The sequence below is a fragment of the Lipingzhangella rawalii genome (assembly GCF_031628175.1).
Classification (GTDB): domain Bacteria; phylum Actinomycetota; class Actinomycetes; order Streptosporangiales; family Streptosporangiaceae; genus Lipingzhangella_A; species Lipingzhangella_A rawalii.
In genome coordinates this window covers 1-40,658 of record NZ_JAVLVT010000009.1, presented here as the reverse complement: position 1 = coordinate 40,658, position 40,658 = coordinate 1, and the positions used below count along the sequence as shown (strand labels likewise).

General features: G+C 67.9%; 35 protein-coding genes, 1 tRNA gene, 1 pseudogene and 1 riboswitch. Of the genes and pseudogenes, 23 read left to right on the top strand and 14 right to left on the bottom strand.

From position 1 onward, the window contains the following. The first annotated feature begins 300 nt into the window (after window positions 1-300). The 3 genes from RIF23_RS16860 to RIF23_RS16850 all read left to right on the top strand — a co-directional run bounded on the left by RIF23_RS16860 (window position 301) and on the right by RIF23_RS16850 (window position 4,534). Entirely contained in the window at window positions 301-1,602 is a 1,302-nt protein-coding gene (locus RIF23_RS16860; RefSeq protein ID WP_310913531.1) for a M16 family metallopeptidase, read from the top strand. A 125-nt stretch (window positions 1,603-1,727) separates the two neighbouring features. Further along, window positions 1,728-3,011 (top strand): M16 family metallopeptidase, encoded by a 1,284-nt coding sequence (locus RIF23_RS16855; RefSeq protein ID WP_310913639.1) that lies wholly within the window; start codon window positions 1,728-1,730, stop codon window positions 3,009-3,011. Window positions 3,012-3,322: 311 nt separating this feature from the next. Then, complete coding sequence (locus RIF23_RS16850; RefSeq protein ID WP_310913530.1) at window positions 3,323-4,534, top strand: serine/threonine-protein kinase; 1,212 nt, start codon at window positions 3,323-3,325, stop codon at window positions 4,532-4,534. A 208-nt stretch (window positions 4,535-4,742) separates the two neighbouring features. On the opposite strand, the gene RIF23_RS16845 is transcribed toward RIF23_RS16850, so the two are convergent. Next, window positions 4,743-4,816: transfer RNA gene (locus tag RIF23_RS16845), tRNA-Leu, on the bottom strand. Window positions 4,817-4,932: 116 nt separating this feature from the next. Then, entirely contained in the window at window positions 4,933-5,412 is a 480-nt protein-coding gene (bcp, locus tag RIF23_RS16840; protein ID WP_310913529.1) for a thioredoxin-dependent thiol peroxidase, read from the bottom strand. A gap of 207 nt (window positions 5,413-5,619) precedes the next feature. On the opposite strand from bcp, the gene RIF23_RS16835 reads away from it, so the two are divergent. The 3 genes from RIF23_RS16835 to RIF23_RS16825 all read left to right on the top strand — a co-directional run bounded on the left by RIF23_RS16835 (window position 5,620) and on the right by RIF23_RS16825 (window position 8,262). Beyond that, entirely contained in the window at window positions 5,620-6,726 is a 1,107-nt protein-coding gene (locus tag RIF23_RS16835; RefSeq protein ID WP_310913528.1) for a CDP-alcohol phosphatidyltransferase family protein, read from the top strand. Window positions 6,727-6,837: 111 nt separating this feature from the next. Then, window positions 6,838-7,929: a CDP-alcohol phosphatidyltransferase family protein gene (locus RIF23_RS16830; protein WP_310913527.1), complete on the top strand. Its 1,092-nt coding sequence runs from the start codon at window positions 6,838-6,840 to the stop codon at window positions 7,927-7,929. After that, entirely contained in the window at window positions 7,930-8,262 is a 333-nt protein-coding gene (locus RIF23_RS16825; RefSeq protein ID WP_310913526.1) for a DUF3618 domain-containing protein, read from the top strand. It begins immediately after the preceding gene. Between the two features lie 547 nt (window positions 8,263-8,809). Here RIF23_RS16825 and RIF23_RS16820 read toward each other — a convergent pair. Further along, on the bottom strand, window positions 8,810-10,036 hold the full coding sequence (locus tag RIF23_RS16820) for an alanine racemase (protein ID WP_407659492.1): 1,227 nt from the start codon (window positions 10,034-10,036) through the stop codon (window positions 8,810-8,812). A gap of 107 nt (window positions 10,037-10,143) precedes the next feature. Between RIF23_RS16820 and RIF23_RS16815 the strand changes: the two genes are divergently transcribed. From RIF23_RS16815 to RIF23_RS16785, 7 genes are all read left to right on the top strand, one after another. Further along, window positions 10,144-10,353, top strand: a complete 210-nt coding sequence (locus tag RIF23_RS16815; RefSeq protein WP_310913525.1) for a CsbD family protein — start codon at window positions 10,144-10,146, stop codon at window positions 10,351-10,353. 22 nt (window positions 10,354-10,375) lie between these two features. Continuing rightward, window positions 10,376-10,858 (top strand): Asp23/Gls24 family envelope stress response protein, encoded by a 483-nt coding sequence (locus RIF23_RS16810; protein WP_310913524.1) that lies wholly within the window; start codon window positions 10,376-10,378, stop codon window positions 10,856-10,858. A gap of 5 nt (window positions 10,859-10,863) precedes the next feature. After that, window positions 10,864-11,208, top strand: a complete 345-nt coding sequence (locus tag RIF23_RS16805) for an Asp23/Gls24 family envelope stress response protein (RefSeq protein WP_310913523.1) — start codon at window positions 10,864-10,866, stop codon at window positions 11,206-11,208. Continuing rightward, window positions 11,205-11,381 (top strand): hypothetical protein, encoded by a 177-nt coding sequence (locus RIF23_RS16800; RefSeq protein ID WP_310913661.1) that lies wholly within the window; start codon window positions 11,205-11,207, stop codon window positions 11,379-11,381. The genes RIF23_RS16805 and RIF23_RS16800 overlap by 4 nt, the downstream gene beginning before the upstream one ends. 141 nt (window positions 11,382-11,522) lie before the next feature. Then, on the top strand, window positions 11,523-11,906 hold the full coding sequence (locus RIF23_RS16795) for an Asp23/Gls24 family envelope stress response protein (RefSeq protein WP_310913522.1): 384 nt from the start codon (window positions 11,523-11,525) through the stop codon (window positions 11,904-11,906). 85 nt (window positions 11,907-11,991) lie between these two features. Next, a complete protein-coding gene (locus tag RIF23_RS16790) occupies window positions 11,992-12,597 on the top strand; it encodes a DUF6286 domain-containing protein (RefSeq protein WP_310913521.1) in 606 nt (201 codons plus the stop codon). A 75-nt stretch (window positions 12,598-12,672) separates the two neighbouring features. Next, the gene (locus tag RIF23_RS16785; protein ID WP_310913520.1) at window positions 12,673-13,209 is read left to right on the top strand and encodes an Asp23/Gls24 family envelope stress response protein; all 537 of its coding nucleotides are present in this window, start codon (window positions 12,673-12,675) and stop codon (window positions 13,207-13,209) included. A gap of 114 nt (window positions 13,210-13,323) precedes the next feature. Here RIF23_RS16785 and RIF23_RS16780 read toward each other — a convergent pair. From RIF23_RS16780 to RIF23_RS16760, 5 genes and pseudogenes are all read right to left on the bottom strand, one after another. Then, window positions 13,324-14,729, bottom strand: a pseudogene (locus RIF23_RS16780) (L-serine ammonia-lyase). A gap of 161 nt (window positions 14,730-14,890) precedes the next feature. Beyond that, window positions 14,891-16,180, bottom strand: coding sequence for a serine hydroxymethyltransferase (locus tag RIF23_RS16775; RefSeq protein ID WP_310913519.1), 1,290 nt, complete (start codon window positions 16,178-16,180; stop codon window positions 14,891-14,893). A 5-nt stretch (window positions 16,181-16,185) separates the two neighbouring features. After that, window positions 16,186-16,566, bottom strand: coding sequence for a glycine cleavage system protein GcvH (gene gcvH / locus RIF23_RS16770; protein WP_310913518.1), 381 nt, complete (start codon window positions 16,564-16,566; stop codon window positions 16,186-16,188). A 65-nt stretch (window positions 16,567-16,631) separates the two neighbouring features. Further along, window positions 16,632-17,786, bottom strand: coding sequence for a glycine cleavage system aminomethyltransferase GcvT (gene gcvT, locus RIF23_RS16765; RefSeq protein ID WP_310913517.1), 1,155 nt, complete (start codon window positions 17,784-17,786; stop codon window positions 16,632-16,634). Between the two features lie 145 nt (window positions 17,787-17,931). Then, a riboswitch (glycine riboswitch) is annotated at window positions 17,932-18,031 on the bottom strand. A 108-nt stretch (window positions 18,032-18,139) separates the two neighbouring features. Beyond that, window positions 18,140-19,201 carry a 3-deoxy-7-phosphoheptulonate synthase gene (locus RIF23_RS16760; protein WP_310913516.1) on the bottom strand — a complete coding sequence of 354 codons (1,062 nt, stop codon included), beginning with the start codon at window positions 19,199-19,201 and terminating at the stop codon, window positions 18,140-18,142. Window positions 19,202-19,393: 192 nt separating this feature from the next. Between RIF23_RS16760 and RIF23_RS16755 the strand changes: the two genes are divergently transcribed. Further along, window positions 19,394-20,335, top strand: a complete 942-nt coding sequence (locus tag RIF23_RS16755) for a DUF4429 domain-containing protein (protein WP_310913515.1) — start codon at window positions 19,394-19,396, stop codon at window positions 20,333-20,335. Window positions 20,336-20,345: 10 nt separating this feature from the next. Here RIF23_RS16755 and RIF23_RS16750 read toward each other — a convergent pair whose 3' ends face one another. Both RIF23_RS16750 and RIF23_RS16745 read right to left on the bottom strand, forming a co-directional pair. Next, the gene (locus RIF23_RS16750; protein ID WP_310913514.1) at window positions 20,346-21,581 is read right to left on the bottom strand and encodes an NAD(P)/FAD-dependent oxidoreductase; all 1,236 of its coding nucleotides are present in this window, start codon (window positions 21,579-21,581) and stop codon (window positions 20,346-20,348) included. 52 nt (window positions 21,582-21,633) lie between these two features. Next, window positions 21,634-22,611 (bottom strand): asparaginase, encoded by a 978-nt coding sequence (locus RIF23_RS16745; RefSeq protein ID WP_310913513.1) that lies wholly within the window; start codon window positions 22,609-22,611, stop codon window positions 21,634-21,636. A 134-nt stretch (window positions 22,612-22,745) separates the two neighbouring features. On the opposite strand from RIF23_RS16745, the gene RIF23_RS16740 reads away from it, so the two are divergent. After that, window positions 22,746-23,723 carry a 3'-5' exonuclease gene (locus tag RIF23_RS16740; RefSeq protein ID WP_407659498.1) on the top strand — a complete coding sequence of 326 codons (978 nt, stop codon included), beginning with the start codon at window positions 22,746-22,748 and terminating at the stop codon, window positions 23,721-23,723. 80 nt (window positions 23,724-23,803) lie between these two features. On the opposite strand, the gene RIF23_RS16735 is transcribed toward RIF23_RS16740, so the two are convergent. Continuing rightward, the gene (locus RIF23_RS16735) at window positions 23,804-24,043 is read right to left on the bottom strand and encodes a hypothetical protein (protein ID WP_310913512.1); all 240 of its coding nucleotides are present in this window, start codon (window positions 24,041-24,043) and stop codon (window positions 23,804-23,806) included. 315 nt (window positions 24,044-24,358) lie between these two features. Here RIF23_RS16735 and RIF23_RS16730 point away from each other — a divergent pair, with 315 nt between their 5' ends. The 4 genes from RIF23_RS16730 to RIF23_RS16715 all read left to right on the top strand — a co-directional run bounded on the left by RIF23_RS16730 (window position 24,359) and on the right by RIF23_RS16715 (window position 28,390). After that, the gene (locus RIF23_RS16730) at window positions 24,359-25,612 is read left to right on the top strand and encodes a PP2C family protein-serine/threonine phosphatase (protein ID WP_310913636.1); all 1,254 of its coding nucleotides are present in this window, start codon (window positions 24,359-24,361) and stop codon (window positions 25,610-25,612) included. Window positions 25,613-25,701: 89 nt separating this feature from the next. Continuing rightward, entirely contained in the window at window positions 25,702-27,309 is a 1,608-nt protein-coding gene (locus RIF23_RS16725) for a sensor histidine kinase (protein ID WP_310913635.1), read from the top strand. A 67-nt stretch (window positions 27,310-27,376) separates the two neighbouring features. Beyond that, window positions 27,377-27,808, top strand: a complete 432-nt coding sequence (locus RIF23_RS16720) for a response regulator (protein WP_310913634.1) — start codon at window positions 27,377-27,379, stop codon at window positions 27,806-27,808. 69 nt (window positions 27,809-27,877) lie between these two features. Further along, window positions 27,878-28,390 (top strand): low molecular weight protein-tyrosine-phosphatase, encoded by a 513-nt coding sequence (locus RIF23_RS16715; protein ID WP_310913511.1) that lies wholly within the window; start codon window positions 27,878-27,880, stop codon window positions 28,388-28,390. Between the two features lie 88 nt (window positions 28,391-28,478). Here the strand turns inward: RIF23_RS16715 and RIF23_RS16710 are convergent, their stop codons facing one another. Beyond that, window positions 28,479-30,029: a potassium/proton antiporter gene (locus tag RIF23_RS16710; RefSeq protein ID WP_310913510.1), complete on the bottom strand. Its 1,551-nt coding sequence runs from the start codon at window positions 30,027-30,029 to the stop codon at window positions 28,479-28,481. Between the two features lie 447 nt (window positions 30,030-30,476). Here RIF23_RS16710 and RIF23_RS16705 point away from each other — a divergent pair, with 447 nt between their 5' ends. The 3 genes from RIF23_RS16705 to RIF23_RS16695 all read left to right on the top strand — a co-directional run bounded on the left by RIF23_RS16705 (window position 30,477) and on the right by RIF23_RS16695 (window position 36,403). After that, a complete protein-coding gene (locus RIF23_RS16705) occupies window positions 30,477-32,372 on the top strand; it encodes an ABC transporter ATP-binding protein (RefSeq protein WP_310913509.1) in 1,896 nt (631 codons plus the stop codon). A gap of 113 nt (window positions 32,373-32,485) precedes the next feature. Next, entirely contained in the window at window positions 32,486-34,897 is a 2,412-nt protein-coding gene (gene lon, locus RIF23_RS16700; RefSeq protein WP_310913508.1) for an endopeptidase La, read from the top strand. Window positions 34,898-35,281: 384 nt separating this feature from the next. Further along, window positions 35,282-36,403: a Gfo/Idh/MocA family oxidoreductase gene (locus RIF23_RS16695; protein WP_407659491.1), complete on the top strand. Its 1,122-nt coding sequence runs from the start codon at window positions 35,282-35,284 to the stop codon at window positions 36,401-36,403. A 110-nt stretch (window positions 36,404-36,513) separates the two neighbouring features. Here RIF23_RS16695 and RIF23_RS16690 read toward each other — a convergent pair whose 3' ends face one another. Continuing rightward, the gene (locus RIF23_RS16690; RefSeq protein WP_310913506.1) at window positions 36,514-37,656 is read right to left on the bottom strand and encodes an adenosine deaminase; all 1,143 of its coding nucleotides are present in this window, start codon (window positions 37,654-37,656) and stop codon (window positions 36,514-36,516) included. A 568-nt stretch (window positions 37,657-38,224) separates the two neighbouring features. Between RIF23_RS16690 and RIF23_RS16685 the strand changes: the two genes are divergently transcribed. Continuing rightward, window positions 38,225-38,497 carry a hypothetical protein gene (locus RIF23_RS16685; RefSeq protein WP_310913505.1) on the top strand — a complete coding sequence of 91 codons (273 nt, stop codon included), beginning with the start codon at window positions 38,225-38,227 and terminating at the stop codon, window positions 38,495-38,497. Between the two features lie 80 nt (window positions 38,498-38,577). Here the strand turns inward: RIF23_RS16685 and RIF23_RS16680 are convergent, their stop codons facing one another. After that, window positions 38,578-40,272, bottom strand: a complete 1,695-nt coding sequence (locus RIF23_RS16680; RefSeq protein ID WP_310913504.1) for a stealth family protein — start codon at window positions 40,270-40,272, stop codon at window positions 38,578-38,580. Between the last annotated feature and the right edge of the window lie 386 nt (window positions 40,273-40,658).

Genomic DNA, 40,658 nt, shown 5'->3' with positions numbered 1-40,658 from the left:
CGAGGAGATCAGGGCGGCTGTGGCCTGCGGCCCGCGCTATCGCGTCCCGCTGTCCCAGAATCGCGTCCCGTGGCTGCACTGTGCAGACAGTCTGTGGAAACACCAGGGCGCTGTGTAGCTCTTCGTGGCTCTGTGAGCTCTGTGCAGTCCTGGTAGTCCTGTTTGGTTCTGCGCAGTCCTGCGCGCCGCCGCATCCGGATGTCTGTGTGCGCCCCAATGCCGGTCCTGGCCACTCGTAGGGGACAAGTAGGCTCGACTCCAGGGTTTCGCCACATCAGCAAGGGAAGGGTGCAGGCACTGGTGAGCACGAACGGCGCGACGGACAGCCTCCGTTGCTACACGCTGGACAACGGTCTCCGGCTGGTGACGGCCCCGGCTTCCACGGGCCAGGTGGCGGCGGTGAACCTGTGGTACGGGGTGGGTTCCCGGCACGAGGTTCCGGGACGGACCGGGTTCGCCCACCTGTTCGAACATCTGATGTTCCAGGGAAGTGGAAGTGTCGCCAAGGGTGAGCACTTCGAGGCGATCGAGCGGCTCGGTGGTGAGATGAACGCCTCCACCTCCACGGATCGCACCAACTATTACGAGACCGTCCCCCAACACGCACTTGACCTGGCATTGTGGTTGGAAGCGGACCGGCTCGCCACCCTCCGGGAGGGTATGACTCAGGAGGTCCTGGACAACCAGCGGGATGTCGTCAAGAACGAGCGCCGGCAGCGCTACGACAACATGCCCTACGGCACGGCTCTGGAGAGGATCCTGCGCCTGGCCTACCCCGAGGGGCATCCCTACCATCACCCAACGATCGGTTCGATGGAAGATCTGGACGCGGCGGACCTGAACTATGTCCTGTCCTTCCACGAGCGGCACTACGGACCGGACAACCTGGTGTTGACGGTGGTCAGCAGTCTGGATCCGTCCGACGTGCACGAGCGGGTGGAGACGTATTTCGGATCCATCCCACGGCGTAGTGAGGTCGCCGCTGCTCCCGATGCCACCCTTGACGGGCCTATCGGTGGCCCGGTGCGCGAGACCGTCACCGAACCCTGTCCCGCCCCGCGGCTGTATCTCGGCCACCGGGTCGGCCCCTACGGGAGCCGGGAGTTCGACGTTATGCACATGGCCATGGCGGTCCTGGGTGAGGGCCAGGGCAGCCGTCTGTACCGCCGTCTCGTCGTTGAGCGGGAGTTGGCCATGGACACCGGTGGTACCGACGCACTGGTGTTGCCGTTCCGCTACACCCCCAGCCTGGCACTGGTGACCATGATGGCTCGGGAAGGTGTCTCCGGTGACCAGCTGGAAGCCGCGATACTGGAAGAGATCGCGCAACTGGCCGAAGGCGTGGACGCGGACGAGCTGGAACGGGCACGCGCAGTGTTGGAGCGGGACCATTTGCAAACTCTGGCCTCGCCCAGCGGCCTCGCGGACTCACTGGGAAGCTGCGCACAGCTGTTCGATGATCCGGGAGCGGCGCTCACGTGGCCGAGTCGCTGGGCGGACATCACCCCCGATGAGGTCGCGGCCGCAGCGCGACGCCTGTTGACCGACGAGAACCGGCTGATTCTGCGTTTCGAGCCGGAGGCTGAGGACGCGGAGCAGTAGAGGTTCTCCCCAAGTTCCACCGGACGCGAGCCCACCACGAGACAGAGGAACAGCGCTTGAGTACCCGACCCTCCCGCCCGGTCCTCGGGCCCCCAGAGTCCTACACCTTCCCCACGCCACAGCGGATGCGGGTGGCCGGCGGCGAAATCATCGCGGTCGATCTTCCCGGACAGTCCTATGCCTCCCTCCGACTGGTACATCCCGCTGGGGGTGTCTCCGAACGGTCGGACCAGGTGGGCGTCGCCAAACTCACCAGTGAGGTACTCGAAGACGGTATCCACGGAAACAGTTCCCTGGCGCCGGAGCTGGAGAAGCACGGTGCCGAGTGGACATCCGGAGTGACCTGGGACAGCTTCGTCACGGGTGTCGACGCTCCCGTCGGTCGGCTGCCCGACGCCACGTCCCTGTTCGCCGAGGCGGTGCGGACTCCGGCCCTGCGGCCCGAGGATGTGCAACGCCGCCAGGAGCAGCTTGTCGAACGCTTCTGGGTGGACATGTCCGTGCCGCGGACACTGGCGGGGCGGGCGGTTGGTCCGCAGCTGTTCACCGGACGCTACGCCACCCCACTCGGCGGGGGACCCTCCGGGATCCAGGCACTGACCCCCGAGGCCGTCTCCCAGTTCCACGCTGCCGCGATTGCCGGGGTTGCGGGGACGTTGATCGTGGTCGGAGATCTCTCCACGATCGACGTGGAAGCAATCGGCAAGGCAGTGTTCACCGGAACATCCGGCAGTGTGCAGCCACGGTCGGTTGCACCCGAACCGACACCCGGGCCGCTCCCCCGGGTCGTGGTGTTGGACCGTCCCGGTGCGGTCCAGTCGGCCCTGGTCCTGGCGACGCAGGCTCCCTCCCGGCGGGACGTCGATCTGCCCCGCGCCGAGGGCGTGAGCAGTGTACTCGGAGGAATGTTCGGATCGCGTCTGAACATGGAGCTCCGGGAACGTCGTGGCTACACCTACGGGGCCCACTGCCGGTTCGACCTGCGGCGGGACGGCGGGGTCCTGATGGCGAACACCGAGGTGGACACGCCGACCACTGCCGAGTCGATCTCGGTCATCTTCGACGAGATCGAGCGACTCCGTCGAGACGGAGTCACCGAGGACGAGCTTGTGGCCGTTCGGGACTCGAACACAGTTGGCCTGCCCGTGCAGTACTCCACCTCCTGGGCCATCTCCAGCGCTCTGGTGGAGATGGTGGTGCACGACCTCCCCGAGGATCATGTGGATCGGTTGCGCGCGGGGTTCGAGGCCCTCACGGCCGAGGACCTCCACACGGCAGCACAGGAGCTCCTGCGGCCGGACGAGGCCGTGGTGGTCGTGGCGGGGGACGCCGAGGCACTCACGGATGCACTCACCGAGACGGGCGTGGGCCAGGTCACGGTTCGGCAAGCGGAGACCTACTGGGAGTAGTTCCCCGGTCAAGGTTGCACAACTGTGGGGAAAGCGTCGGCATGGGGTGCGGTGTTCCACGCATAACGAGAACGAACCTATCGGACTGTGATCGTGCAACTTTTTTTCGTTCGAGGCGTTCCCGGTGGTATAACCGATTGTCTGGATCCGTTGTGCGGACGGGGGCTTCCTCCACCGCATGAGTATGTAGGAGGTCAGGTGGCCTGTGACGTGACCCTGTCCGTGTAGCCGTCGTGTCCTCCACAGAGAGAACCCAGCAGGAGCGGCCGTCGTCGCTCGGCGTCGTGCGTCCTAGGCAAGCGGAGGCCGATGTGGACGAACGGGTGCTGGCGGGCCGCTATCAACTGACGGCCCAGCTCGCCCGAGGTGGGGTCGGGATCGTGTGGCGAGCCACGGATCTCGTCCTCGACCGCGAGGTCGCGGTCAAGGAGCTGCGTCTCCCCGGGGATGTGAGTGAGGCGGAGCGCGTGTCCCTGTTGAGTCGGACGACTCAGGAGGCGCGGGTTGCCGCCCAGCTCACCCACTACAACGTCGTGGAGATCTATGACGTTGTGAACGAGGACGGACGCCCGTGGATCGTCATGGAGCTGGTGGTTGCCCGGACCCTGGCCGAGATCATCGAGGTGGCGGGCCCGTTGCCGCATCAGCGGGTGGCCGAGATCGGGCTCCAGTTGATCAGTGCCCTCCAGACCGCGCATGAGCAGAGCATCGTCCATCGTGACGTCAAACCGGAGAACGTGATGATCAGTGAGGACGGCCGGGTGGTCCTCACTGATTTCGGGCTGGCGGTCTGGAGTGGGGAGTCCTCGCTCACCAATTCCGGGCGCATCATCGGGTCGCCGCACTACATTCCGCCGGAACGGGCACGTGCCGGGACCGTGGGGTCTGCCTCGGACCTCTGGTCCCTCGGGGCGACGTTGTACACGGCGGTGGAGGGGCATCCGCCCTATGACCGCAAGGGCTACATCGCGATCCTGCGTGGTGAGGAGCTGGACGATCCGCCACCAGCGAGCAGTGCGGGTCCGCTGCGCCCCCTGTTGGAGGGGCTACTGCGCCCGGATCCGGAGGATCGACTCACCGCACAGAACGCGGCGAAGATGCTGCGGATCGCCGCGCTCGCACCCGCGACGTCCGTGTTGGAGTCCGAGGACGGGCAGGATCCGGACGATGTTCACGGAGCTGATGACTCCGGTGCTGCCGACGCGGGGACGAGCGGTAACGACGGTCAGCGCGACGTGTGGCGTGCGAGCGCGACCCAGTTCACCACCTCGGTGCAGGAGTCAGTGTCCTCGCTGTCCGATTCGGTGCAGTCCTCGGTGTCCTCAGCGTTGTACCGCGGAAGCCATGAGCGTCGTCCGGAGGCGGTGAATCCCTTGTTGAGCTCGATCCGTGACTCCACGGACTCGCTGGGGTTAACCAGCTCGGGCAAGCATCGTACCCGGCACCGGCGGGGCGTGATCGCCGTTGTGGCCCTGAGCCTCCTGCTGCTGCTGACCATGGTGGTCGGACTGCTGGTGTCCTGAAGCACGCCTTCCGAACCACGTCCGGGGCTCCATGGCCGGCCCGGGCCGTGCAGCCCCGGACACCGGACACCACTGTCCCGTGGGATGGTGGCCGAAAGGGACACGAACCGCATCCCAAGGTGAACTTCGGCCTCAGGGTGCCTCAGTGCCTCACCTCGGCCGGCACACCGGGACAAGCCTGGAAAGCACGCGAGGTGTGCGCGATGGGTGGGGCCGGCGGGATTCGAACCCGCACTGGCACGGACCTAAACCGTGTGCCTCTGCCTGTTGGGCTACGGCCCCGCGTCCGGTGGACATCCTAGCGGTTCCTGGGGTGGGTGCGGTGCAGGACCGTGGCGCGGGTGCCGCGCGTGGCTGTGGGGTAACGCGCGGCGCCGCTCGGTGGATGATTGGCCGGGCTAGAGTTTCAGCTCTCGGAGTAGCCGGCCCACGTGCCCGGTGGCTTTCACGTTGTACATGGCGTGTTCGATGGTCTGGTCGCCGGCGATGACGAAAGTGGAGCGGATGACCCCTTCGACGAGGCGGCCATAGCTCTTCTTTTGGCCGTAGGCTCCGTAGGACCGCATCACCTGGCGGTCGGGATCGCTGAGGAGTGGAAAGGTGAGGTGGTGCTCGTCCCGGAATCTGGCCAGGCGGTCGGTGGTGTCCGGGGAGATGCCCAGCACAGCCAGTCCGGCCTGGTTGAGTTCGGTGAGATTGTCGCGGAAGTCACATGCCTCGGTGGTGCACCCGGGCGTCATCGCCTTGGGATAGAAGTAGAGGACGACCCGGTCGTTCTCGGTCAGGACAGTGCTGAGGGTCGTGGGTTTTCCCGTGGAGTCGGATAGCGTGAAGTCGGGTGCGGGGTCTTTCGGGCTAAGTCTGACTGTTGGGGTCATATGTCCTCCAGACTGGTCGGAGCAGGCGGATGGTCACTGTATCCTCGGTAGGCGTATCTCGGATCCGCTGCGATGGGGCGCTCTGGCTTTCTCCAGCGTAGTGTCCGGCGTTCGAGGCCGCCCGCACCTGGTTGGTAGCGCTGTCCTGTGGGGCTGTCGAATGCCGTGTGTCGCCGAGGGTCTCGAACGACGAGGAGTCCGTTACCTATGCCAGCTTTCACACTGGACGATGTTCGAGAACAGACCTATAAGCGCAGGGACGCCTGGTGGACGGTCCTGTTGGTGGATCCGGTGGCGGCACGTCTCGTCACGGTGACCGCGAACCGCACCTCGATCACACCGAACCAGTTGACGGTCATGGCTGCGCTGTTGGGCTTGGCCGCGGCAGCCTGCTTCGCGACGGCCAGCCCCGGATGGCTGGTGGTGGGCGCGCTCCTGTTCCATGCCAGCTTCATCGTGGACTGTATGGACGGGAAGGTGGCCCGGCTCAAGGGCACCGGTTCCGTCTTCGGGATGTGGCTGGACTTCCTGTTCGACCGCATCCGGGATGTGGTGTGTGCCGCCGCCCTGTTGGGGGGCCAGTTCGCAGCTACTGGCAATCCGGTGTTCCTGTGGTTCGCCGTGGGGGTCATCGCGGTTGAGATGTTCCGCTACCTCAACGGGCCACAGCTGGCCAAGGTTCGTACGGCGATGCGGACCAAGATGACGCGTTCGTTGAAGGAGCTGTACGAGCTGCGGGAGTCCCTGGGACCCACTGGGGAGCCTGTTGATCCGTCCGACGACGCCGAGACGACGGCCCGCTCCACGCAGACCGAGCAGGAAGCACAGGATGTCCGGGAGGCCGAGCAGTTCACCCGGGAGTCTCCGGATGAGGGGGGCGAGGACGGCCTGGACGAGGCGGTCGAACTGACCCCGGCCCAGGTGGCACGTCGTCAGGCGCGCGATGTTCAGGCCACCGAGCTCCAGGAGGGGTTTCACCGTCGGTTTCCGTGGTACACCCGGTTGCGGTCCGCGCTGCACCAGTACCGCATCCGTTCCCACCTGTTCAGTGGGATCGAGTTCACGATGGGCGTCTTCATCATCGCTCCCCTGGTCGGGGCGTTTTCCCTGACCGGAATGTTGGTGACGATCGCACTGTGTGGGATCTTCCTGCTGGCCTTCGAGATCGCGCTGATCTACAAGCTCTGGTTGTCGACCCGCCGGTTCGGTGTTGTGCTCGGACAGATCGACGACCAGGTCCTCCAGCTGAGGTCGCAACTGGAGGCGAGAACGGAATCGGGGCCCGCGGAGGACGACGCCGTCACGGTTGGGTAGGAATCGTCCGATTCCGGTTCGAGCGGGTGCTGTTATCCCCTACGCTTTGGAGAACCACACCGGGGTCGTTGACTGTAACGTCGGGACCGGAGGGCGGAGAGCACACCAGCGATGTCCAATTTCACGACGCGCGACGTTCATGAGCGTGCATGTCGAGGGCGAGACTCCTGGTGGACCGTATGGCTGGTGGATCCGCTTGCGGTGCCGCTCGTTCGGGTCACCGCGAACCGTACCTCGGTTACACCGAACCAGTTGACCGTGGCGGCCCTGCTTCTGGGCTTGGGCGCGGCGGCGTGCTTCGCGTGGGCATCCTGGCCGTTTCTCCTGGCAGGCGCCCTGCTTTATGCGTTGTGCTTTCTTGTCGACTGTATGGACGGCAAGCTGGCCCGGCTGACCGATCAGGAGACACTGTTCGGCGGCTGGATGGACTATGTCTTCGACCGGTTCCGGGTGCTGGTGTGTGCCATCGCGTTGATGGGCGGCCAGTACGCGGAGACGGGCAATGTGGTGTTTGTCTGGCTTGCCCTGGCGGTCGTCTTCTGTGACATGCTCCGGTACCTGAACGCGCTTCAGGTGTACAAGGTGCGGCGCGAGATGCGTTCCTACCTCGCGGCGGCCCTGGAACGCGCACGAGCGACCCTCACGATGCTGGAGCCGGGGCGTGGCGGGAAGGAACAGCGCTTTTCACAGTCCGCTCAGGAGGACACCCAAAGCACCGAGCAGCCCACGATGAGCGACTCGGGCGAGCAGGCGGTGTTGCGGCATGGAATCTCGGTGTTGGAGGGACTGCTGCGGGCGCAGAACGAGCGTGAGGCCGAGGTCGGCCGGGAGGCGGGTAAGGAGCCGGACCTGCGGTTGCCAAAGGTCGACCTGCACCTTCAGTTCCGTAGTCGGTTCCCGTGGTATCAGCGTTACTGGGATTTCCTGCGAGCCCGCCGTGTGCGCACCCACCTGGTGAGTGGGATCGAGTTTCAGATGGCAGTTTTCGTGGTGGCCCCCCTGGTCGGCATGTTCAGCAGCCCGGCCATCATCTGGGTAACGGTGCCGGTCGGGGTGGCGTTGCTCGCGTTCGAGATAGCGATTGTCTATAAACTGTGGCTGTCCACCCAGGACTTCTTCCGGGTGGTGGACGGCATCGAGGGTGCGTTGACGTTCGGACGTGCCCCGCAGGCGGGACTGCGATTGGCGGAGGGAAGCAGCTAGATGGCACGTGGCGGCGCCGCGCGGGAACTGGCCGAGAAGGCACGGGAGTTTGAGGAGACGCGTGGTCGGTTGGACGCCACGCTGCACGAGGTTGCCGAACGCACCCGTCCCGCGAATGTGGCCCGAAAGGGCGTTCAGCAGCTACGCGATCTCGGATCGCAGCTGCTGGATGGCAGTGCCCGCGCGAGCTCGCGGAACGTGGACACCTCCGAGGATTCGGCCGAGGTGCCGCGGGAGGCGGTGCTGTTGGGGGTCGGCGCCGGCGTGGTGGTGACGGTGGGTGTCGTGCTGTGGCTCCGTCGCCGCCGGATGGATCGGCGTCCGCTCGATTGAGCGGGGCCAGCTCGACACGGTGCGGGCGAGGACCGGGCCCGGTTGGTTCCCGCGTCCGCTAAGGCCTGCTTCGTGGAGTTGGGAACGAGGTTGGGCCCGGCCTGGCGACGTTCACCCCGTCCCCGGTCCCGTTGGCCGCTGTGCCGGAAAACGCTCCCCCGGGTAGCGGGATGCGTGCCACGGCCACCGCTACCCACACCCCGTTGACCGTCGTGCGGGGGAGCGCCCCGGAACAGGACACCACCGGTGACCCCCGTGGCGGGACGCCGTCGGCGGCCGAGACGGCGCGTGCGGGCAACCAATCACCGTCACCCGCATGTTCCCCCGGGGAGTTCCGGACGCGGGCGCATCCCTCGGGCCTCGCCTGGGCGGATCGGCGCGCATCAGCGCAGCCGACAGCCCCCATGCGGCCTCCGGAGAGAGTTCCCGGCCTGCGACCACGCCCACCGAGCCGGCCCGAGCAGCGTCCCACCCCACAGACACTCCAAAACCACGACCTGGTGTGCATCGACGCCGGGCACGGCGGAGCGTAACGGGTGCGGGCGGTTCACAGGAAGGCGTGACCTTCGCCCCGATAGGTGGGGACCGTGTCCACCACGGAGCGGGTGCCGTCCGCCGCGGTGTCGACAAGGTGTAGCTCGTTGAACCGTTCGCACAGTTCACCGGCCTTGGCGTGGCGGAGCCAGACCCGGTCTCCGATGGTCAGGTGGCTGGCTGCCGTGCCCCACATCGGGGTCTGTACTTCGCCCGCGCCTTCCATGGCGGTGTAGTGAAGGTGGTCCGGCATGTGCGGTACGGGGAGGCGGTCCCTGCCCGGTGCTCCCGAGGCGGGATATCCTCCGCCGAGGAGAGTGACCATACCGGGGGCGGGCCGGCGCGTGACCGGGAGCGCGAACATCGCCGCAGCTTGGCAGACGGTGTCTCGGTAGTGGTCGAACAGGGCGGGCTGGTACAGGCCGGAGCCGGCGGCGAGTTCGGTGATTGCGGGTTCGCGGCTGGTCGTGCTCACGCTGCCGGTTCCTCCACCGTTGACGAAGCGCAGGGGCGCAACCTCACGGATGGCTGCGATGATCGCGGCGCGTCGTCGGGCGAGTTCCCGTCGGGACCGCCGTTGCAGTTCGCGGATGAGTAGCCCGGTCAGCGGCCGTCCGGCCGGGGCGTCGCCGACCCCGGCGATCTGGGCTTCGTAGGCCATGACGCCCTCGAGCTGGACCTGGGGGCGTCGGTTGATGTCCCGAGCGAGGGCTGTGGCGTGTTCCGGGGTACGGATCGGCGAGCGGTGTGCGCCGAGTCGCAGGCGGGGACCGAGGGGCTGCCAGCTCGCGTCGATGTCGATGCATACGCGGATCGGCTCGGCTGGGGCGGGGGCGGCTGCCGCGATGAGGTCGAGGTGACGTACGTCGTCCACCATGAGGGTGACCGCGTTTCGGATGGCCGGGTCGTTGGCCAGGCGTTCGATTGCGGTTGTGTCCGTGGTCGGGTAGGCGACGACGATGTCGTTGCTCACGTCGGTGGAGGCGAGCCACAACGCTTCCGGGAGCGTGAAGGCCAGCACGCCGGAGAATCCCGGTTGTGCCAGCACGTGGCGGAGTAGCTCCCGGCAGCGCACGGATTTGCTGGCGACCCGAATGGGTACGTGGCTCGCCTGCTCGGCCAGGGCTGTGGCGTTTGCGCGGAAAGCGGTTCGGTCCACGGTGGCGAACGGAGCGGTGAGGTGGGATGTCGCCGTGTTGAGGGCGTGGAGTTGGGATATGCGGGTCATGGTGGTGAGCATGGCACAGCCATGTTCGCAGCGCCCAGGGGACTCTGTGGAGGAATCGCGCATCGTTCAGTTACTTTTAGCTACTTAGTGGTTACAATACGTAGTGAAGGAGGTTGATCATGAGCGATGCGGAACGCAAGTTCGAGGACCTTTCGGGCAAGGCCAAGGAGGCCGCGGGCAAGGTCACTGGAGACGACGACCTCGAGCAGGAGGGCAAGGTCGACCAGGCCAAGGCCAAGGCCGCCGAGGTCGCCGAGGATGCCAAGGAGAGCGTCAAGGAGAAGGCGAACGAGGCGGCCGACCGGATCAAAGACACCTTCAACCGGTAGGACCCGAACCGCAGGGGGACCGATGACTGAAACCAAGACCGCCGCCAAGGTGCCCAGCGCCCGGGACACCGCATCAGGCTCCGGGACGGGCGAGGGCAAGGAGCTCGTCACGTCGACCGGCCGAACCTCGATCGCGGACCACGTCGTCGCCAAGATCGCGGGGATGACGGCGCGGGAGGTGGGTGGTGTCTTTCGGATGGGCGGCGGTACCGCGCGTGCCTTCGGCGCGGTTCGAGAGCGGATTCCCGGTGCGACCAGCAATGTCGCGCAGGGTGTGACGGTTGAGGTGGGCGAGCGCCAGGCGGCGGTCGACATCGAGGTCGTCGTGGAGTATGGGGTTTCCATCCCCGATCTCGCGGCCGCGGTCCGTCGCAACGTCATCACCGGGGTGGAGCGAATGACCGGGTTGGAAGTGACCGAGGTGAACATCACCGTCGGCGACATACATCTTCCGGACGAGGACGGGGAGAGCTCCGCTCCCGCGAGTGAATCCCGGGTGGAGTGACCCCGGTGCACGACGAGGTGGACGCGGAAGTTACGACGTCCCCCGCCGACACCGCACAGAGAGTGGCTGACCGGGTGCGGGAGTGCCCGGGGGTGGTCGGGCTGTCCACAGGCCCGTTCGGCACCCTCGTCACTCCTGTTGTCGGCGGGACGATCCCCGGGGTGCTGCTCCGGGAGGACTCGGTCGAGCTCGGAGTGGTGGCTCGATACGGTCCACCACTTCCCGCGACAGCCACGGAGCTGCGACGTGCGGTACGGCCGCTGGTGCCCGGACGGGAGGTGCACGTGTCCTTCGTCGATCTCGTCGTCGAATCGCCCGCGGGTAACGGGCCAGATTCCAGGGAGGGATGACTGTGTGGCCGATCGCCGGGCTTGGGTTCGGGACGGTGCTGGGACTCGCCGCGGGTTTCGGGGGGTTCGGTGCGTTCCTCCTGGTGCTGGTGCTGGGGGTGGCGGGATTTCTCGCGGGGCGCGCCTTCGAAGGCGAGGTCGATCTCGCGGCACTGTTCACCCGCAGGGACTGAGCACGTGAACACCCGGAGAGGTGACCACGGTGTGCGCCGGAGGAAACGGGATCGCTGTGGGGCGTCGCGGCGCGCGTCGGTGCGGAGGTGCCGCACCGACGTGGTGCCACGACACCGCCGTGGCAGCGGCTGGGAGGTTCGATGAACGTGACGACGCTGCCCGCGGCGACGGTGCCGCGACAGCGCGAGGTTGATCCCGCGGGCCGGGGGACAACCACGATTCGAGAACGGGTGGTGGCCAAGGTCGCGCGCCAGGCCGTGGCCGAACGCGCCGAGTCCCGTGAGCTGGCGGGGTTTCTCGGTCGGCTGCGGGACGGGCAGGCCGCGGGGGTCCGGGTCCGTCTCAGCGGCAACGTCGTGACGGTGTGGCTGCGGTTGGCACTTGCCTACCCCGTGCCGCTGCGCCATGCGGTGGGGCAGGTCCGGGGCCATGTGCGCGACCGGGTGCAGGAACTCACCGGGTTGAGCGTCCGGCGTGTGGATATCGAGGTCACGCGACTCGAACGGGACCGTTCACTGCGGTGACCGTGTCCCAGGGCGCAACCGACGGTGTGCTCGGTTACGCCTGTGTCCAGGGCGGACGCGACGGCCAGGAAGCGAGGCAGGAGAAATGACAACGGTAGACCACGCGCTTGCCCCACCAGATCCGTTGGCCTCCCAACGTGCCCGTCGGACGGCGGTCCGTACGTTTCGACCGCGCCGTTCCTGGCCCGCGTTTCTGGCTGGAGCCGTCCTGGTCCTGGTGGCCGCGGTGGCGGCGGCCGAGGTTATTTCGGCCCTCGTAGGCAGCCCGTTGCGGATGCTGCCGTACCAGCAGGCAGCGAGTTACGCGGAGGGGGCGCGATGGAGCGACCCCTCGGTCCGGGTTGCCTCAGCCGTGCTGGCAGGTATCGGCTTGGTCCTGATCTCGCTGGCGGTGCTTCCCGGGCGGAGCCGCTGGCTACCACTGCGCACGGATGATCCGGACCTGGTGGTGGGGATCTCGCCAGCGGCCCTACGGCGGGCGTTGTCGAGTGCCGCCGAGGATGTGGACGGGGTGCGTCGGGCCCGGGTTCGTCTGGGGCGACGCAGCATTACGGTTCGGGTGCACACTGATCTGGGCGAGCCAGGGACGTTGCCCACCCAGGTGGAGACGGAGGTCCGGCGCCGCCTGTCCGAACTGGCGCCACTGCGCGACCTCAAAGTTCGCACGAACGTGCGCTACGCGAAGGCGTGAGGGCTGATGAGTCGGGGACGGCGGGGCCGGTCGCCCGCACGGGGGAACCGGTGGAGATTGGGCGCACTCGGAGTGGTGCTTTTGGTCACCGGAGGTGGTGCGCTGACCCTCGGGTGGCGCCTGGCTCCACAGGCGCTGATCTGGGACCGTGCCGCGGTGGAGAGCTATGTGGCACAGCCGTGGGTGCTGGGGGCCACTTTGGCTGTTGTGCTGGTCATCGGCCTGCTTGGGTTAAGATGGATGTACATCCAAAGTCGCACCGACACCGTTGGGCGGCTGCGGCTGGAACCCGGAACCACGGGCCCGGGGAGCGGGCCCGGACCGGATGGACGGTCCGGAATGCCCGCACGCGCGGTCCAGGATGTGGTTGTGGACGAGGTTTCTGGTTATCAGGGCGTACGTCGGGCCCGCGCACGGGTAACGACGTCTGTGCGTGAACCACACCTGCGGCTGGACGTGACACTCGGTGACGACACCGATGTCGCCGCCTTCTGGCGGCAGGTCCGGCAGCAGGCGGTCGAGCGGCTGCGGTCCGCCCTGGAGCTGGAGCACCTGCCCACGGTCGTCCGGATTTCGATGGCCGCACCGTCGCAGGAACGGGAGTTGGTTTAGAGTCCATAATGGACACGTGCCGGCGAAGGTCTCTGGGGGGAGCCTTCGCCGGCACGTCTTTTCGGTGGGGACACGATCCGGGGCACCTGCGATCCAACGTGTTCCCTCACCGGTTCAGCACTCGATGACGTTGACGGCGAGACCGCCGCGGCTCGTCTCCTTGTACTTGTCGAGCATGTCCCGGCCGGTGTCGCGCATGGTGGCGATAACCGTGTCCAGGGACACCATGTGGCTGCCGTCGTCGCGCAGGGCCATGCGGCACGCGTTGACCGCCTTGACCGAGGCCAGGGCGTTGCGTTCGATACAGGGGACCTGAACCAGGCCCCCGATCGGATCACAGGTGAGCCCCAGGTTGTGCTCCATCGCGATCTCGGCGGCATGCTCCACCTGTGCCGGAGTTCCCCCCAGTGCTTCCGCGAGTCCGGCCGCTGCCATGGACGACGCCGAACCCACCTCTCCCTGGCAGCCCACCTCGGCGCCCGAGATCGAGGCGTTCTCCTTGTAGAGGATCCCAACGGCTCCCGCCGTCAACAGGAAGCGCAGTACACCCTCGGTCGAGGCTCCACGTCCAAAGTGCAGGTAGTAGTGCAGTACTGCCGGAACGATACCGGCCGCCCCGTTGGTTGGGGCAGTCACCACACGTCCTCCCGCCGCGTTCTCCTCGTTGACCGCCAGGGCGTAGAGATTGACCCAATCGGTCGCGCCCATGGCGTCAGGTTCCGTACTGGGGGGAGGGCAGAGCCCTTCGGTGTCACAGCGGCCCCCAACTGCCGGTACAGCCGAGGGGCGCGACGGGGAACCCGCAGCCCGCCCGGCAGGGTGCCCTCGGTGGTCACGCCGCGGCGTACACAGGCCCGCATGACCCGCCAGATCTCCAACAACTCCGTGTGCACCTGCGCCCTGCTGCGGCCGAAGGCCAGCTCGTTGGCCAGGACGAGGCTACTGATCGAGCTTCCGGTTTCCCGACAGTGTCCAAGTAGCTCCGCCGCACTGGCGAACGGGTAGGGAAGCGGGGTGTCCTCGACCCCGATGCGGTCCGCCCCCACCGCGTCCTCGTCGACGACGAAGCCGCCGCCCACCGAGAAGTACACCCGCTCCAGGAGGTCGACACCGTCGGCGTCCCGGGCGACGAAGCGCATGCCGTTGGGATGCCCGGAAAGGGTCTGTGCGCGGTGGAACTCCAGGTCCTGCTCGGGGGAAAATCGGGCGTGCCGGTCAGGGCCCAGCGGGATCCGGGACTCGGCGCGAACCCGGGCCACCAGCGCGTCCACCCGTTCCACGTCGACCTTCTCGGGCATCTCACCCAGCAGCCCCAGGACGATCGCGCGGTCCGTGCCGTGCCCCCTGCCGGTGAGCGCCAGGGATCCGTACAGGTCGACGTGTAGCTGCTGGGTGCCGGCGGCCAGGTTCGACTCGACAACCGTGTCGACGAACCTGGCCGCCGCGCGCATTGGCCCCACGGTGTGTGAACTCGAGGGGCCGATACCGACCTTGAACAGGTCGAAAACACTGATGGCCATGCGGTTCCTCCCTTCCGTACATACGCCCCTGGTTGGATGAGGCCCGGTGCGGGCCCCGGGTCGTCGGGGCTGGAGGGGAGGTGTGGCCGTGCCCCGTGACGCAGGCACGCAGTGACACAGTGACACAGTGACACAGTGACACGGCCACGGCCCCGAACGGCTTAGCTCAGCCCCGGATACAGCGGGTGTTTCCGCGCCAGGCCCTGCACACGCTGCCGCAGGGCGGCGGCATCGTAGCTGGGCTGAAGCGCGAGCGCGATGATGTCCGCGACCTCGGCGAAGTCTTCGTCACCGAAGCCACGGGTGGCCAGCGCTGGTGTGCCGATCCGAAGCCCGGAGGTCACCATCGGCGGGCGGGGATCGTTCGGTACCGCGTTGCGGTTGACCGTGATCCCGATCTCGTGCAGCCGGTCCTCGGCCTGCTGCCCGTCCAGCTCGGCATTGCGCAGGTCGACGAGGACGAGATGCACATCGGTGCCACCGCTGAGCACACTGATTCCGGCCTGCACCGCATCGGCCTGTCCCAGGCGTTCGGCGATGCGTTGCGCCCCGGAGACGGTGCGCCGCTGCCGTTCGGCGAAGGCCTCACTCGCCGCGAACTTCAGCGCCACGGCCTTACCCGCGATCGCATGCTCCAACGGGCCGCCCTGCATGCCGGGGAACACCGCAGAGTTGATCTTCTTGCCGTACTCCTCCTTGGCGAGGATGAGGCCGGCCCGCGGACCACCCAGGGTCTTGTGGGTTGTTGTGGTCACGATGTCGGCGTGGGGTACCGGGTTGGGGTGCTCCCCGGCCGCGACCAGACCCGCGAAGTGGGCCATGTCCACGAGCAGCAGCGCGCCGACCGAGTCAGCGATGCGGCGGAACCGCGCGAAATCCAGCTGACGCGGGTAGGCGGACCATCCCGCGACGATCATCCGAGGCTGATGCTCCTTGGCCAGGCGTTCGACTTCGTCGTAGTCAACGAGGCCGTCCGAGGGGCGGACATGGTAGGCCACGGCGTTCAGGATCTTGCCGGAGTAGTTCAGCTTCATCCCGTGGGTGAGGTGTCCCCCGTGCGCGAGATCCAGGCCGAGGATGGTGTCACCCGGCTGGAGGAGCGCAAAGTACACCGCTGTGTTCGCGCTTGCGCCGGAGTGCGGCTGCACGTTGACGTGCTCCGCCCCGAACAGGGCCTTGGCCCGGTCGATGGCCAGCTGCTCGATCACGTCGACGTGTTCGCAGCCACCGTAGTAACGCTTCCCCGGGTAGCCCTCGGCGTACTTGTTGGTCAGTACCGAGCCCTGCGCCTCGAGCACCGCCTGCGGAGCGAAGTTCTCCGAGGCGATCATCTCCAGGGTGTCGCGCTGTCGCGCCAACTCGGCGTCGACGGCTGCGGCCACCTCCGGGTCCGCCTGATCGAGGGGCAGGTTGAAGAGGTCGGGCTGCTGCTGGGGATGGTTGGCAACCATGCGGTTTAACTCTCTCCTTCGGTGAGCTGCGTGTACTGCTCCGGGGACAGCAGGTCGGTCGGCTCCTCGGACAGATCCACCTTGAACAGCCATCCCTGCCCGTAGGGGTCGCTACCGACGATCTCGGGGTCGTCGGACAGGGCCTGGTTGACGGCGACAATCTCTCCGTTCACCGGGGCGTAGATGTCACTGACCGACTTGGTGGATTCGACCTCGCCGCAGGTTTCCCCGGCGGTGACGGTCACCCCGACCTCGGGAGCCTCGACGTAAACAATGTCGCCGAGAGCCTCCGCCGCGTAGGCCGTGATGCCGACCGTGGCGACGCCGTCGGCGATCGCCACCCACTCGTGTTCGCTCGTGTAGCTCAGCTCTGCGGGAACGCTCATTCCACTCTCCAGGAAAGTCTGTCGAAAATCTGTGGGCTGAACCGCCGTTCGTGGCGGTGCCCCAGCTATCGGGGACGCTTGTAGAACGGCAACTGGACGACGTCAACGGCCTCGGCCCGTCCCCGCACGTCCACGGCGAAGGAGTCGTTCCCCTCCGCCGTGCCAGCCACCTCGGCCGACGCCGGATCGACGTAGGCCATGGCGATGGGACGCCCCACCGCGGGGGAGGGCGCTCCGCTGGTGACGACACCAACCTGCTGGCCGTCGCGCAGTACCGCGTACCCCTCTCGGGGTACCCGTCGGCCACGGCCAACCAGCCCCACGAGTCTACGCCGCGGCCCCTCCTCCGCGCGGGCGGCCAACGCCGAGCGTCCCACGAAGTCGCTGGGCTTCTCCAGTTTCACCACGCGTCCGAGCCCCGCCTCGAACGGGGTCAGCTCGGTGGACAGCTCGTGACCGTACAGTGGCATCCCGGCTTCCAGACGCAGCGTGTCCCGCGCGGACAGGCCGGCGGGGATCAGACCATGGGCCTGACCGGTCTCGCTGAGCGCCTCCCAGACCTCGGTGGCGACGCGGGGGAGGTCCGTTGTGGAGTACAGGAAGATCTCGAACCCGTCCTCGCCGGTGTAGCCCGTGCGCGCCAGCATCGCGGGATGTCCGGCGACGGTGGCCGGATGGCCTGCGTAGTACTTGAGGCTGTCCAGATCGGCGTCGGTATGGGGGCGTAGGATCTCCACGGCCCGTGGCCCCTGGAGCGCGATCAGGGCGTAGTCGGACGAGAGGTCGGTCATCTCGGCGTCGAATCGGGCCACACGTTCGCGCAGTGCGGCCTCCACCACGTCCCGGTTCGCGGCGTTGGCCACGACGAGGTACTCGTCCTCGGCGAGGCGGTAGACGATCACGTCGTCCACCACGCCCCCCTGGGTATCGGTCATCATGGTGTAGCGGGCCCGCCCCGGGGTGACGGCGGACAGGTGACCCACCAGGGCATAGTCCAGGGCCTCGCCGGCCTGGGGGCCGCGCACCCGGAGCTCGCCCATGTGGGACAGGTCGAAGAGGCCGGCGGCTTCGCGAACGGCCTGGTGTTCACTGGTCTCGCTGCCGTAGCGCAGCGGCATCAACCACCCGGCGAAGTCAACCATGGTGGCCTGGAGCCGCTCGTGGGTCTCGTGGAGGGGAGTATGCCGCGGTGGGGCGGCGTCGGTGCTGGTCTCGGTCATGGGCACTCCTGAGAGGACGGCCGTCGGGCACGGCGTTGCCGGCCTCCCCCTCTGTCATCTGTGCCTGAGAGCTTCGCCGCCGGTCCGGGACCGGCGACTTGCACCTTCGGCGAGGGGCAGCGTTGCCCCTACTTTCCAGAGTGGTCTCACCCGCACGGTCCGCGACGCCTGAGAGGTTCTCTGGGGAGGAATTGCTCCTTCGGCGGTCCGCGCTGGCTGCGGGGACACTCTCCCGTGCGGGGTCAGTGACACGACCCAGCCTAGCAGTGCCTCCTGTGGCGCCACGGGAAGGCCGGGATGGCGAGGCGGCGATGCGGCGCACGCCTGCCCGGTCGGGTATGAACGCGGATGCCTCAGCCGCGGTTCTTGCGACGTTCCCGAACGGACTCGGCCAGTTCGTCCAGGACCTCTTCCGTGGTGTCCCAGGCCATGCACTTGTCGGTGATGCTCTGCCCGTAGGTGAGGGAGCCCGGATCGACAAGCGGCTGGTTCCCGGCTTCGAGGAAGCTCTCCAGCATCACCCCGACGATGCCGCTCTCCCCGCCGGCGATCTGCGCGCCGATGTCGGCGACGACACCGGGCTGGCGGAGGTGGTCCTTACCGCTGTTGGCGTGACTCGCGTCGATCATGACCCGCCGCGGTAGCCCGGCCCCTGCAATCAGATCGAGTGTCGCCGCGACGTTCGTGGCGTCGAAGTTGGGGCCGGAGCGGCCACCACGCAGGATGACGTGGCAGTCCGGGTTGCCGCTGGTCGTGACCACGGCCCCCGAACCCGCCGGATCCACCCCGAAGAAGGTGTGTGCGCCAGCCGAGGCCCGGCAGGCGTCCACGGCCACCTGGATATCCCCGTCAGTGCCGTTCTTGTAGCCCACCGGCATGCTCAGGCCGCTGCCCAGTTGACGGTGCACCTGGCTTTCGGTGGTACGGGCCCCGATAGCTCCCCAGGTGACGGCGTCCGCGATGTACTGCGGGGTGATCGGGTCCAGGAACTCGGTGCCGGCAGGCAAGCCCAGCGAGCCGATGTCCAGCAGGAGCTTGCGGGCGGTTCGCAGCCCGCGGTGGACGTCGTAGCTGTCGTCCAGACCAGGATCGTTGATCAGGCCCTTCCAACCCAGGGTGGTGCGTGGTTTCTCGAAGTAGACCCGCATCACCAGGCACAGTTCGGGACGCAGGCGCGGGGCGAGCTCGGCCAGTCGCCGGGCGTAGTCGAGCGCCGAGGCGGGATCGTGCACGGAACAGGGGCCAACCACCACCAGCAGCCGGTCGTCCTCTCCCGACAGGACCCGGGTGACCGCCGTACGGGACTCCTCGACCAGCGCGGTCGGTTCCGGTCCCATGGGAAGTTCCGCGAGTATGTCGGCAGGCGATACCAGTGGCTGGTAGCTCACCACACGGGTGTCGTTCGTGCGAGACATGTGTGCCCTCCCTCGGTTTTCCTGCCCGAACGCACCCTAGCCGGTGCGCGGGCCGGTGTGGCACCGAGGCGAAGACGTGTGTCGTAGGGCACGCAGCCGGTGCTTCGGGGCCGCGGCGACCGGCCGCGGGACCTTGGGGGATGTCCCGCGAGGCGCAACCCGCGGTATTCCGCGCATCTAGGATGAGTGGCGATGGACGAACTGCGTGGACACCAGGCCACCTGGCGGTTTGACGGCTCCGAGATCCGCATTCGCTACCACACTGGCTGGTTCAAGGACGAGCTGCTTCAGGAGCTGGGAAGCTGTACGGTCCCGGTCGAGGCGGTGGCGGCGGTGGACTTCCGGGTCGGGACCGGGCGTCGGAAACCGTGGGCCATGGCGCTGCGGCTGCGGGAGGGGGCGGACCCCTACACGGCGGTGGGCGCTCAGTTGAGTGAGTCATCTCAGCCGTTCCGACTCACCGGCAGCCATAAGCAGGAGCTGGTCGCCGAGTACTACGCTGACCAGATCGCCTTCGCGGCGGGTGTCGCCGATGGTGCGGAAGCGGCGCCGCCAGCGGATCCCGCCGTCGCCACCAATCTTGTCCCGGCGTTGCCGGTCCACATCCAGACCTCAGAGGGGACGGGGTCGTTCGATGGCGCCACGGTGCGATTCGTGTGGGCCGGGTCCGAGGCCAGCGGACGCAAGAAGCGCGAACAGCGCCGGGAGTTCGCCCTGTCGGATATCCGCGATGTCGAATGGGTGCCCTCGGATGGCTGGGAGTGGGGACATCTTCGGATTCTCTCGGGCGCCGGTGGTACGGCCCGGGAGGGCCCCCCGACCAAGCCCAAACACGATGTCACCTGCCTGCTCTGCGACGAGGGTGCGGAGGGTGCGGCGACACTGCTGCTGGCGGCGACGATTCGCGCCTACCACTGGGCTCTGGCCAGCCCGGCGGCGCCGCACACTCGGGGCAGTGGTGCCGTAGCCGCCGCACGCGAGGCGCCTGAGCTGGAGTCCTCCCAGGACAGTGCCGACTCCGCGAGTGCGGTGATCTACGAACGGATCCGCCAGCTGGCCCAGCTGCACGCGGAGGGCATCCTCACCGACGAGGAGTTCGCCGCCAAGAAAGCCCAACTGTTGGATCGGCTGTGACCGGCCCGGGCTATCGTCCGGCCGCGGCCAGGGCCTCCGTCCAGGAAGTGGATTCGGTGAGCAGGCGGCGGTAGCGCATCACCTTCGGGGTGGACCGTAGGCCCAGGATGCCGGTGAGTCGACCCTCGCGGCCGAGGAAGGCCACGAACTTCCGCTCATCCGGTGACCCGTGCACGATCTCCACGTCGTCGGCGGGCGCGGCCTGACCCAGCAGTTGGAACTTCATCCCGTACTGGTCGGACCAGACGTATGGCACCGGTGCGTAGACCTGCTGGTTCTCGGGGGAAGCCAGCAGATTGTGTGCCACAACGGCGGCCTGCTCGCGGGCGTTGGTCCAGTGCTCCAGCCGCAACCGACCGAAGTGTGGATGTGGCCAGTTCGCCACGTCCCCGACCGCGTACACGTTCGGTGCCGAGGTGGCGCAGAACATATCGCAGGAAACATCGCCTGCCCCGGGAACCAGCTCGATCCCGGAACCGGCCAACCATTCCGTGTCCGGGGCCACCCCCAGGCCAGCGACCACGAGTGGAGTATCGACCGTGCTTCCGTCACTGAGGAGGACACGCTCCACCCGCTCGGCACCCTCGAATCCGGCCACGCCGGCACCCAGCCGTAGTGCAACGCCGTGCTCTCGGTGGATGTCGGCCACGATCTCCCCAAGGCGCGGGTGCAGCGGGCCAGCCATCGGGGTGTCGGCCGCGTCCACGAGGGTGACGTCGAGTCCCAGGTGCCGTGCACTGGCAGCGACTTCGGTGCCGATGAACCCGGCCCCGACCACGACCACACGGTCATGCGTGGCGAACGCACGACGGATGGCGTCCGCGTCGTCGAGACCGCGCAGCGTGTGGACCCCGGCGAGGTTCGTTGCTGGTCTGCGGGCCCGGGCGCCGGTGGCGATGACGAGCCCGTGGTAGCGCACTGTGGAGCCGTCGTCCAATGTGAGCAGGCGGTGCGCGGGGTCCAGCGCCCGGGCCTGCCGGCCGAGCCGGAGATCCAACCGCAGTGCGGCGAGGTCGCTGTTGTCGCGGAGTGCCACGCGCGTGTGCGCCGGATCGCCGGTCAGGTACTCCTTCGACAGTGGCGGGCGGTCATAGGGGGGGTGTCGTTCCTCGCCCACGAGGACGAGCGGACCGGTGTATCCGCGGTCGCGCAGCTCCTCCGCCGTGCTGAGCCCGGCCACGCCGGCGCCGACGATGACGATGCCGTCCGGTTCGCGGGCACCGCTACCACTCGGGGATTGAGTCACACGGACCACGACACCTTTCCGTGGGTTGGGAGCCGATTGCGGTCGAGGCCGCTCACCCGGACACGGGGCGCACCACGCCGACCGGCTGGCCGCCACCGAGCACGGTACCGGTGCGCAGTTCCTCGACCGGGCCTGCGGACAGGTCCAGGTCGGTGATCTCGGCGAGAGCGGCCAGTGCGGCCACGGTCCGGGCGCGCAGACCCTGGTCGCCGTCGCTGATCTTCACGGCGACGGTCTCGCCGGTGGCAGCGGCCACGACCATGACTCCGTCTGCTCCCTGCTTGGAGATCAGTCCCGGAACCGCCTGCATCAGGACGGTGTCGTGCCGGCCGGGACCCGCGACGTACTGGGGATAGTCGCGCATCGCCGTGACCACGGCATGCCGATGGGAGTCGCCGGTGCCCGCGGTGAGGGCGTGGATGCCGCGCGCGAGCCCGGCCAGCGAGACCGCCAACTGCGGAGCGCCGCAGCCGTCCACGGTGGTGTGGGACACGGGTTCACCGCAGAGTTCCTCCAGAGTGGTGCGCACCATTCGTTGGAGGGGATGGTCGGGGGAGAGGTAGCTCTCGGTGGGCCATCCCTGGGATACGCACGCAGCCAGCATGGCCGCGTGTTTACCCGAGCAGTTCATGCGTTCCCGGGAGCGGGGCTCACCGGAACAGACCAGCGCGTCGCGGGTGCTCGCGTCCAGCGGCCAGTCTGCGGGGCACCGAAGATCCGCCGGGGAGAGCCCGGCCGCGGCCAGGGTTGCCCGGACCCGGTGGACGTGCAGGTCCTGGCCGGAGTGGCTGCCCGCGGCGATGGCGATCTCGGCGCCGGTGAGCTGTGCGCCGGCACGCAGGACCGTCAGGGCCTGGAGGGGTTTCGCCGAGGAGCGCGGCAGCATGGGTGAGCCCACCGGCCCGCGGGCGTAGGCCAGCTCTCCGGAGGCGGAGAGGCCGACGACGGCGCCGTAGTGCACGCTCTCCTGGAATCCGGAGCGGACCGCCTCCACGAGCGGTACGTACGGGGGGCACGCGCTGCTGGGCATGCGGGATGTTCCTCCTCAGACTGGGGCCGGTGGTGGATGGTCACCGCGCGGCTGTGCTCGCAGCCCATGCGGATCGCACCACGCGTGAGCATACGCGGTGTGGCCGCAGACGAGCGGTAGGGTTCGGGGCTGTGGTGAACCAGCGAGCAGCACGGCCCCAGGCCCGGCCCCCGGTGTTACACGACGGGTGGCTGCGGCGCAGTAGTGCCGGTCACCATCCACGAGCCCTGGAGTATGCGGTTGTGGATGTGGAGACCACCGGCCTGGATGTGACCGCCGGTGCGCGGGTGTGTGAGATCGCGGTGGTTCGACTGCGTGGGGACGGAACGGTGGTGGAGGAGTTCGCCACGCTGGTGGATCCCCGGGCTCCGGTTACGGGGCGCGAGTTTCACGGAATCGGCGACGCCGACGTGCGTGGTGCGCCCAGGCCCGAAGACCTGGTTGGGGAGCTCACCCGCCTCATGTCCGGGGCCGTGATCGTCGGGCACAATCTCGCCTTCGAGGAACAGTTCCTTGCCGCGGAGTTCGTTCCGGTCGGGCTGCCACCCGGGATGCCCGGGCTATGCACGCTGCGGGCCCTGCGGGCCCACCTGGATCTTCCGCGCTATTCCCTGCCCCGCGCCAGTTATGCCCTGTCCGGGCGCTGGCCCAGTGGCCAGCACACCGCGTTGGGAGACGCCCGGGCCACGGCGCACCTCCTGGCGGAGCTGCTGTACAACGCACCCGGGCCACTGAGCTACGTGGGTGCACTTCCGGGCCGGCGGCGCAGTGGATCCGACACGGTGGGGCCTGCGGCGGCAGCCGGACGGTACAAACCCCGCTTGGCTGGCGTCGGTCACGGCCTGGGCCAGTACGCCGGCCCCGGGACCGAGCAGTCGCCGCGGCTGGATCTGCGGCGGTGGCCGGCGTGGTGGCGACCTTTGGAACTGGCCCCGCAGGACTGCGGCGGCCGGTTCGGTAGCAGTGAGCGTGCCCGGGCCCTGGCCGGGGCACAGGCGCGGAGCCGGCGGCATGTGGCGCTGACCACCGCTGTGGGCTGGGCCGTGGGGGCGGCCTCGATTGGAACACTGGTCCTGGGCACCTGGACCGCTACGCGTGGGGCAGGCCGATAGGTACCCGGACCGCCCGGTTCGGTGGGTGCGTGACCCGCAGTTCGGCGCTGCTCCAGCTCGCCTCCTGACCTCCTGGCCTCCTAGAGCCCGGACAGGGCCAGGAACAGTGCGATAAGGAGCACACTTCCGCCAACCGTGGTCACGGTCGCGCGTCCGGCCTCGGTCAGGCGGGCGGGGGCCGTGGAGACCAGGGGACTGGGGCTCGGCGTGGCCGGTGGGCGTGTTGAGGTGACGGCGCCGCGCGAGCGGAATTGGGGGACGCGGTTGAACAGGGCGATGCTCACGAGTGCCGTGCCAACGAGGATAAGGAGGAGGGACATCTCGAGCCTTCGGAGAGGGGTTGCTGGGGATGTCCTATTCTGGCAGCAGCCGCAGTCCTGCGGTGGTGGAGTTGGCGGTGGGCTCCGTCCCCACGTGGGGAAACGGGTACCCTGAGCCGCGGAACGCGCTGCCAGTTTCACGTTGCTCGTGCAATCCCGCTAGCGCGAATCGGTAACCGCCCGTTAGGGTTTGGCGTTCACCCGCTGTGGGGGTGGGGCGTTGCGGCGGACAAGTAGGTGCTCGACGTGAGGCTAAGCATCGAGGACACAGGGCCCAGACCCAGCGCCGGGTCGAACGACGTCCAGATGGGGCATATGCCGGTGGACCAGCTGAGGGGCCAGAATTCCGATGACCCGGAGGCGCCGGAGACCGTGGAGTTGCTTCTCATCGAGGATGACTCCCAGGACGCCTTCCTGGTGGAGGAGTATCTCGCGGAGACCTCGCTCAACGCACGGATTACCTGGGTAGCGACCCTGCACGAGGCCAGGCCGTATCTCGCCTCCTTCCAGGGATGTGTCCTGCTGGACCTGAACCTTCCCGACGCACATGGCATCGAGCTACTGCGGGAGGTCCTTTCCGAGGCCCAGCACGCCGCCGTTGTGGTGTTCACCGGGCTGGACGACGAGCACGAAGGCGTCGCCGCAGTGGCGGCCGGGGCCCAGGACTACCTGGTCAAAGGGCACGTCGACGGTGCCCTCCTGGCGCGCAGCCTCCGCTACTCCCTGGAGCGTCGGCACGCCGAGGAGAGCGCGCGTCAGCTGCGCGAGGCGGAGTTCCACGCACGCGAGAATCTGCGCCTGGAGCGGGGGCTGCTGCCCCAACTGCTGCTCGCCGAGTCACCGTTGGTTCACCGCTCCCTGTACCGCCCGGGGCGTAAACGCACCCTGTTGGGCGGCGACTTCTTCGACGCGGTGCACCAGGACGGGGTCACACACGTCATCGTGGGCGACGTGAGCGGGCACGGCCCGGATGAGGCCGCCCTGGGCGTCTCGCTGCGCATCGCCTGGCGGGCACTGGTCGTGGCCGGTGTTCCGGAAAACCAGGTGCTGCATGCCCTGGAGCGGGTCCTGGTCAGCGAACGCGCTCAGGAGGAGAATTACGCCACCCTGTGCCAGGTCAGTATCGATGACGGCAGCGAAGTGCTGCGGGTGCGGCTCCTGGGGCACCCGCCGCCGTTGGCGGTCGCCGCCGTCGGAACATCGACGGCGTCGGCGGTGCCGTCTCGGAGTGATCATCTTCGTCCGGAAGACATCCGGGAGGTCTCGGCCAGCCCGCGGCCCCCGCTGGGGATCTTCCCGGGGACCGAGATCGAGGTGGAGGAGCATCCCTTCCCCAGTGGGAGCATGCTGTTGATGTACACCGACGGTGTGATCGACGCCTACGACACCTCCGCCGAGGCACGCCTGGGAGTGGAGGGCTTGCAGACGCTCCTCGCGGAACGGATGACGGCCGGGACACCCGGAGACCGGCTGCTGAAACAGTTGGTGGACGAGGCCGAACGCCGCAACGGTGACTCGTTGCAGGACGATGTGGCGATGCTTCTCCTCACCCACGGAAGCCGGACGTGACGGAACCGCACCCCCCCGATCCCGCGGAGTCGGCAGCGGTTTCGACAGAGGTGGGGGACCCTGGCCGCAGCTCCGGAGCACCACCCCAGTTGCGGCGGCGTCGGCGGGATGGTGGCGAACCGGCCTGGTCGCTGCGACGCCGGGTGACGGTACTGCTTGGGGCTGTGAGCGTGGTCCTGGTGACCCTGGTGACCACGATCACGGTGAGTGCGGTCCAGGCCCGGGACAGCATGCTGGACCAGGTCGAGGAGTTGAGCCCGGCGCGGGTGGCCGTGCAACAGATGATGGCTGCGCACCTGAACGCCGACACCGGGGTTCGGGTGTATCTGGACACACAGAACGAGGAGTACCTGGATCTCTACCACGAGGGGATGGAGAACCAGGAGGAGAGTATCGCCGAGCTTCGGGATGTGGCCGGTGACCAGGAGGAGATCGGAGCCAGCCTGGACTCGGTGGCGAGCGCCGCCGAGGCGTGGGACAGCGAGTTCGCGACTCCGGCGATCGAGGCCGTCGCGGCCGGTGAGGAGATTGACCAGGATCTCTACCAGTTGGGGCGGGACCGGTTCAATGACCTGCGTTCGGCGGCGCAGGACGCCCGGGACGACATCGTCGGTGAGATCGACGACGCCCAGGACAGTCTCCGGACGGCAACGCAGCAGCTGGTGGCCCTGCTGGTCCTCGCCGGCGTTCTGATCGTCGTGCTGTCGATCTTCCTGTGGGTGATGCTACAGAGCTGGGTGTTGCGCCCCCTTGACGAGCTGGGACGCCACCTGCAACAGGTCGCCGATGGCTACTACACGCACCGCATCCAGCTGCGCGCACCACCGGAGATCGAACGTGTCGGGCGCGATGTCGACTCGATGCGGGAACGGATTGTCTCCGATCTCGACGAGGTCGCGAACGCACGTCGGGCCTTGCAGGAGCAGTCCGATCTGCTGCGGCGACAGACCGACGAATTGCAGCGGTCCAACCAGGAACTGGAACAGTTCGCCTACGTCGCCTCCCACGACCTACAGGAGCCGCTGCGGAAGGTGGCGAGCTTCTGCCAGCTGCTCCAGCGCCGCTATCGGGGGCAGCTGGACGAACGTGCCGACTCCTACATCGACTTCGCGGTCGAGGGAGCGAAGCGGATGCAGACGCTCATCAGCGATCTGCTGGCCTTCTCCCGGGTGGGCCGGAGCCGCAACTTCACCGAGGTGGATCTCAATGAGGCCTTCCGGGACGCGTTGCAGAGTCTCACCTCGGCTCGGGAAGAGACCGATGCCACAGTCACCGCCGACCAGCTGCCAACCGTGGAGGGGGACCGTACCCTGTTGACACAGGTGCTGTTCAACCTGGTTGGCAACGCCATCAAGTTTCGGGGACAGCACCCCCCGAATGTGCACATTGGACTGACGGAGCGGTCCGAGGAGTGGGTGTTCTCGTGCACCGACAATGGAATCGGTATCGACCCGGAGTATGCCGATCGCGTGTTCGTGCTGTTCCAGCGCCTGCACTCCCGGGAGAAGTATGGGGGTACGGGGATCGGGCTGTCGATGTGCAAGAAGATCGTGGAGTTCCACGGTGGCCGGATCTGGGTGGACACCGAGTGGTTGGCGATGCCGGACGTGTCCGGAACCCGGATCTGCTGGTCTCTGCCGAAGGCGGGGCCGCCGAGCGACCCGGACGCCGACGTGCGGGCGGGTCACGTCGGGTAGGGTCATCCGCTGGCGGGGGAGCAGTGGCAGGGAGGGCGAGGCAGTGCAGAAGCTGAGTGAGGTCACGATGGTGCAGCCCATCGAGGTTCTGCTGGTCGAGGACGATCCCGGGGACGTGCTCATGACCCGGGAGGCGTTCGAGGACTATAAGGTGGGCAACCGGCTGCACGTCGTGTCGGACGGTGCCGAGGCGCTGCGTTTCCTGCACCGTGAGGTGCCCTATTCCGATGCCCCGCGTCCGAACCTGATCCTGTTGGACCTCAACCTGCCGGGAAAGGACGGGCGTGAGGTGCTCAGCGAGATCAAACAGGACGAATCCCTGGCTCACATTCCGGTGGTGGTGCTGACCACCTCCGAGGCCGAAGAGGACATTCTGCGCAGCTACCAGCTGCACGCCAACGCGTATGTGCCCAAGCCCGTGGACTTCGACCGGTTCATCACGGTGGTCCGCCAGATCGACGACTTCTTCGTCACAGTTGTGCGGCTGCCGAATGGTTGAACGGTTCGTCGAGCCGATCCGATGGGTGGACCGGAGCGGGCCGGATGCTGGTGGGCTAACGTGGGCGACATGAGTCTGCCCCCGCCGCGTGATTCGTCTGGACCGTACCGGGTGTGCCTGGTCTGCCTGGGAAACATCTGTCGCTCGCCCACGGCCGAGCAGGTGTTACGTGCTGACGTGGACCGGGCTGGTCTCACGGATGCGGTCGTGGTGGACAGCGCCGGTACGGGCAGCTGGCATATCGGGTCTGGGATGGACCCGCGTGCGGCGGCGACCCTGCGGGTGTACGGCTATCCCACCGAGCATGTGGCTCGCCGGTTCGAGACGGAGTGGTTCGCCCACCGGGATCTGGTTCTGGCGATGGACGGCGACAACCACGCCGAGCTGCGCAGACGGGCGCCCACGGCTGAGGACGCCCAACGTCTGGCGATGTTCCGGTCCTTCGCGCCGGACGCCGGGCCGTATGCGGAGGTTCCGGATCCCTACTATGGGGGGGACGACGGTTTCGCCACCGTGCTCGGGATGGTGGAGGCGGCGAGCAAGGGCCTGACCGAACAGCTGGTGGCGCTGCTGCGTCCCTGAGCCGCGGTGCGAAGTGTAGAGGGACCTCGGCCGGTCGACAGGGAAGGCTGGCTGGGGCTGGTGGGCTGCTTGCCGCTGGCCGCGAGGCTCAGTGCCAGGGCTCCTTGTCCGGGTCGGTGAGGTCCCGTAGACGCTCCTCCACCTGGGGCAGCACGGTGTGCGTGGTGATGACCATGATGCGGTCCCCGGGGGCCAGCTCCGTCTCCCCGGAGGGCACGTGGGATATCTCGTCGCGCACCAGCAGGGTGACCAGGGCCCCGGGTGGCAGCCCCAGATCCTGGACGCGGCGTCCCGCCAGGTCGCAGCGGCGGCTCACGTTCACGGTGAGTAGATCGGCCTGGCGTTCCTCAATCGGGGCCGAGTCCACATTGACCTCCTGGGTGCTGCCCTCGTCCGACACACCCAACCGTCGTGCGATCCAGGGCAGCGTTGGCCCCTGGAGCAGAGTGAAGATCACCACGAGCACGAAGACGATGTCGAACAGCCCCGCCGCGCCCGCGACATCCTCCGACTGGGGAATGGTGGCCAGCACGATGGGAACGGCACCGCGCAGTCCCGCCCAGGACAGGAACGCCTGCTCGCGAAGGGGGACCCGCCAACAGGGGCGACACACCGGAATGCGGGACGGGGGCCGGCCGCGGAGACCGGGCAGGCGCAGGTGGGTCATCCGCAGGCTCACCGCGGAGACCATGACCGAGGCGGGGCGGGCCAGCAGTGTCAATGCGGCGCCGATGACCAGGGCTGGAACCAGAGCCCCGGGCAGCTCGGACGGGCTGGCCAGCATGCCGAGCAGGGTGAACAGGGCGATCTGTGCCAGCCAGGCGACCCCCTCTGCGAAACCGAGAGTGGCGTTGCGGTGCGGAAGTGGCGCGTTGCCCAGCCAGAGGCCACACACGTAGGCGGCCAGGAAGCCGCTGGCACCGAGCACCCCGGATCCGCCGAAGGCCAGCAGCGGCAGACCACAGGTGGCGGCCGGGTAGAGGCCCGAGGTGGGCAGGGCACTGCGGTTGAGGAGCCACTGCCCCGTGATCCCGACGATGATGCCGAGGACCGCTCCACCGATCAGCTGGTAGAGCGCCTCGCCCGCCGCGGCCAGGATCCCGGTCTGGGCCCAGATATCCGACACCACGAGGGTGACCAGGATGACCACCGGGGGGTCATTGAGCCCGGATTCGGCCTCCAAGGCAGAGCGGACCCGTGCCCGCAGTGGCAGGTATCGCAGGATCGAGAACACAGCGGCGGCGTCCGTGGATGACACGACCGCACCGACGAGGATTGCGATACGCCAGTCCAGGCCGAGCGCGTAGTGGCCCACGATGGCGGTAACCGTGACACTGACCCCGACTCCGACCGTGGACAGGAGCAGCGCGAACGGCAGCGCGGGACGGATATCACTCCATTTGGTGGACAGTCCCCCCTCGGCGAGGATGATCGCCAGGGCGGTGAAGCCCAGCACCTGCATGAGTTCGGGGTCGTCGAACCGGATGCCGAGTCCGCCCTCGCCGAGCGCCAAGCCCAGCCCCAGGAAGGCCAGTAGGGCCGGCAGCCCCGCCCGGGTGGCCAGCCGAACTGCGAGCACTCCCGCCAGCAGGACCAGCATGCTGCCGAGCAGAACGTAGTTCAGCAGGTCGGCGCTCACGCATCTCCCATCTCATGTGTCCGATGGCCCGCGGCGGTCGCGTTCTCGGCGGCTGGGTGCGGTACACACTCCGTTGGCGACGCCGGGCTGGCGGGACATCCCCGCAGCTCCAAGGTATCGGTGCGTCGAATTCGTGTTTCTCAGCGACTCCCCACGTTCGGGGTGAATGTCGGGTTTTGTGCTGGCCAGCCACGACCGCGGGCTGCGATGCCACGGGCGCGGAAGGGAACTGACGCTGGGTGCCGCGGACGGGCCGGGGAAATGCGGGCGGGCCGCGGATGGTTGCCCTAGCCATGCACCCGATGGCGGCACCGGCGCCGAAACGTTGTACCGCGGTGTGCGGTACGTCCACCGGCTCATTGACTTCACTGATACTTGAGCTTTTAGCGTCGGGATCGCACGGTCATGCCCCCACAATCCCGACCGGCAGGCGGTGGATCATTGAGTATGGAAGTGACCGCGTGGACCACCATGTACCACGCGATGCACGCGCAGGAGGATCGGCGGCCGTTCTCCCGAGTGATCCTGCGTCGAATCTGGGACTTCGCGCGGCCCCACCATCGCAGGCTGGCATGGTTCGTGGTGCTGAGCGTGCTCACGGCTGCTCTGGCGGTGGCGACCCCGGTGCTGGCCGGCTGGGTCGTCAACGCGATCGAGGCGGGTGGGCCAATGCGCCACATTGCGCTGTTGGCCGGAGTGATCGCCCTCATCGCTGTGGCCGAGGCCGGATTCGGACTGTTGAACCGCTGGCTGTCCGCCCGGATCGGGGAGGGCCTGATTCTCGACCTGCGTACCGCGGTCTACGACCACGTGCAGCGCATGCCGGTCGCCTTCTTCACCCGGACCCGCACCGGTGCCCTCGTCAGCCGGCTGAACAATGACGTGATCGGTGCCCAACGGGCTTTCGCTGACGTGCTGTCCGGGGTGGTGAGCAACCTGGTGACGCTCGTGCTCACCCTGGCGGTCATGCTGACGCTGTCCTGGCAGATCACACTGATCACCCTGGTGCTGCTGCCGCTGTTCGTGATCCCCGCCCGCAGGATGGGTACGCGCCTGGCGCGGTTGGAACGCGAGGGTGCCAATCACAATGCCGTGATGAGCACTCAGATGACCGAACGGTTCTCAGCAGGCGGGGCGACCTTGGTGAAGCTGTTCGGCCGTCCCACGGAGGAATCGGCGCGGTTCGCCCAACGGGCCGGCCGGGTTCGGGACATCGGTGTGCGCACGGCGATGGTGCAGCACATCTTCTACACGGCGCTGACGCTGGTGTCGGCGCTCGCGCTGGCCCTGGTCTACGGCCTGGGTGGGTTCTACGCGCTGTCCGGAGACATCAACTCCGGTGCCGTGGTGTCCCTCGCCCTGCTGCTGACCCGGTTGTACGCCCCGCTGACCGAGCTTGCCAGCGCTCGGGTTGAGGTGATGAGTGCGATGGTGAGTTTCTCGCGGGTGTTCGAGGTGCTGGATCTGCGGCCCCTGGTCGAGGAGCGGGAGGATGCCCGGCCCGTTCCCTCGGGGCCGGTCTCGGTACAGCTGGACCGGGTGGACTTTGCCTACCCGTCGGCCGACCAGGTGTCCCTGGCGTCACTGGAGGAGGTGGCGAATCTGGACACGCGCGGGGGAGAACAGGTGCTGCACGGGGTGTCGTTCACGGCCGAGCCCGGACAGATGGTCGCGCTGGTCGGTTCCTCCGGGGCCGGCAAGTCCACCATCGCTCAGCTGATCCCGCGGTTGTACGACGTGGACGGGGGTGCGGTCCGCCTGGGTGGTGTGGATGTCCGCGAGCTGTCGATGTCCGCGATCCGGGACACCGTGGGCATGGTGACCCAGGACGGCCACCTCTTTCACGACACGGTACGCGCGAATCTGCTGTTGGCCCGACCGGAAGCCGGTGAGGACGAGCTGTGGGAGGTGCTGCGGCGTGCTCGCCTGGACGACCTGGTCTCCCGGTTGCCGGACGGCTTGGACACCCTCGTCGGGGACCGTGGATATCGCCTGTCCGGGGGCGAGCGCCAGCGGTTGACCATCGCCCGGGTGCTGCTGGCCCGCCCACAGGTGGTGATCCTCGACGAGGCCACCGCGCACCTGGACTCCACCTCCGAGGCGGCCGTGCAGGAGGCGTTGGCCGAGGCCCTCCAGGGCCGGACCGCCGTCGTAATCGCGCATCGCCTGTCCACGATCCAGGCCGCCGACCAGATCCTGGTCCTGGAGAACGGACACGTGGTCGAACGGGGAACCCATGCCGAGCTCCTGGCTGCGGGGGGACGCTACGGCGAGCTGTACCACAGCCAGTTCGATCCCGCCGGCGAACGCAGCCCTGCCGGCGAACGCAGCCCGATTGGGTGAAACATCGGTGGGCGACCGGGCCGCACCTCCCGATCGCCCACAGCGAACACCCAGGGGGGGAATAAAACCAGACTCGTCTTTATTGAGTTAAGTGGACTCAATAAGGAGGATGCATGAGTGACACGCAGACCGGAGTGACGCTGCCCGTTCTCCCTCTGGACGATGACGTGGTCCTGCCCGGCATGGTCGTGCCGGTCGACATCTCCGATTCCGAGGTGCGATCCGCCGTGGACGCCGCCCAGGCGGTGGAGGAACGAGCCGAAGACACGCCCGGAGTGCGCTCGTCCAGCAAGCCGCGGGTCCTGATCGTTCCGCGCGTGGACGGAACCTACGCCGCAGTGGGGACGGTCGCCACGGTCGAGCAGGTGGGGCGCACTCCGGATGGAGAGCCGGCGGCGGTGCTGCGGGGCGTGTCCCGCGCCACCGTTGGTAGCGGCACGACCGGTCCCGGAGCGGCGCTGTGGGTTCATGTCACCGTCGACGACACGCAGCCGCCGGAGAACGGCTACCCGGGCCGGGTGCAGGAACTGGCGCGGGAGTACAAGGGTCTACTCGTGACCTATCTCCAGAAGCGCAACGCCTGGCAGGTCCTGGACTCGGTGCAGAAGCTGGACGATCCCGGTGCGCTGGCCGACAGCGGTGGGTACTCGCCGTTCCTCAACCGGGACCAGAAGTTGCAGCTGCTGGAAACCTTCGATGTCGCCGAGCGGCTGACCCGGCTCATCGAGTGGACTCGTGCGTATCTCACCGAGCTGGACGTCACCGAGAAGATCAACAACGACGTCCAGGAGGGCGTGGACAAGCAGCAGCGAGAGTTTCTGCTGCGCCGTCAGCTGGAGGCCATCCGGTCCGAGCTCAACGAGCTCAACGGTAAGCCGGGCTCTGAGGAGGACGACTACCGGGACAAGGTCGAATCCGCCGACCTTCCCGAACACGTACGCGAAGCCGCCCTGGCCGAGGTGGACAAGCTGGAACGTGCCGGGGATTCCTCCCCCGAATCCGGCTGGATCCGCACCTGGCTGGACACCATCCTGGCCATGCCCTGGCAGGAGCGCACCGTTGACGCCTACGACGTCACTGCGGCCCGTGGCGTGCTCGACGCCGATCATGCGGGGCTCGAGGACGTCAAGGAACGCATCGTGGAGTATCTGGCGGTGCGCAAGCGTCGGGAGGAGCGCGGACTCGGTGTGGTTGGCGGCCGCCGAAGCGGGGCCGTGCTGGCACTGGTCGGTCCACCCGGGGTCGGTAAGACCTCGCTCGGTGAGTCGGTGGCCCGATCCATGGGGCGCAGCTTCACCCGCGTCGCCCTGGGTGGTGTGCGGGACGAGGCCGAGATCCGCGGGCACCGGCGTACCTACGTCGGCGCACAGCCGGGCCGTATCGTCCGCGCGATCAAGGAAGCCGGCACCATGAACCCGGTGGTGCTGCTGGACGAGGTCGACAAGGTGGGATCCGACTTCCGTGGCGACCCCACCGCAGCGCTGCTCGAGGTGCTCGACCCAGCCCAGAACCACACGTTCCGGGACCACTATCTCGAGGTGGACCTCGACCTTTCCGACGTGGTGTTCCTCGCCACCGCCAACGTGGTCGAGTCGATTCCGGACCCCCTGCTGGACCGGATGGAGCTGGTGTCGCTGGACGGCTACACCGAGGACGAGAAGGTCACCATCGGTCGGGATCACCTACTGCCCCGCCAGTTGGAACGCTCCGGGCTGGAGGCCACCGAGGCCGAGGTCACCGAGTCGGCCCTGCGTCGACTCGCCACCGAGTACACCCGCGAGGCGGGCGTGCGAAACCTGGAACGTTCCATCTCCAGGGTGCTGCGCAAGGTTGCTGCTGGGGTTGCCCTGGGAGACACCGAGTTGCCCGTGACTGTGGATGCCGAGGCACTGCCCGACTATCTGGGCCGACCCAAGCACACACCGGAGTCAGCCGACCGCACGGCACTTCCCGGTGTGGCGACCGGACTGGCCGTGACCGGAACCGGTGGGGACGTGTTGTTCGTGGAGGCCTCGCTGGCGGATGGAGAATCCGGTGCCAGTGGGTTGACCATCACGGGGCAACTGGGGGAGGTCATGCAGGAGTCGGCACAGATCGCATTGAGCTACCTGCGTTCCCGGGGCGCGGAACTGGAGCTGCCGGTGGCCGACCTCAAAGACCGGGGGATCCACCTACACGTTCCCGCGGGTGCCGTGCCCAAGGACGGCCCCAGTGCCGGAATCACGATGACCACGGCGCTGGCCTCGCTGCTCTCGGGACGGGCGGCACGCTCTGAGGTCGGGATGACGGGTGAGGTCTCGTTGACCGGACGGGTGCTGCCCGTCGGTGGGGTAAAGCAGAAACTGCTGGCCGCGCACCGGGCCGGAATCAGCACCGTGCTGATTCCGGCACGCAACGAGCCCGATCTGGACGACGTGCCCGAGGACGTGCGTTCCCAGCTGACTGTGCACCCGGTCAGCGACGTGCGCGAGGTGTTGGAGCTGGCCCTGGAGCCGGCCGAGGCGCAGGTGCCGGCGGTGGCCTGAGGCCCGCACCCGCACCACGCGGAGGCGAATGTGGCCATCGTCGCAGGTCGTTTCGTTGTCGCTGTGGATTAAACCGCGGAATTGGAGTGTTGACCCCGGTGAGCGCGCCCCGGGGCGCGCTGGATGCCTGGCCCTGGCGTCGAGAGATACGACGCGGGCGCCAGTGGCGGCGTAGGGGGGACGCCGCCTGCCGCGGGGCCGCCGGTTCTTGGGGGAGACCGGCGGCCCCGCCTTTGTTCGCGTTGCAGCTCAGGCGGACACACACGGTCGCCTCGTCGTCGGGGCGAGGCACCATGGCCCCGACCCGTGGGGCACGCACGGAGACCGCCCCCCACTGTGCAGTAGCGTGGGGACGTCACTGCCTCCGAACGGGTCGACGTCTCCATGTCCGCTGTGTCTTCTGTGTCCGCTCCGTCCGCTGCGTCCGCTGCCCACGCTGCGGAACTGCGTGTGGCCCTGCTCGGTTTCGGCAAGGGCGGGTCGGTGTTCCACGCCCCCCTGATCGATGCCACGCCGGGGCTGCGGCTGTCCGGGGTCGTCACCGGGGACTCAGCCCGAGCGGCAGCGGTCGGTCATCGATACCCCCAGGCCACCGTGCACCCCAGCGCCGAGCATCTGTGGGAGCGGGCCACCGACTACGACATTGCGGTGGTCACCACACCCAACGACAGCCACGTTCCGCTCGCCCACGCAGCGCTGAAATCGGGCTTGGCCGTGGTGGTGGACAAGCCGCTGGCCTTGGACGTCGCCGAGGCCCGTGACCTGGTCGCCACGGCTGCCCAGCGGGAACAGGTCCTCACCGTTTACCACAACCGCCGGTGGGACGCCGACTTCCAGACCCTGTGGCACCTGGTGGACAGTGGCGAGCTGGGGCGGGTGCACCGCTTCGAGTCCCGTTTCGAGCGTTGGCGCCCCGAGGCCAGGGACAGCTGGCGCGACAGCGGCCCCGCCGCCGCGGGCGGGGGCATTCTCTGGGACCTCGGGCCACACCTGGTCGACCAGGCCGTGAATCTCTTCGGCCCCGTGGCCCGCGTGTACGCCGAACTGGATGCCTGCCGCCCCGGGGTATCCGCCGAGGATGACGCCTTCCTGGCACTGACCCACCGGGACGGGACCCGCAGCCACCTGTGGGCCAGTGCGGTTGCCGCCCAGCGGGGGCCACGGTTCCGCGTGCTTGGCGACCGTGCGGCCTTCACCATCCACGGAATGGACAGCCAAGAGGACCGCCTGAACCAAGGAGAGCGTCCCGACCGCCCGGACTGGGGCGAGGTGCTCCAGCAACACTGGGGAGAGCTCGGTGCCGACGGCACGGTGCGAAAGGTGCCCAGTGTCCGCGGGAACTATCCGGCCTTCTACGCGGGCCTACGGGATGCGGTGGCCGAGGGGGAGCCGGTTCCGGTGGAGCCACACGAGGTCGTACACGGCCTGGACGTGATTGACGCGGCGCGCCGCAGCGCCGCTGCGGGAACCGCGGCCGCCGTTCCGGAGCCCACACCGCTGCACTGAACCCAGCCCTGCGGGAGTCACGGTGTCGTCTCCGGCTCCGGAGTCACAGCACCGTGCCCGCCGGTTGAATCCAGCCACGCCATCCGGCATCGGCGGGGTGGGCTGGTGGCTCACCGGCCCGTATGGGGCCAGGCGTCCTCCATCCGGAAGAAGGCGCCGCTGACGTGGCTGATCCGTTCACGAGCGTAGGCCGGTTTGATGACCTCGTTGATGAGCCGGAGGCGCTCGTCGTGGCCGATAAACGCCGACTTCATCGCGTTTACGGTGAACCAGCTCAGTTCGTCCACCCCATAGCCGAACTCGCGGGAGAGCTCGGTGAACTCGGCGGTCATCGAAGTCTGGCTGATGGTGCGGCTACTGGTGTTGACCGTGACCCGGAATCGCTGCCGGCGCAGTGTGTCGATGGGATGGGCGGCCAGGTTCGGCACCACCCCGGTGTGCACATTCGAGGTCGGGCACATCTCCAGCGGGATGCGTTTGTCCCGCACGTAGGCGGCCAGCTGGCCGAGCTTGGCGCTTCCGTCCTCGGCGACCGCGATATCGTCGGCGATGCGGGTTCCGTGGCCGAGCCGGTCCGCGCCACACCACTGGATGGCTTCCCAGATCGAGGAGAGCCCGAATCCCTCGCCGGCGTGGATGGTCAGATTGAAGTTCTCCTGACGCACGTGTTCGCAGGCGGACAGGTGCCGCGTGGGCGGGTAGCCGGCCTCGGGGCCGGCGATGTCGAAGCCAACCACCCCGGCCTCGCGGTAACGGACTGCCAACCGCGCGATCTCGGTGCTCGTCGCGGCCTGACGCAGCGCGGTCAACAGCAGGCGGGGGTGGATCTCGTGTCCACGGAGCCGAGCCCTGGCCACGCCCACGTTGAGGCCCGCGAGAACCGCTTCCACCACCTCGTCGACGGCCAGTCCCCGCTGGGTGTGCTGCTCGGGGGCGATCTTCAGCTCGGCGTAGACGACCCCGTCGGCAGCCAGGTCCAGCACCGCCTCAGTGGCGATGCGTTCCAACGCCGCGCTGCTCTGGAGCAGGTCCACCACGGGTGTGAACCGCGTGAGGTAGTTCTCCAGGGAGCCAGCGTGGGCGGCCGCGGCGAACCAGGAGCTCAGCTCGGTGACGTTGGTGCTGGGCAGGCCGGTATATCCGGTGTCGTGGGCCAGCTCAACCAGGGTCTGTGGGCGCACCCCTCCGTCCAGGTGGTCGTGGAGCACGACCTTCGGTAGCCGCCGCACCCTTGCGGCGTCCAGTTGAGTCATTGTCCTCCTTTGGATCGGTCTGTTCGGTACTGTGGATAAATTTCCCCGATCCTAGCCCACTGACCTGGGGAGAGGACAGCGATGGCGACCGTGCCGTACGTCTCCGTGGGTGCGCGGCACATCTCCGCCCCGCGGCGGGGTGGGGGACGCTCTGGAGTACGGGCACCGAGCGCCGCCCACGGGGACGGGAGTTCCGGGGCGGTGCCTCCGACGTCCGGTGGTCCCGTCCTGTTCCCGGCCGGCCTGTTCGAGGTGGGAATTGGCGTGCTCCTCGGGCGCGCTGACGGGGTGGCACGGGGCGGTCACCGATTGCGCCCGTTCCGTGGGTGTCCACGATCGGGTGACGTGCCGGTGGGCTGTGTCTGCCCCGCCGCCACCGGCCTCCCGCGAACCCCTGACATTACGCGCATGGCATGATCATTTCTGAAAATATGCACGGGATCCGCATGGATCATATTGGTGCGTTTGTCGGAAACCGGAGATTCAAAATCTGGGGAACATGGCGCCGGAGTTTGACTGGTGTTATCGTCCTGTCATCAAAATGCAGGCGGAGAACGGGAGCATTCCGATGTCTGGATCACAATGGGACCCGGATCCAAGTGCGGAACTGCGGCGCCGCTGGGGGCGCTCGCCCCAGGAGCGGGCGGGGGCGTCCAGTGGTGGCAACTGCCCGGACATCTGGGAGTTGGACAACGGCGATGTCGCCGTGATCGGACAGGATCTCACCACGAGTCACCGCTACCGCCTGCCGCGGGGGGTCTCGATCGACCCGGGGGAGAGCATGGTGGTCATCCCCCGTTCTGCCCTCATCTCCGCGAAGCCGCACATTCCCGATTCCTGAGTCGGTGGACCTCGTGAGTAGAACACCCGGAGCGCCGAGATGTCTGTGCAGATCACCAGGGCGCCGGTTCGGCTGGGCGTTCAGGAACGCTCCATGGAACTGGCAAGTGGGAAGTAGTGCTCCAGGAAGTGCTGGAGCTGCGCGTCGACCCGTGCACGTTTACGTGGTGGCAGTGGCTCGGTGTCGTTGAGGCACAGGGAGTCGAAAGTGCGCGGGCCGCGGAGTAGCGCGTCGGTGCGGCGACGCAGTGCCGCGGGTTTGGCGAGGTTGATGTAGGCACTCGAGATCTCGCCGGGCACGGCTCGCCCAGTCATCAGCGCGTAGTTGGGGTACAGGCTGGAGGTTAGGGTCACGTCGCTGGGGCTGCGGAACCGGGAGGCGGTGGTGCGGGCGATGGCCTCAGGGAAACGTTCGTCGAGTTCGTGGGCGACCGAACGTCGCATCGGGTAGGGGGCATGCTTGAACGTGCGGGTGATGAACGGACCGAACTCGGCCTGGAGGAGGGCTCGGGTGTTCTTGGCGGCCGCACGTGGCGGGTGGTCCGCTCCGGTGGGTTCTCCCAGTCCGATCTGCCCCTGGGAAAGGAAGGATTTCCCAATGCCGTTGGCGTGGAAGAAGGTATCCGGGGCAACGTAGCGGCCGAACATCATATCGTCGTTCAGATAGATGTAGTGCTCGCTGAGCCCGGGGATGTGGTGGATGCGGGTTTCGATCGCGCGCGAACTGAACACCGGGAGCACGTCGAGGGACGGAAAAATGTCGCGGTGGTCCACGAGGTGAACACGTTCGTGCTCGGTATCCAGCCAGTCGGGGACCTGCCCGTCGGTCACAATGTGGATGGTGCGGACGAACGGCGCGAACATTTCCACGGAGCGCAACGAGTACTTCAGCTCGTCGCGGCTCTCGTAGCGGGTTGCGGAGGCCGCGATGCGGTGCAGAGCCTCGCCCCGCTCGCGTAGGTACGCGTCCCGTCGGGCTGCCCATTCCGGGTCGCTGCCGTCCACCCAGGTGTAGACAAGGTCGATGGGGAAGTTCACAGTGTGCGCGACCGGGTGGGTGAACGCACACAGTGTGGGGTAGTTCCGGTCACCGATTGTGATCCGGGCGGGCTGCTGTTCCTCGGAAGGAATGATCTGGCTGACCGGGTTGGGGCGGGTGCACAGAATGGACTCAGCCAGGCGGTCCTCTGGTACCACCACGTGCAGGCGATCCAGGATCGACGGGCCGTCCGAGCGCTCGAGGACGGTGGCCCCGGAGTGCCAGAACTCCAGGACACAGCCGTGTTCCGGTCCCCCTATCCTGACCCCGTTGGCGGAACGGACATACTGGCACAGGCGGATCGCATCGGCGTGGCGCAGCCGTCGACGGCTGGACTGCTCCGCCAGCGGTCGGGGGATGTCCGCCGGGCCTCGGAGGGTTTCCGCCGCGGCATAGAGAACGTCTTCGGGGCGGGTGTCCGCCAGGGCCGTGTAGACGCGGTCGCGTTCGGCCGCGCGAACCCCCACGACGTAGTCCCGCCCGTGGTCGACCTCACGAACGAAGTAGTCCACAGCGTGTGCCTGCAATAGTTCGGTGGTCAGGTCCACAACCTGGAGAGCAAGTTCGCGGGTGGAGCAGGGGCTTGTCCTGGTGCGAGCCAGCACTGGCCCGTGTGCATGCTCGTAAATCCCCAGCGTGGATTGCGCCGCCAGGGTTCGGCGCCATCGGCGACGCAGTCGTGCTCGATGCACGCCAGCGGCAAGTGTTCGCACCAGCCTGAGCACACGCAGTGCCATGGAAACCCTCCGGGATCGGGGAGGCGTTCGGGCCGCGGTTACGCGCACACTATCGGGAACGTGGGGCCGTTCTCGTGTTGTCGAGTGTCGATCCGCATTCCGAGGTCGCGATACGGGCCGGTTAGGTGTGTCTTCTGGGGTGTCTGTGGGTTGGGGTGCTGGTCAGGCCACTCCGGTGAGGATGGGGGGCAGGCCGGGAGGAACCCCCTGGACACGGCATGGGGGCTGCTGGCTGTGCTGATGCGCGCCGATTCGCCCAGGCGCGGCTGGAGGGATGCGCCCGCATCCACCCGGGGACCGTGTGGGGGCAGCCCCCGGGCGTGCAACAACGCCCACGGCGCGGCTGGAGGGATGTGCCCGCATCCGACGTTCCCCCGGGGGGGACG

Excerpts from the sequence above, each read along its gene's own strand:
- RIF23_RS16855 (WP_310913639.1), top strand. The coding sequence starts at position 1,728 with ATGCGGGTGGCCGGCGGCGAAATCATCGCGGTCGATCTTCCCGGACAG.
- RIF23_RS16820 (WP_407659492.1), bottom strand. The coding sequence starts at position 10,036 with ATGCTCACCACCATGACCCGCATATCCCAACTCCACGCCCTCAACACG.
- RIF23_RS16830 (WP_310913527.1), top strand. The coding sequence starts at position 6,838 with ATGTCCAATTTCACGACGCGCGACGTTCATGAGCGTGCATGTCGAGGG.
- RIF23_RS16680 (WP_310913504.1), bottom strand. The coding sequence starts at position 40,272 with ATGGCACTGCGTGTGCTCAGGCTGGTGCGAACACTTGCCGCTGGCGTG.
- RIF23_RS16825 (WP_310913526.1), top strand. The coding sequence starts at position 7,930 with ATGGCACGTGGCGGCGCCGCGCGGGAACTGGCCGAGAAGGCACGGGAG.
- RIF23_RS16730 (WP_310913636.1), top strand. The coding sequence starts at position 24,359 with ATGCCGGTGGACCAGCTGAGGGGCCAGAATTCCGATGACCCGGAGGCG.
- RIF23_RS16790 (WP_310913521.1), top strand. The coding sequence starts at position 11,992 with ATGACAACGGTAGACCACGCGCTTGCCCCACCAGATCCGTTGGCCTCC.
- RIF23_RS16720 (WP_310913634.1), top strand. The coding sequence starts at position 27,377 with ATGGTGCAGCCCATCGAGGTTCTGCTGGTCGAGGACGATCCCGGGGAC.
- RIF23_RS16695 (WP_407659491.1), top strand. The coding sequence starts at position 35,282 with ATGTCCGCTGTGTCTTCTGTGTCCGCTCCGTCCGCTGCGTCCGCTGCC.
- gcvH (WP_310913518.1), bottom strand. The coding sequence starts at position 16,566 with ATGAGCGTTCCCGCAGAGCTGAGCTACACGAGCGAACACGAGTGGGTG.
- RIF23_RS16690 (WP_310913506.1), bottom strand. The coding sequence starts at position 37,656 with ATGACTCAACTGGACGCCGCAAGGGTGCGGCGGCTACCGAAGGTCGTG.
- RIF23_RS16800 (WP_310913661.1), top strand. The coding sequence starts at position 11,205 with ATGACTGTGTGGCCGATCGCCGGGCTTGGGTTCGGGACGGTGCTGGGA.
- RIF23_RS16795 (WP_310913522.1), top strand. The coding sequence starts at position 11,523 with ATGAACGTGACGACGCTGCCCGCGGCGACGGTGCCGCGACAGCGCGAG.
- RIF23_RS16775 (WP_310913519.1), bottom strand. The coding sequence starts at position 16,180 with ATGGTTGCCAACCATCCCCAGCAGCAGCCCGACCTCTTCAACCTGCCC.
- RIF23_RS16755 (WP_310913515.1), top strand. The coding sequence starts at position 19,394 with ATGGACGAACTGCGTGGACACCAGGCCACCTGGCGGTTTGACGGCTCC.
- RIF23_RS16815 (WP_310913525.1), top strand. The coding sequence starts at position 10,144 with ATGAGCGATGCGGAACGCAAGTTCGAGGACCTTTCGGGCAAGGCCAAG.
- bcp (WP_310913529.1), bottom strand. The coding sequence starts at position 5,412 with ATGACCCCAACAGTCAGACTTAGCCCGAAAGACCCCGCACCCGACTTC.
- RIF23_RS16760 (WP_310913516.1), bottom strand. The coding sequence starts at position 19,201 with ATGTCTCGCACGAACGACACCCGTGTGGTGAGCTACCAGCCACTGGTA.
- gcvT (WP_310913517.1), bottom strand. The coding sequence starts at position 17,786 with ATGACCGAGACCAGCACCGACGCCGCCCCACCGCGGCATACTCCCCTC.
- RIF23_RS16705 (WP_310913509.1), top strand. The coding sequence starts at position 30,477 with ATGGAAGTGACCGCGTGGACCACCATGTACCACGCGATGCACGCGCAG.
- RIF23_RS16715 (WP_310913511.1), top strand. The coding sequence starts at position 27,878 with ATGAGTCTGCCCCCGCCGCGTGATTCGTCTGGACCGTACCGGGTGTGC.
- RIF23_RS16685 (WP_310913505.1), top strand. The coding sequence starts at position 38,225 with ATGTCTGGATCACAATGGGACCCGGATCCAAGTGCGGAACTGCGGCGC.
- RIF23_RS16810 (WP_310913524.1), top strand. The coding sequence starts at position 10,376 with ATGACTGAAACCAAGACCGCCGCCAAGGTGCCCAGCGCCCGGGACACC.
- RIF23_RS16745 (WP_310913513.1), bottom strand. The coding sequence starts at position 22,611 with ATGCCCAGCAGCGCGTGCCCCCCGTACGTACCGCTCGTGGAGGCGGTC.
- RIF23_RS16735 (WP_310913512.1), bottom strand. The coding sequence starts at position 24,043 with ATGTCCCTCCTCCTTATCCTCGTTGGCACGGCACTCGTGAGCATCGCC.
- RIF23_RS16835 (WP_310913528.1), top strand. The coding sequence starts at position 5,620 with ATGCCAGCTTTCACACTGGACGATGTTCGAGAACAGACCTATAAGCGC.
- lon (WP_310913508.1), top strand. The coding sequence starts at position 32,486 with ATGAGTGACACGCAGACCGGAGTGACGCTGCCCGTTCTCCCTCTGGAC.